Annotated in this window: 50 protein-coding genes and 1 pseudogene (1 of these 51 cut by a window edge); 23 read left to right on the forward strand and 28 right to left on the reverse strand. The window is 69.8% G+C overall.

The window, feature by feature from the left end:
- Positions 1 to 175: 175 nt before the first annotated feature.
- Positions 176 to 3415 carry an efflux RND transporter permease subunit gene (locus LGM42_RS29825; protein ID WP_226234136.1) on the reverse strand — a complete coding sequence of 1080 codons (3240 nt, stop codon included), beginning with the start codon at positions 3413 to 3415 and terminating at the stop codon, positions 176 to 178.
- A 211-nt stretch (positions 3416 to 3626) separates the two neighbouring features.
- Between LGM42_RS29825 and LGM42_RS29830 the strand changes: the two genes are divergently transcribed.
- From LGM42_RS29830 to LGM42_RS29840, 3 genes are all read left to right on the forward strand, one after another.
- The gene (locus LGM42_RS29830) at positions 3627 to 4094 is read left to right on the forward strand and encodes an MEKHLA domain-containing protein (RefSeq protein WP_226234137.1); all 468 of its coding nucleotides are present in this window, start codon (positions 3627 to 3629) and stop codon (positions 4092 to 4094) included.
- Between the two features lie 222 nt (positions 4095 to 4316).
- Entirely contained in the window at positions 4317 to 4622 is a 306-nt protein-coding gene (locus tag LGM42_RS29835; RefSeq protein ID WP_060314497.1) for a DUF4148 domain-containing protein, read from the forward strand.
- Between the two features lie 141 nt (positions 4623 to 4763).
- Positions 4764 to 5021 (forward strand): hypothetical protein, encoded by a 258-nt coding sequence (locus tag LGM42_RS29840; protein ID WP_226234138.1) that lies wholly within the window; start codon positions 4764 to 4766, stop codon positions 5019 to 5021.
- Here the strand turns inward: LGM42_RS29840 and LGM42_RS29845 are convergent.
- The 3 genes from LGM42_RS29845 to LGM42_RS29855 all read right to left on the reverse strand — a co-directional run bounded on the left by LGM42_RS29845 (position 4949) and on the right by LGM42_RS29855 (position 7869).
- Positions 4949 to 6091, reverse strand: a complete 1143-nt coding sequence (locus LGM42_RS29845) for an FAD binding domain-containing protein (protein ID WP_226234139.1) — start codon at positions 6089 to 6091, stop codon at positions 4949 to 4951. The two genes, LGM42_RS29840 and LGM42_RS29845, sit on opposite strands and share 73 nt — an antisense overlap.
- 40 nt (positions 6092 to 6131) lie before the next feature.
- A complete protein-coding gene (locus tag LGM42_RS29850) occupies positions 6132 to 7007 on the reverse strand; it encodes an alpha/beta fold hydrolase (RefSeq protein ID WP_060314473.1) in 876 nt (291 codons plus the stop codon).
- Between the two features lie 142 nt (positions 7008 to 7149).
- On the reverse strand, positions 7150 to 7869 hold the full coding sequence (locus LGM42_RS29855; RefSeq protein WP_059579087.1) for a TetR/AcrR family transcriptional regulator: 720 nt from the start codon (positions 7867 to 7869) through the stop codon (positions 7150 to 7152).
- A 227-nt stretch (positions 7870 to 8096) separates the two neighbouring features.
- Here LGM42_RS29855 and LGM42_RS29860 point away from each other — a divergent pair, with 227 nt between their 5' ends.
- Together LGM42_RS29860 and LGM42_RS29865 are read left to right on the forward strand one after the other, a co-directional pair.
- On the forward strand, positions 8097 to 8333 hold the full coding sequence (locus LGM42_RS29860; RefSeq protein WP_226234140.1) for a DUF1427 family protein: 237 nt from the start codon (positions 8097 to 8099) through the stop codon (positions 8331 to 8333).
- Positions 8315 to 9052 carry a YoaK family protein gene (locus tag LGM42_RS29865; protein ID WP_226234141.1) on the forward strand — a complete coding sequence of 246 codons (738 nt, stop codon included), beginning with the start codon at positions 8315 to 8317 and terminating at the stop codon, positions 9050 to 9052. Before LGM42_RS29860 ends, LGM42_RS29865 begins: the two co-directional genes overlap by 19 nt.
- Positions 9053 to 9186: 134 nt before the next feature.
- On the opposite strand, the gene LGM42_RS33405 is transcribed toward LGM42_RS29865, so the two are convergent.
- Together LGM42_RS33405 and LGM42_RS29875 are read right to left on the reverse strand one after the other, a co-directional pair.
- The gene (locus LGM42_RS33405; RefSeq protein ID WP_373453028.1) at positions 9187 to 9333 is read right to left on the reverse strand and encodes a hypothetical protein; all 147 of its coding nucleotides are present in this window, start codon (positions 9331 to 9333) and stop codon (positions 9187 to 9189) included.
- A 29-nt stretch (positions 9334 to 9362) separates the two neighbouring features.
- Positions 9363 to 9644 (reverse strand): XapX domain-containing protein, encoded by a 282-nt coding sequence (locus LGM42_RS29875; protein ID WP_081066619.1) that lies wholly within the window; start codon positions 9642 to 9644, stop codon positions 9363 to 9365.
- Between the two features lie 306 nt (positions 9645 to 9950).
- Between LGM42_RS29875 and LGM42_RS29880 the strand changes: the two genes are divergently transcribed.
- The 5 genes from LGM42_RS29880 (at position 9951) to LGM42_RS29900 (ending at position 15627) form a co-directional block, all read left to right on the forward strand.
- Positions 9951 to 10637, forward strand: a complete 687-nt coding sequence (locus LGM42_RS29880) for a hydrolase (RefSeq protein WP_059579098.1) — start codon at positions 9951 to 9953, stop codon at positions 10635 to 10637.
- 169 nt (positions 10638 to 10806) lie between these two features.
- Positions 10807 to 10974 (forward strand): DUF1427 family protein, encoded by a 168-nt coding sequence (locus tag LGM42_RS29885; RefSeq protein WP_059579100.1) that lies wholly within the window; start codon positions 10807 to 10809, stop codon positions 10972 to 10974.
- A gap of 19 nt (positions 10975 to 10993) precedes the next feature.
- Entirely contained in the window at positions 10994 to 12883 is a 1890-nt protein-coding gene (locus LGM42_RS29890; protein ID WP_226234142.1) for an amidohydrolase, read from the forward strand.
- Between the two features lie 315 nt (positions 12884 to 13198).
- A complete protein-coding gene (locus LGM42_RS29895) occupies positions 13199 to 14152 on the forward strand; it encodes a VOC family protein (RefSeq protein ID WP_226234143.1) in 954 nt (317 codons plus the stop codon).
- Between the two features lie 14 nt (positions 14153 to 14166).
- Complete coding sequence (locus LGM42_RS29900) at positions 14167 to 15627, forward strand: alginate export family protein (protein ID WP_226234144.1); 1461 nt, start codon at positions 14167 to 14169, stop codon at positions 15625 to 15627.
- 24 nt (positions 15628 to 15651) lie between these two features.
- On the opposite strand, the gene LGM42_RS29905 is transcribed toward LGM42_RS29900, so the two are convergent.
- Positions 15652 to 16557 (reverse strand): LysR family transcriptional regulator, encoded by a 906-nt coding sequence (locus LGM42_RS29905; protein WP_060310519.1) that lies wholly within the window; start codon positions 16555 to 16557, stop codon positions 15652 to 15654.
- A 218-nt stretch (positions 16558 to 16775) separates the two neighbouring features.
- On the opposite strand from LGM42_RS29905, the gene LGM42_RS29910 reads away from it, so the two are divergent.
- Entirely contained in the window at positions 16776 to 17810 is a 1035-nt protein-coding gene (locus LGM42_RS29910; RefSeq protein ID WP_226234145.1) for an MBL fold metallo-hydrolase, read from the forward strand.
- Positions 17811 to 17836: 26 nt separating this feature from the next.
- Here LGM42_RS29910 and LGM42_RS29915 read toward each other — a convergent pair whose 3' ends face one another.
- Positions 17837 to 18757, reverse strand: coding sequence for a helix-turn-helix domain-containing protein (locus tag LGM42_RS29915; protein WP_059574821.1), 921 nt, complete (start codon positions 18755 to 18757; stop codon positions 17837 to 17839).
- 408 nt (positions 18758 to 19165) lie between these two features.
- Between LGM42_RS29915 and LGM42_RS29920 the strand changes: the two genes are divergently transcribed.
- The 3 genes from LGM42_RS29920 (at position 19166) to LGM42_RS29930 (ending at position 24856) form a co-directional block, all read left to right on the forward strand.
- Positions 19166 to 22060, forward strand: coding sequence for an ATP-binding protein (locus LGM42_RS29920; RefSeq protein WP_226234146.1), 2895 nt, complete (start codon positions 19166 to 19168; stop codon positions 22058 to 22060).
- Between the two features lie 132 nt (positions 22061 to 22192).
- Entirely contained in the window at positions 22193 to 24079 is a 1887-nt protein-coding gene (locus tag LGM42_RS29925; RefSeq protein ID WP_226234147.1) for an amidohydrolase, read from the forward strand.
- A gap of 93 nt (positions 24080 to 24172) precedes the next feature.
- A complete protein-coding gene (locus tag LGM42_RS29930) occupies positions 24173 to 24856 on the forward strand; it encodes a hypothetical protein (protein WP_059574825.1) in 684 nt (227 codons plus the stop codon).
- Positions 24857 to 24938: 82 nt separating this feature from the next.
- Here the strand turns inward: LGM42_RS29930 and LGM42_RS29935 are convergent, their stop codons facing one another.
- The 12 genes from LGM42_RS29935 to LGM42_RS29990 form a co-directional block, all read right to left on the reverse strand.
- The gene (locus tag LGM42_RS29935) at positions 24939 to 26051 is read right to left on the reverse strand and encodes an alkene reductase (RefSeq protein WP_226234148.1); all 1113 of its coding nucleotides are present in this window, start codon (positions 26049 to 26051) and stop codon (positions 24939 to 24941) included.
- Positions 26052 to 26129: 78 nt separating this feature from the next.
- Positions 26130 to 27347: an MFS transporter gene (locus tag LGM42_RS29940; RefSeq protein ID WP_060310515.1), complete on the reverse strand. Its 1218-nt coding sequence runs from the start codon at positions 27345 to 27347 to the stop codon at positions 26130 to 26132.
- Positions 27348 to 27528: 181 nt separating this feature from the next.
- Positions 27529 to 28446: a LysR family transcriptional regulator gene (locus tag LGM42_RS29945; RefSeq protein ID WP_059640765.1), complete on the reverse strand. Its 918-nt coding sequence runs from the start codon at positions 28444 to 28446 to the stop codon at positions 27529 to 27531.
- Between the two features lie 97 nt (positions 28447 to 28543).
- Complete coding sequence (locus LGM42_RS29950) at positions 28544 to 30805, reverse strand: xanthine dehydrogenase family protein molybdopterin-binding subunit (protein WP_226234149.1); 2262 nt, start codon at positions 30803 to 30805, stop codon at positions 28544 to 28546.
- The gene (locus tag LGM42_RS29955) at positions 30805 to 31305 is read right to left on the reverse strand and encodes a (2Fe-2S)-binding protein (protein ID WP_060310513.1); all 501 of its coding nucleotides are present in this window, start codon (positions 31303 to 31305) and stop codon (positions 30805 to 30807) included. Before LGM42_RS29955 ends, LGM42_RS29950 begins: the two co-directional genes overlap by 1 nt.
- Entirely contained in the window at positions 31302 to 32588 is a 1287-nt protein-coding gene (locus LGM42_RS29960; protein ID WP_226234150.1) for a cytochrome c, read from the reverse strand. The genes LGM42_RS29955 and LGM42_RS29960 overlap by 4 nt, the downstream gene beginning before the upstream one ends.
- A 277-nt stretch (positions 32589 to 32865) precedes the next feature.
- Positions 32866 to 34014 (reverse strand): amidohydrolase family protein, encoded by a 1149-nt coding sequence (locus LGM42_RS29965; protein ID WP_226234151.1) that lies wholly within the window; start codon positions 34012 to 34014, stop codon positions 32866 to 32868.
- Complete coding sequence (gene actP / locus LGM42_RS29970) at positions 34011 to 35693, reverse strand: cation/acetate symporter ActP (RefSeq protein ID WP_226234152.1); 1683 nt, start codon at positions 35691 to 35693, stop codon at positions 34011 to 34013. Before actP ends, LGM42_RS29965 begins: the two co-directional genes overlap by 4 nt.
- The gene (locus LGM42_RS29975; RefSeq protein ID WP_226234153.1) at positions 35690 to 36049 is read right to left on the reverse strand and encodes a DUF485 domain-containing protein; all 360 of its coding nucleotides are present in this window, start codon (positions 36047 to 36049) and stop codon (positions 35690 to 35692) included. The genes actP and LGM42_RS29975 overlap by 4 nt, the downstream gene beginning before the upstream one ends.
- A 73-nt stretch (positions 36050 to 36122) precedes the next feature.
- Complete coding sequence (locus LGM42_RS29980) at positions 36123 to 37346, reverse strand: FAD binding domain-containing protein (protein ID WP_226234154.1); 1224 nt, start codon at positions 37344 to 37346, stop codon at positions 36123 to 36125.
- A 1-nt stretch (position 37347) separates the two neighbouring features.
- The gene (locus LGM42_RS29985; protein ID WP_226234155.1) at positions 37348 to 37827 is read right to left on the reverse strand and encodes a VOC family protein; all 480 of its coding nucleotides are present in this window, start codon (positions 37825 to 37827) and stop codon (positions 37348 to 37350) included.
- A 156-nt stretch (positions 37828 to 37983) separates the two neighbouring features.
- Positions 37984 to 38256 (reverse strand): UBP-type zinc finger domain-containing protein, encoded by a 273-nt coding sequence (locus LGM42_RS29990; protein WP_060310506.1) that lies wholly within the window; start codon positions 38254 to 38256, stop codon positions 37984 to 37986.
- A gap of 234 nt (positions 38257 to 38490) precedes the next feature.
- Between LGM42_RS29990 and LGM42_RS29995 the strand changes: the two genes are divergently transcribed.
- Entirely contained in the window at positions 38491 to 39762 is a 1272-nt protein-coding gene (locus LGM42_RS29995) for an NAD(P)/FAD-dependent oxidoreductase (protein WP_059574852.1), read from the forward strand.
- A 40-nt stretch (positions 39763 to 39802) separates the two neighbouring features.
- On the opposite strand, the gene LGM42_RS30000 is transcribed toward LGM42_RS29995, so the two are convergent.
- Positions 39803 to 41239: an efflux transporter outer membrane subunit gene (locus LGM42_RS30000; protein WP_226234156.1), complete on the reverse strand. Its 1437-nt coding sequence runs from the start codon at positions 41237 to 41239 to the stop codon at positions 39803 to 39805.
- Positions 41236 to 42288 carry an HlyD family secretion protein gene (locus LGM42_RS30005; RefSeq protein WP_226234157.1) on the reverse strand — a complete coding sequence of 351 codons (1053 nt, stop codon included), beginning with the start codon at positions 42286 to 42288 and terminating at the stop codon, positions 41236 to 41238. The genes LGM42_RS30000 and LGM42_RS30005 overlap by 4 nt, the downstream gene beginning before the upstream one ends.
- Positions 42289 to 42371: 83 nt before the next feature.
- On the opposite strand from LGM42_RS30005, the gene LGM42_RS30010 reads away from it, so the two are divergent.
- Positions 42372 to 43952 (forward strand): MFS transporter, encoded by a 1581-nt coding sequence (locus LGM42_RS30010; protein WP_124659113.1) that lies wholly within the window; start codon positions 42372 to 42374, stop codon positions 43950 to 43952.
- Between the two features lie 98 nt (positions 43953 to 44050).
- Here the strand turns inward: LGM42_RS30010 and LGM42_RS30015 are convergent, their stop codons facing one another.
- Complete coding sequence (locus LGM42_RS30015; protein ID WP_059574858.1) at positions 44051 to 45031, reverse strand: alpha/beta fold hydrolase; 981 nt, start codon at positions 45029 to 45031, stop codon at positions 44051 to 44053.
- Between the two features lie 366 nt (positions 45032 to 45397).
- Here LGM42_RS30015 and LGM42_RS30020 point away from each other — a divergent pair, with 366 nt between their 5' ends.
- The 5 genes from LGM42_RS30020 to LGM42_RS30040 all read left to right on the forward strand — a co-directional run bounded on the left by LGM42_RS30020 (position 45398) and on the right by LGM42_RS30040 (position 51117).
- On the forward strand, positions 45398 to 45823 hold the full coding sequence (locus tag LGM42_RS30020; protein WP_059574860.1) for a DUF3331 domain-containing protein: 426 nt from the start codon (positions 45398 to 45400) through the stop codon (positions 45821 to 45823).
- Positions 45824 to 45893: 70 nt separating this feature from the next.
- Positions 45894 to 46715 (forward strand): alpha/beta fold hydrolase, encoded by an 822-nt coding sequence (locus tag LGM42_RS30025; protein ID WP_226225489.1) that lies wholly within the window; start codon positions 45894 to 45896, stop codon positions 46713 to 46715.
- 424 nt (positions 46716 to 47139) lie between these two features.
- On the forward strand, positions 47140 to 48945 hold the full coding sequence (locus LGM42_RS30030; RefSeq protein ID WP_226234159.1) for a winged helix-turn-helix domain-containing protein: 1806 nt from the start codon (positions 47140 to 47142) through the stop codon (positions 48943 to 48945).
- Between the two features lie 153 nt (positions 48946 to 49098).
- Positions 49099 to 49518 (forward strand): DoxX family protein, encoded by a 420-nt coding sequence (locus tag LGM42_RS30035; protein ID WP_226234160.1) that lies wholly within the window; start codon positions 49099 to 49101, stop codon positions 49516 to 49518.
- Between the two features lie 111 nt (positions 49519 to 49629).
- Entirely contained in the window at positions 49630 to 51117 is a 1488-nt protein-coding gene (locus LGM42_RS30040; RefSeq protein ID WP_226234161.1) for a mechanosensitive ion channel family protein, read from the forward strand.
- Between the two features lie 182 nt (positions 51118 to 51299).
- On the opposite strand, the gene LGM42_RS30045 is transcribed toward LGM42_RS30040, so the two are convergent.
- Positions 51300 to 52208 carry a LysR family transcriptional regulator gene (locus LGM42_RS30045; protein ID WP_059574869.1) on the reverse strand — a complete coding sequence of 303 codons (909 nt, stop codon included), beginning with the start codon at positions 52206 to 52208 and terminating at the stop codon, positions 51300 to 51302.
- 120 nt (positions 52209 to 52328) lie between these two features.
- On the opposite strand from LGM42_RS30045, the gene LGM42_RS30050 reads away from it, so the two are divergent.
- On the forward strand, positions 52329 to 53234 hold the full coding sequence (locus tag LGM42_RS30050) for a helix-turn-helix domain-containing protein (protein ID WP_226234162.1): 906 nt from the start codon (positions 52329 to 52331) through the stop codon (positions 53232 to 53234).
- On the opposite strand, the gene LGM42_RS30055 is transcribed toward LGM42_RS30050, so the two are convergent.
- The gene (locus LGM42_RS30055) at positions 53159 to 53695 is read right to left on the reverse strand and encodes a hypothetical protein (protein WP_226234163.1); all 537 of its coding nucleotides are present in this window, start codon (positions 53693 to 53695) and stop codon (positions 53159 to 53161) included. The two genes, LGM42_RS30050 and LGM42_RS30055, sit on opposite strands and share 76 nt — an antisense overlap.
- Positions 53696 to 53800: 105 nt before the next feature.
- Between LGM42_RS30055 and LGM42_RS30060 the strand changes: the two genes are divergently transcribed.
- Positions 53801 to 54964 carry an aldose epimerase family protein gene (locus tag LGM42_RS30060; RefSeq protein WP_060310496.1) on the forward strand — a complete coding sequence of 388 codons (1164 nt, stop codon included), beginning with the start codon at positions 53801 to 53803 and terminating at the stop codon, positions 54962 to 54964.
- Between the two features lie 33 nt (positions 54965 to 54997).
- Here the strand turns inward: LGM42_RS30060 and LGM42_RS30065 are convergent, their stop codons facing one another.
- The 3 genes and pseudogenes from LGM42_RS30065 to LGM42_RS30075 form a co-directional block, all read right to left on the reverse strand.
- Positions 54998 to 55858: a PhzF family phenazine biosynthesis protein gene (locus LGM42_RS30065; protein ID WP_060310495.1), complete on the reverse strand. Its 861-nt coding sequence runs from the start codon at positions 55856 to 55858 to the stop codon at positions 54998 to 55000.
- A 25-nt stretch (positions 55859 to 55883) separates the two neighbouring features.
- A pseudogene (locus LGM42_RS30070) lies at positions 55884 to 56150 on the reverse strand (TrmB family transcriptional regulator); the annotation flags it as partial.
- 111 nt (positions 56151 to 56261) lie between these two features.
- A protein-coding gene (locus LGM42_RS30075) for an AraC family transcriptional regulator (protein WP_226234164.1) crosses the window boundary here: on the reverse strand, positions 56262 to 56422 show its end. It continues 811 nt past the right edge of the window; the window shows 161 of its 972 coding nt (coding positions 812-972); its start codon lies off the right edge, out of view — the gene reads right to left on this strand; it ends in the stop codon at positions 56262 to 56264.

Below are 56422 nucleotides of genomic sequence, written 5' to 3' on the forward strand. Positions count from 1 at the left end.
GAGACAGGCGGGGTGTCGGAGGCGGCGCCGCGCGCGGCGGGCGGCACGGCTGCGGCGGCGGGGGCCGCGGTGGCCGTTTCGGCGGCCGGCGGCGGGGCGACGGGTTCGATCGAGTCGTTCATGATGGGTCCGGGGTCGGGCGAATCGAAGGATGGGAAGGGGCGGCCGTGCGCGCTCAACGCAGTGCCGGCGTATCGGGCGCGGGCTGCGCGCGCCGGGCGGCCGCGGCGTCGCGGCGCCGCGCGAGCCACGCGTGGACGAAGCCGAACACCACCGGCACGAACAGCAGCGTCGACACCGTGCCGAACGCGAGGCCGCCAATCACCGCGCGGCCGAGCGGCGCATTCTGTTCGCCGCCGTCGCCGAGGCCGAGCGCCATCGGCAGCATGCCGATCAGCATCGCGAGCGCGGTCATCACGACGGGGCGGAAGCGGTTGAAGCCGGCATCGAGCGCCGCTTGCCACGGCGACGCGCCGCCCGCGAGCAGCTCGCGCGCCGCGTTCACGACGAGAATGCTGTTCGCGGTGGCGATGCCGATGCACAGGATCGTGCCGGTCAGCGCGGGCACCGACAGCGTGGTGCGCGTGACGAACAGCATCCATGCGATGCCGGCGAGCGACGCCGGCAGCCCGCCGACGATCACGAGCGGATCGAGCCACGACTGGAAGTTCACGACCATCAGCAGGTAGACGAGCGCGATCGCGAGCGCGAGGCCGCCGAGCAGGCCCGTGAACGATTCGTGCATCGCCTGCACCTGGCCGCGCAGCACGATCGACGAGCCGGGCGGCAGTTGCGCGCGTGCGGCGTCGACGAGCTTCGTCACGTCGGCCGTGACGCCGCCGAGGTCGCGCCCCTGCACCGACGCGAAGATGTCGAGCACCGGCTGCACGTTGTAGTGCGACACCACGGCCTGCTGCGTCGAGCGCGAGAACGTGCCGAGCGAGCCGAGCAGGTTCTGCGCGGGCGCGCCCGCGGCCGGGCCGCCGGCCGGCGTCTGCGGCGCGCGTGCGGTGCCGGCCGGCAGCGGCACGTTCGCGAGCGACTGCAGCGAATTCACCGTGTATTGCGGCGTCTGCACGAGCACCGGGTAGCTGACGCCGTTGCGCGGATCGAGCCAGAAGTTCGGCGTGGTCTGCGAACTGCCGGACAGCGCGATCAGCAGGTTCTGCGCGACGTCGCGCTGTTCGAGGCCGGCCTGGATCGCCTTCGTGCGGTCGACGTTCACGTTGATCGCCGGTTCGTCGCCGGGCTGCTGGATGCGTGCGTCGACGAGCCCGCGCACGCCGCGCAGCTTCGCGAGCAGCGCATTCGCGACCGCGCGGTTCTGGTCGAGCTTGTTGCCGACGATCTGGATGTCGATCGGCGCGGGCAGCCCGAAGTTCAGGATCTGGCTGACGATGTCGGCCGGCAGGAACGCGAACGTCACGCCGGGGAACGACTGCGCGAGCACGTTGCGCAGCTTCGCCACGTATGCGGCCGTCGACGCATGATTCGGTTTCAGCGTGACGAGCACGTCGGCGTCCTCGGAGCCGATCGGGTCGGACGAGTCGTACGTGAGGTTGATCCCGCTCACCGGCACGCCGATGTTGTCGAGCACGCCCGCGAGTTCGTTCGCCGGAATCACGCCGCGGATCTTCGCTTCGACTTCGTCGGTCAGCCGCGCGGTTTCCTCGATCCGCGTGCCGGTCGGCGCGCGCAGGTGCAGGCGGATTTCGCCGGTGTCGACCGACGGAAAGAAGTCCTGCCCGGCGAACGCGTAGAGGCCCGTCGACGCGACGCACGCGAGCAGGAACGCGGCCGCGAAGCGGCGGCGCCGCGCGATCGCCGCCGAGAGCACCGCGCGATAGCGCAGCCGCACGGCCTCGAAGCGATGCTCGAACGCGGCCTGGAAACGGGCGACGCGCGCGAATACGCCGCGCGGCGGCCGGCCTTGCCCCTTCGCGCGCATCAGCGCCATCGCGAGCGTCGGCACCAGCGTGCGCGAGAAGAAGTACGACGCGATCATCGCGAAGATCACGGCCTCGGCCAGCGGCACGAACAGATAGCGCGCGACGCCCGTGAGCAGGAACATCGGCACGAACACGATGCAGATCGACAGCGTCGACACGAAGGTCGGCACCGCGATTTCGCCCGCGCCGGTCAGAATGGCTTCCTCTAGCGGCGCGCCGAGCTCCAGATGATGCGTGATGTTCTCGATCGCGACGGTCGCGTCGTCGACGAGGATCCCGACCGCGAGCGCGAGCCCGCCGAGCGTCATGATGTTGATGGTCTGGCCGAGCACGGACAGCGCGAGCAGCGACGTGAGCACCGCGAGCGGAATCGATACCGCGATGATCAGCGTCGCGCGCCAGCTGCCGAGAAACAGCAGGATCATCAGCGCGGTCAGGCACGCGGCGATCAGCGCCTCGCGCACGACGCCCTGGACCGCCGCCTTCACGAACACGGACTGATCGTCGAGCGGCGAAATGTGCAGCGCCTTCGGCAGGCCGGCCGCGATCTTCGGCAGCATCGCCTTCACCTGGTCGATGATCGTCAGCGTCGACGCGCTGCCGGTCTTCTCGACCGTCAGCAGCGCCGCGCGCTTGCCGTCCACGCGCACGATGTTGGTCTGCGGCGCGTAGCCGTCGCGAACGTGCGCGACGTCGCGCACGTACACGACGTTGCCGCCGATCGTCTTCACCGGCAGGTCGTTCAGCGCGGCGACCGTCTGCGTGCTGCCGTTCATCTGCACGTTGTATTCGTGCGTGCCGATCTTCGCGGTGCCGCCCGGCAGGATCAGGTTCTGCGCGTTGATCGCGTTCACGACGTCGATCGGCGCGAGCCCCTTCGCCTGCAGCGCGCGCGTATCGAGATCGACGACGATCTGGCGGATCTTGCCGCCGAACGGCAGCGGCACGGCCGCGCCCTGGACGGTCGCGAGCTGCGTGCGGATGAAGCTGTTGCCGAGGTCGTACAGCTGCTGCTCGGCGAGCGTGCCGCTCGACAGCCCGAGCTGCAGGATCGGCACCGTCGACGCGTTGTACGTGATGATGTTCGGCGGCAGCGTGCCGGGCGGCAGGATGCGCAGGATCGACGCGGCGTTGCTCGCGGCTTCCGCGATCGCGCGATTGATGTCGGCGCCCGGATGGAAGAAGATCTTCACGACGGACACGCCGTTCAGCGACTGCGACTCGATGTGCTCGATGTCGTCGACGTCGGACGTGAGCGCGCGCTCGTAGTTCGACGTGATCCGCTTGGCCATGTCCTCCGCGGAGAAGCCGTTGTACGACCAGACGATGCTGACGACCGGAATGTCGATGCTCGGAAAAATGTCGGTCGGCGTGCGCAGCAGGGCAAGCGGCCCCGCGATGAAGATCAGCAGCGCGAGTACGACGAACGTGTAGGGCCTGCGTAACGCCAGCCGGACGATCCACATGATGGTGCTCCTCGAAGCAAGGCTCGGATGCGCATTCGATGCGACGAGCATGCAGTCTGCCGGCGCGGCGTTGACCCGACCCTGACCCGAAGATTACGAAGTCGTTATCTGTGCGGACGCGGTGGCGTCGGCCGCGCCGCTTCGTCCCTATAATGTCCGGCCGTGAACCTTCACGCGTTCCCGTATCCCGCCGCTTTCAGGAGCCTGACCGATGTCGTTGCGCACCGATGCAGATTTCTTCCTCCTTCTCGCCGATTCCTACCGCCGGCTGTTGCACCATCCGCTCGTTCCCGACGGCATGAGCGCATCCGACGGCGCCGCGTGGCTGTACGAGATGGCGCCGTTCGGCGTGCTGGCGCACGACACGTCGGCCGATCCGGTGTTCGTGTACGGCAACCGGCGCGCGCAGGCGATTTTCGAATACGACTGGGACGAACTGACGGCGTTGCCGTCGCGCCTGTCGGCGGAGCCGATGGAGCGGCGCGAACGGCAGATATTCCTCGACAAGGTGATGCGGGACGGCTTCGTGTCCGAATACCGCGGCGTGCGGGTCACGAAATCCGGCAAGCGGTTCTGGATCGAGCGCGCGACCGTGTGGCAGCTCACGGACGCAGACGGAATCGTGCGCGGCCAGGCCGCGATGATTCCGGAAGTGCGGCCGCTCGACGCGTCCGCATGAACGCGACGGTCGTCCGACGTGCGCGCCTGCGCCGTGCCGGGCGAGCCGGGCGCCCCTGCACGACGGGCGGCGGCGCCCGGATAACAAAACCGTAATCGAAGCCTCACCTTCAGGAAAGCGCGCGAATCGCAGAATGATCCCAACTCTTCATCACATCGATGGGGAGCGGATGTCCGGCCTGATCTGCGGACGCGAACACGCCATCTTTGAGAGGTGAACATCATGAACAACCTGATTCGTGCAGTCCTGCTTTCCTGTGCGCTGAGCGCACCGATCGTCGCATTTGCGCAAACCGCCGACCATGCGCTCACACGGGCCGACGTGCGCGCCGATCTCGTCCGTGTCGAAAAGGCCGGTTATCGGCCGGTCGGCAGCGATCCTTACTATCCCGAGGACATCCAGGCAGCGGAGGCGAAGGTCGCCGCCCAGCATCCGCAGTCGGTCGCTGCACGGCCGGATGCCGCCGCCGCGACGGGCGTGCCTTCGCTCGCATCGCTCGACACGCAGCAATTGTTCGAGCACCACTGAACGCGGTTTTTTCAGCCGCCGTCCGCCGCCGGCGTCGGGTCTTTCGACGCCGGCAACGTACCCGTCACGCAACGAATCGCTTTCGCTCGCGCGGTCGTGCCGGCGGCGCGTCCCCATCGAATCGTTCTCGGGAGTGTCATCATGAATCGCAAGCTTGTCGCCGCTGCGTTGCTCGCTCTTTGCGTCGGCACGGCCGCCGCCACGCCGGCCTTCGCGCGCGGCCAGCCGCAACTGCCGGATGACGACGGCGGGCGCGCGAGCGTGCTGCACGCGCTCGATCCGGAGTCCGATGCGCCCCGGGCGCATGACACGCGGCCCGCGAACGCTCAGGCCGCGCCCATCAAACGTGCGCCGAGCGCGATTCCGCGCGCGGCGATCGATGCGCTGGCGGCGCGCTGACGGGCGTCCCAGCCGGCCAGCCCGGCGTCGAACCTGCTGCCGGGCGCGACGTCGCGCAACGCCTGCGCGAGACCGACCGCATCGTCGGCCGCTTTCGCGACGCCCGCCGCCGTGTGCGGGCGCACCATGCAGGCGGCGTCGCCGAGCAGCACCGCGCGCCCGAACGCCATCCGCTCGACCGCGAGATCGAGGATCGCCTGCGCGAATGGCGCGGGTGTCGCGTCGACGAGCGCGGCGAGCGTCGGCGCGAGCATCCGGTCGGCGGCGTCGACGAGTTCCGCGCGGTTGTCGTCGCGCATCGCGCCGGGCGGCAGCGACCCGTCGCGCTGCGTGCCGTCGCGTGCAAGGAACAGCGATGCCAGCCGGTCGGACGCGAGACGCCGGTACCACAGCCAGTTCACGCGCCGCCCGCCCGGTTCGAGTGCGCCGTCGGCGCCGGGCACCAGATAGGTGAGGAACAGGTGCCGGTCGCCTTGCTGGAACGTGAAGCGTTCGCGCAGCAGAACCAGCACCTGCTCGGGCAGCGCGCGTTCGTCGACGAGCCCGCGCCACGCGACATAGCCGGCATACGTCGGCCGCACGTCCGGCAGCAACTGCGCGCGCACGGTGGAGCGGCCGCCGTCCGCGCCGATCAGCAGGTCGGCCGTCTCGGCATGGCCGCTCGCGAAGTGCGCGACGATGCGCTCGCCGTCCTGCTCGAACCGCTCGAACGCGTCGCCGGCGTGGAGGATGCCGGCCGGCAGCGCACGCTTGAGCGCCGTGTAGATCACGTTCCACGCGGTCTGCGTCTGCGGCATCGCGAAGCGTTGCACGATCCGGTCCTGCGCGTCGACGTAGATCCGGTCGATCGAATCGACGCCGGCCGCGCGCGGCAGCGGCACGCCGCCGAACGCGAACGCGCGCTCGATCGGCGGCTGCAGCACGATGCCGCCGCCGCGGCTGTCGAGTTCGTGCGGCGATTGCTCGAATACGCGGACGTCCCAGCCGGCCGCGCGCAACGCGGTCGCCGCGAACAGCCCGCCGACCGATCCGCCGGCGATGACGGCCTTGCGACCCGATCCGTGTCCCATCCGATGGTCCTCCGATGATGCCGCGTGCAGCGGCGTTGCGTCAGCCGGCCCAGCCGCGCAGGAAATCGAGCAGCAGCATGTTCACGCGCTCGGGCTGCTCCTCGTGCGGCAGGTGTCCGCACTGCGCGATCGGCTCGGCCCGCAGGTTCGCCGCCATGCCTTCCCATACGGCCTTCATGTCGAACATCTTGCCGACCGCGTAGAAATCCTCGCCCCAGATCGCCATGGTCGGGCACGCGATCCTGACATCCGCATCGACGAGATCCTGCTGCACGTCTTCCGCGTTCGCGCGATAGTCGGCCAACGCGCCGCGCACGGCCCCCGGGCGCCGATACGCGCGCACGTACGTGTCGAACGCATCGCCCGAGATCGCATGCGGGTTGTAGCACCAGTCGGCGAAGAAATAGCTGAGCCATTCGGCTTCCTTGCCCGCGATCAGCGCCTCCGGCAGGTCGGGCACCTGGTGGAACAGGAAGAACCAGTACGCGCGCGCCGTTTGCGCGGTCATGTTCTGCGCGACGATGCGCGTCGGCACGTTGTCCATCACGACGAGCCGCTCGACGCGCGCGGGGAAGTCCTTCGCGAAGCGCGTCGCGACGCGTGCGCCACGATCGTGGCCGACGAGCGCGATGCGGTCGATGCCCAGCGCATCGAGCAGCGCGGCGAGATCGCGCGCCATGTTGCGCTTGTCGTAGCCGGCCGCGGGCTTGTCGGTTTCGCCGTAGCCGCGCAGGTCGGGCGCGATCACGCGATAGTGCCGCGCGAGCACCGGGATCTGGTGGCGCCACGCGAAGCTGGTTTCGGGAAAGCCATGCAGCAGCACGACGACGGGCCCGGCGCCGGCATCGATGACGTGCTGGCGGATGCCGTTCGCGGTAATGGTGTGATGGGTGAGTGCGAGCGTGTCGGTCGTCATGTGGGAGCCCCGGTTCGATGCGGACGGTGCGCGGTACGGCACGCGTCCAATGCTGTCCGAGCATAGGGCAAGCAGCGAACGTCGCGGCTGAATCGTTCTGAATCGGCCCGGGCGCGGTGCAACGCCACGCCGCGCCGCGGCATCACGCGCGGCGGGCGCGCTTCGCCGCTGCGTCGGACGCGACACGCTTCAGCGCGGCCGGCGTGCCGTTCAGGAACGCGTCGATCTGCCGTTCGATTTCCGCGTCGAGATCGTCGGGCACGGGTAGCCCGTATACCCACTTGCGCACGCCGAGATAGAAGATGCTCGCGTGCAGGCTCCACACCAGTTCGATTTCCGCATTGCGCTGCGCTTCCGACGCCGGCGTCGCGATGTCGTACGCGTGCCGCAGCTCGCGCAGCACCGGCAGGAACACGCGTTCGCGCAGCCGCGACAGATAGCGCGTGTTGAAGCCCTCGCGGCTGAGCCCCGCGAAAATGAACGTGCGGATCCATTCGCGCCGCAGGATCGTCTGCGCATACGACCGGTAGAACGCGACGAGCCGCTGCTGCAGCGGAACCGAGCGGTCGGCGATCAGTTTTTCCCACTCGGGATCCCACGTGTAGACCTCGTCGTATACGCGATCGATCAGCGCTTCCTTGCTCGGGAAATACCGGTAGAGCAGCGGCTGGGTCACGCCGATCTGCCGCGCGAGCTCTCGCGTGCTGCCGGAAAAACCGTGGGTCGCGAAGTGTTCGACCGCCTTTTCGACGATCTGCCGCTCGCGCGCTTCCGGCGTGAGGCGGCGGCCCGATGTGGCGGCGGTGTCGTCGGCGGTCGCCCCGCGCGTGCGGGGCGCTGCCTTGCGCTTGGTGTCGGTCATGCGTCGGCTCCTGAATGCGGCCATTCTGCACTTATCGATCGAAAAATAGCAAGGCGCGCCACCGCGAAGCCGGCCACGCGGCGCGGGCGTCGCCGCCCCGCGCGTTCAGAACGATTCAGTTCGCCGCCATGACTTTCAGGCCCGTATTCCGTAGTCTTGCTCCCGAGCCGCCGCACGCGGCCGAATCCCTTCGGCCGGCCCGGCCGGCGGCGCAACCGGAACGGACCATGCCTTACCTGATCTCGCCGGGAGCCGGCATCGCAGTCGGCCTCCCGCACCCCCTCGTGCACGTGCAATCGCCCGCGCCGCCGCCGATCGCCCTGGCGGGCCTGCTCGGCCTCGTCTCGCGCGAGCATGCGGTCGCGCTCGCGCGGGCGCAATGGCGCGCGCGCGCCGCGCAGGTCCGCGATGCGGGCACCGTCGACCCAACCGCGGAAGCCACGACATGCAGCCCGGGCAAGTAACGGCAGCGGGCGCGGCGGCCCCCGATCGCCTGCGCGGCGAGGATGTGTTTCTCGCCTCGATCGCCGGCTACGTCGACACGCTCGGCTTCGTCGCGCTGTTCGGGCTCTTCACCGCGCACGTCACCGGCAACTTCATCCTGATCGGCTCGGGCCTCGCCGGTGTCGGCCAGGGCCTGATGATCAAGTGGCTCGCGTTTCCGGCATTCATCGCGGGCATCGTGGCCGCCCGCCTGCTCGATCACCGGATGCGCGTGCGCGGGCATGGCCCGCGGGCGCGCTCGCTGTACGCGCTGCAGACGATCCTGCTGGCCGGCTTCATGCTCGCGGGCGTCGCGGCGTCGCCGATCGGCAGCGCCGATGCGCCCGCGACGATCGTCTGCGGGCTGCTGGGTGCGGCGGCAATGGGCGTGCAGAACGCGCACGGCCGGCTGACCGCGCGCACCGTCGTCGCGAACACCGTGATGACCGGCAACGTCACGCAGGCGGTCATCGATGCATTCGACTGGCTCGTGCCGATCGCCGCGCCGGCCGAACGGGAAGCCGCACGCGTGCGGCTGCGACGCACGCTGCCGCCGGTTGCCGGGTTCGCGCTCGGTGCGGGCGCAGGGGCGAGCGCCTACCTGTACGCCGCGTTCTGGGCGCTGGCGCTGCCGCTCGCGATGCTCGCTTTCCTCACCTGGCGCGCCGGCCGGACCGGCGACACGTCCGCGACGCGCTGAGCGCCGATACCGCGCGCGGTGTCGGCGGTGCGCGGCATCGGGGGCGGCGAAGCCGCTCCCGTTTCTTCATTCCGTCAACGCTGGCTTCGAGAATGGCTTGATTCAGGTCGGCAAGCGCCAGACGCCTCGACCGTTCACGGCTGATCTCCCGGAAACCGACACTCGGGGTGGCGGATGCGCAAATCACGCACAACGCGCGACTTCGCGCGCTGCGCCTTCCGTTCACGCTGTTCGGCAGCATCAAGAAGATGACGGCCTTCGTCGACGACGACGCGGCCCATGCGCGTGAGCTTCGCTCGACGTGTGCCTGTCACGTCGGTGTCGATTCGCGGTGCTTGACGGAAGCGTCGGAGGTGTGAGCGCCAGGTAACGGGCCGAACATGTGCTGGCTGCACTTCGCGTCGCGCCACGCGGTTCCCGGTCGGATGCCGTCGAGCATCCGTCGCACCACGGGAAGAATCTGTTCGCCGGCCAGAATGCCAAGCAGGCCGGCGAGGGCGACGGCGGGCGGCGCCGGCGATTGCACGCCGATCAGCGCGTAGACGACGCCGGCGAGGATGCCGGCGAAAAGCGAAGCAGTGTACGGTTTCATCGTTCTGGAATGAAATGACAGCCGTTAAAAATACGGATACCTACCGGTCTGGCGTCGATCCGAAAGTCTTGGGCCAGCCTATCAGGTCGGCGCGCTCGTCGTTGGCGCATTCAATGAAATTCAGAACTTTTCAGTCTGAATGTCGAGCGTGGCGAGAATCAGAACAATTAACTGGTGCGGCCGCACATTCGCGTATTGAATGACGCAGGCCGGCTGCCGACGCTTCCGACACCGCGCGTTGGACGCCTCGCGGATTCGTCGGCCAGGCGAGTCTCATTTTTCTCCGCGTCAAAGGACATCATCACCATGAGCAACCCCAAGCTTGAAGTACTTACCCCGCACAACAGCCAGCTGATCTTCATCGACCAGCAGCCGCAGATGGCCTTCGGCGTGCAGTCGATCGATCGCCAGACGCTGAAGAACAACGTCGTCGGGCTCGCGAAGGCCGCGAAGGTCTTCAACATTCCCACCACGATCACGACGGTCGAAAGCGAGAGCTTCTCGGGCCACACCTATCCCGAGCTGCTCGACGTGTTCCCGAACCAGAAGACGCTCGAACGCACGTCGATGAACTCGTGGGACGACCAGAAGGTGCGCGACGCGCTCGCCGCGAACGGTCGCAAGAAGGTGGTCGTGTCGGGGCTGTGGACCGAAGTCTGCAATACGACGTTCGCGCTGTGCGCGATGCTCGAGGGCGACTACGAGATCTACATGGTCGCCGACGCTTCGGGCGGCACGACCCAGGCCGCGCACGATATCGCGATGCAGCGCATGGTGCAGGCCGGCGTGGTGCCCGTCACGTGGCAGCAGGTGCTGCTCGAATGGCAGCGCGACTGGGCGCACCGCGAGACGTACGACGCGGTGATGGCGATCGCGAAGGAGCATTCGGGCGCATACGGGATGGGCGTCGACTACGCGTACACGATGCTCCACAAGGCACCGCAGCGTACCGCGACGCCGCACGAGTCGATTGCGCCCGTTCCGGCGAAGTAAGCGCGGACGGCCTGCAACGGCGGATGCCGGTGCGACGGATTCGATGCGAACGCGCCGCATCGGCTCCATTGCCGCGGGCGGCGGACGTGACCGAAAAAACGAATGCCGCCCGCGGCATGCCGTTCGGCACACCGCGCCTGCATTTGAAATTGTCCGGGAGATTGATCGCATGAAACCTTATCTGGTTTCCCTTGGTGCGGGCCTGCTGATCGGTGTGATTTACAGCGCCATCAAGGTTCGCTCTCCCGCACCGCCGCTGATTGCGCTGGTCGGGTTGCTCGGCATGCTGATCGGCGTGCAAGCGTTACCCACCGTGAAACAGCTGTTTGGCTTCTGATCAACAAGAGGTGATGCACATGACCGCAACCGTGACCCAACCGGATCTGATCCTGCACAACGGGCGCATCACGACGCTCGACCGCGCGAACCCTGTCGCGACGGCCGTCGCGATTGCCGCCGGCCGCTTCGTCGCCGTCGGCAGCGAAGCGGACGTGATGCCGCTCGCGGGCCGCGCGACGAAAGTGGTCGATCTCGGCGGCCGCGGCGTGCTGCCGGGCCTGATCGACAACCACTGCCACGTGATTCGTGGTGGCCTGAACTACAACATGGAGCTGCGCTGGGACGGCGTGCCGTCGCTCGCGGTCGCGATGGAGATGCTCAAGCGTCAGGTCGCCGTGACGCCCGCGCCGCAATGGGTGCGCGTCGTCGGCGGCTTCACCGAACATCAGTTCGTCGAGAAACGGCTGCCGACGATCGATGAGCTCAACGCGGTTGCACCGGACACGCCCGTGTTCATCCTGCACCTGTACGACCGAGCGCTGCTGAATGCGGCCGCGCTGCGTGTCGTCGGCTATACGAAGGACACGCCGGAGCCGCCGGGCGGCACGATCCTGCGCGATGCCGCGGGCAATCCGACCGGCCTGCTGCTCGCGAACCCGAACGCGACGATCCTCTACGCGACGCTCGCGAAGGGGCCGAAGCTGCCGTTCGAGTATCAGTACAACTCGACGCGCCATTTCATGCGCGAGCTGAACCGGCTCGGCGTGACGGGCGTGATCGACGCGGGCGGCGGCTCGCAGAATTATCCCGACGATTACGAAGTGATCCGCAAGCTGCACGACGCGGGCGAGATGACGATCCGGATCGCATACAACCTGTTCACGCAGAAGCCGAACGCGGAGAAGGAAGACTTCGTGAACTGGACGAAGAGCGTCAAGTACCACGATGGCACCGACTATTTCCGCAATAACGGCGCCGGCGAGATGCTGGCGTTTTCCGCGGCCGACTTCGAGGATTTCCGCGTCGCGCGGCCGGATTTGCCCGCGCAGATGGAGGACGATCTCGAAGGCGTCGTGCGCGTGCTCGCGGAAAACCGCTGGCCGTGGCGCATGCACGCGACCTATGACGAAACCATCAGCCGCGCGCTGGACGTGTTCGAGAAGGTCAACGAAGACATCCCGCTCGACGGGCTGAACTGGTTCTTCGATCATGCGGAAACCATCTCCGAGAAATCGATGGACCGGATCGCCGCGCTCGGCGGCGGCATCGCGGTGCAGCACCGGATGGCGTACCAGGGCGAATACTTCGTGGAGCGCTACGGCGCGCAGGCCGCCGAGGCGACGCCGCCTGTCGCGAAGATGCTCGGCAAGGGGCTCAAGGTGTCGGCCGGCACCGACGCGACGCGCGTCGCATCGTACAACCCGTGGGTATCGCTTGCATGGCTCGTGACGGGCAAGACGGTCGGCGGCATGCGCCTGTATCCGCAGCGCAACCTGCTCGATCGCGAAACCGCGCTGCGGATGTGGACCGAGTACGTGACGTGGTTCTCGAACGAGGAAGGCAAGAAAGGGCGCATCGCGGTGGGGCAGCTTGCCGACCTGGTGGTGCCGGATCGCGATTTCTTCGCGTGCGCGGAAGACGATATCGCCGGCACGACCGCGTTGCTGACGGTGGTCGACGGGAAGATCGTGTGGGGCGCGGGGCCGTTCGCGTCGCACGACGCGCCGATCCCGCCGGCGATGCCGGACTGGTCGCCGGTGCGCGAGTTCGGCGGCTATGGCGGCTGGGGCGCGACGCAGCGCGCCGGCGCGCCGTTGCAGCGCGCGGCGGCCGCCGCGATGTGCGGCTGCGCGAACGAATGCAACGTTCACCAGCATGCGCACGCGAGCGCATGGGCGAACGCGTTGCCGACGTCGGACGCGAAGGGTTTCTGGGGCGCGTTCGGCTGTTCGTGCTGGGCGGTCTGACAGGGCGATGCGTGCCACTTGCGACACCGCGGCGCAGGTCCGCGCGCTGCCGTCGCGGCCATGGGAAATCCAGCAGCGCGTCACCGTGCTCGGCGATATACGACGCCAGACCGGCAGCGCTCCCGCCATTCGGTGACGTTGCGGCGACCGCGCTGAAACGACGAGTCTGCGCCGTCTCCCGCCGGGCGGGAAGGCGCGCGCGCCGCTCGTGTTTCTCGCCGGTCGTCCGGCCGCCCGGACGCGTGGCCCGTATCCCGCTGAATCCGAATCCGCGCGCGGCGCTGGCCGCGCGCATCACCATCATGGAGAAAACCGATGAGTTTATTGAACCTGCGCAACATGCTGCGCATGACCGCCGCGTCGTCGGCCGTGCTCGCCGCGCTGCTGGCCGGCGCGCCGGCGCTCGCCGACGAAACCCATCTCGACGACATCGCGTCGCCGGTCGCCGCGGCGCGGTTCCCCGCCGTTGCGGTCGGCCCGCAGTACGACACGACCCACGTGTGCGTCGCGCCTGAGGACTTCGACCGCTTCACCGACAGCTTCGTCGCGACGTTCGGCGGCAAGAAGTCGAAGCAGGGCGTGTTCCAGGTCACGCCGACGCCGAGCCAGACGATGTCGCAGCTCGTGCTGACGCCGGTCGGCACGATCTCGGTGTTCGGTTTCAAGACGCCGATTCCGTATCCGTTCTGCGAGGAGCGCACCGGCTATCTCGTCACCGACATGGACGTCGCGGTGAAGTCGGCGCGCGCGCATGGCGCGGACATCGTCGTGGCGACGTTCCCCGACCCGATCGGCCGCGACGCGATCGTCCGCTGGCCGGGCGGCGTGAACATGCAGCTGTACTGGCATACGCAGGCGCCGAACTACGACCCGCTGCAGACGGTGCCGGAGAATCGCGTGTACGTGTCGCCGGAAAGCGCGGGCAAGCTCGCGCGCGACTTCGCCGCGTTCTCGCACGGCAAGATCGTGTCGGACGTGCGCCATGCGCCGGGCATCGAGATCGGGCGGCCGAACGACACGTATCGCCGCATTCGCATCGAATCGGGCTTCGGCAAGATGACCGTGCTCGCGACCGACGGCCATCTGCCGTACCCGTTCGGGCGTGAAATGACGGGCTACGAAGTGGCCGATCTCGCCGCGACGCTGAAGCAGGCCGAAGCCGCGGGCGTGACGGTGCTCGTGCCGCCGTTCAAGTCGGACGGGCGCGACGCGGCGCTCGTGCAGTTCCCGGGCGGCTACGTCGCCGAGATCCACGCGCGGTCGAAATGACGGTGCGCCGGCCGATGAAGCGATCGTGGCGCGGCGCGCTGTCGTGCGTCGTGCTGGCGGGCGGTGCCGCGTCGCACGCGGGTACCGCCGTCGGCGCCGAAGCCGAGGCGGCGTCGGCCGGCGCGGCCGCGTCGCCGGCTGCCGCCGCCGCGTCGTGCACCGCGAAACGCCCGACGGTGCTGTTCAACCGCTGGCAGGAAGACTGGTCGGCGCTCGCGAATCCGTGCGTGCCGCGCAAGCCGTTCGACGCGCTGAAATACGTGCCGCTCGGCGACGACCCGTCGACCTATCTGTCGCTCGGCGCGAACCTGCGCGAGCGCTTCGAGCTGAACAACGCGCCGCTGTTCGGCCTCGGCGCCGCGCACGACGACAACTACGTGATCCAGCGCGCGAACGTGCATGCGGACCTGCGCTATCGCGGGCACCTGCAGGCGTTCGTGCAGTTCGTCGATGCGCGGCCGTTCGGCAAGGATACGGTCGGCCCGGTCGAAAAGGACCAGCTCGACCTCCAGCAGGCGTTCGTCGCGTACGTCGATCAACTCGGGCCCGGCACGTTCAAGACGCGGATCGGCCGGCAGGAGATGGCGTTCGACTTGCAGCGCTTCGTGTCGGTGCGCGACGGCCCGAACGTGCGCCAGGCATACGACGGACTGTGGACCGATTACGAAATCGGCAAATGGCGCGTGATCGGCTATGTGACGCGTCCGGTGCAGTATCGCAACGCGGCCGCGTTCGACGACGTGTCGAACCGGCACCTGCGATTCGACGGCGTGCGCGTCGAGCGCACGGGCACGGGGCCCGGCGATCTGTCCGCGTACTGGTCGCGCTACACGCGCGACAACGCGCGCTATCCGGATGCATCCGGCACCGAGCGGCGCGACGTGTTCGACATGCGCTACGCGGGCAAGACCGACGGGTTCGACTGGGACGTCGAGGCGATGCTGCAGACGGGCCACGTCGGGCAGGACACGATCGGCGCGTGGGCGTTCGGCGCGCTGGGCGGCTACACGTTCGCGAAGACGGCCGGCACGCCGCGCGTCGGCATCCAGGTCGACGGCGCATCGGGCGACGCGCATCCGGGCGACCGGCGCGTCGGCACGTTCAACCCGATGTTTCCGAACGGCTATTACTTCACGCTCGCCGGGTATACCGGATACAGCAACCTGATCCACGTGAAGCCGTCGCTGACCTTCAAGCCGGCGAGCTCGGTGACGGTGCTCACCGCCGTCGGCTTCCAGTGGCGGCAGACGACGGCCGACGCGATCTACGGGCAGGGGATGTCGGCGGTGCCGGGCACGGCGGGCAAGGGCGGCGCGTGGACGGGGATGTACGCGCAGGCGCGCGTCGACTGGCTCGTGAACGCGAACGTCGCGCTCGCGCTCGAAGCCGTGCACTTCCAGCTCGGCTCGTCGATTCGCGCGCTCGGCGCGCGCAATGCCGACTATGTCGGGATGGAAGCGAAGTTCGGCTGGTGACGCGCCGCGCCGGGCTCTCGCGTATCAGGGCTGCGCGCGGGCGAGCGATTCGACGAAATCGATGAACGCGGTCACGCGCTTCGAGCCGCGCTGGTTCGGCAGGTACAGCGCGGTGATCACCGCGCGCGCCGAGCCCGGCGTCACGTCGTATTGATCGAACAGCCGCTGCAGGCGGCCGGCTTCGATATCCGCCTCGACCAGCCAGTCGGGCAGCAGCGCGATGCCGGCGCCGTCGAGCGCGGCCTCGCGCAGCACCTCGCTGTGATTCGATTTCAGCCGCCCGGTGACGACGACCTGCGTCGTGCGTGGCGCGCCGGCGAACGTCCACGCCTGCTGGTCGACGCCGAAATGAAAGCGCAGGCACGCGTGATCGACGAGTTCGCCGGGCGTCGCCGGCGAGCCGTGCGCATCGAGGTAGCCGCGGCTCGCGACCACGTAGCGCCGGAACGTGCCGAGCGGACGCGCGACGACGTCCGCGGTCGGGGCCGCGTCGCCGAGCCGGATCGCGACGTCGATCCGCGCGGACACGAGATCGACGCGTTCGTCGGTCAGTTGCAGATCGAGGTCGAGCTTCGGATGGCGCGCGACGAACGCGGCGACGTGCGGCGCGATGCGGCGCAGCCCGTAGGCGACCGGGACCGATACGCGCAGCGGGCCGGACGGCGCGTCGCCGCGGTCGGCCACCAGCGCGTCGGCATCGGCGAGCTCGCCGAGCACGCGTTTCGCCCGCGCATAGTAGACGGCGCCCGCGTCGGACAGCGTGACTTGCCGCGTCGTGCGGTTCAGCAGCACGGTGCCGAGCGACGCCTCCAGCGCGTCCACCGCGCGCACGACCGACGAAGCGGCGAGATCGAGCCGGCGCCCCGCGCTCGAGAAGCCGCCGGCTTCCGCGACTTCGACGAACGCGCGCAGCGCGGAGAATTTGTCCATGAGATCGTCCTTGGGCGGGTGGCAACGTCGCGTTGCATGCGGTTCGCATTCTAGCGCCGGGCGGTGCGGCGGCCGGATCGCGTGCGGCGTGTCTTCAGGACAATTCAGGCGTCGCTCAGGATTTTCGCCGCGGCGGCCGATAAGCTGCGCGACATCGCGTGTTGCGCTGGCTGTTCCGTTCGTGACGGGCCACGCGCACGATTCGTCACGGAGATCCGATGAAGAACCTGTTTCGGCACGCGTGCGTCGCGCAGGCGGCCCGGTGGTTGATCGTGGCCGGGTGCGCGGGCCTGTTGGCGCCCGCCGCGCATGCGCAGGCCGGTGTGCGGGCCGATGCGGCGTCCGGCGTGCAGCCCGACGCGCCGGTGACCGCCGCGGGCCGGCAGCCGCCCGGCTTCTATCGGCTGAAGATCGGCGACTTCACGGTGATCGCGCTGTCCGACGGCACGCATCCGTTTCCGGTCGACACGGTGTTTCGCGACATCTCGAAGGACGAGATCCGGCGCGACCTCGACCGCGCATTCCTGGAGCCGCCCGTGCAAGGGTCGATCAACGCGTTCCTCGTCGATACCGGATCGAAGCGGATCCTCGTCGACGCGGGCGCCGGCACGCTGTACGGCGACTGCTGCGGCAAGCTGCTCGACGACCTGCGCGCGGCCGGCTACGCGCCCGCGCAGATCGACGAAGTGCTGCTCACGCACCTGCACAAGGACCATGTCGGCGGCATTGCGTCGAATGGCGCGATGACGTTTCCGAATGCCGTCGTGCGGGTGAACGCCGTCGAGGCCGCATACTGGCTCGATCCGGCGAACAAGGCGCACGCGCCGGCGTTTCTCGCGTCGTTCTTCGATGCGGCCGCCGCGGCGGTCGCGCCGTACGTCGCGGCCGGCCGCTTCAAGACGTTTCGCGGCGACGCGACGCTCGCCCCCGGCATTCGCGCGGTGCCGATGCCCGGCCATACGCCGGGCCATACGGCTTACCTGATCGAGAGCGGCCGCGCGGGCCTGCTCGCGTGGGGCGACATCGTGCACGTGGCGGCGATCCAGTTGCGCGACGTCGACGCGACGGTCCAGTACGACAGCGATGCCGAGGCCGCCCGCCGCACGCGGCGGGATACGCTGAAGCGCGTCGCCGAGCGGCGCTATCTCGTCGGGGCCGCGCATATCGCGTTTCCCGGGCTCGGCCACCTGCGCCGGGACGGTGCGCAATACGACTGGGTGCCGGTCAACTACGACGCGACGCCGGTGCGGTGACGTCCCGGCGTGCGCCATGCCGCCGGTCAGCGCGCCCGTGCGCGCCGCCACGCGCCGGGCGGGTGCCCGACGATCCGCGCGAATACGCGGTTCAGGTGGCTCTGGTCGGCGAAGCCGCACGCGACCGCGATGTCGGCCAGCGTCATGTCGGACGTCTCGATCAGCTCGCGCGCGCGCATCACGCGCTGTTCGAGCAGCCACTGGTGCGGCGTGCGGCCGGTGGTGCGCGAGAACGCGCGGATGAAATAGCCGCGCGACAGGTCGCATTCGTTCGCGACTTCCTCGATCGACACGCCGAGGTCCGCCTTTTCCATCAACAGCTCCTTGGCGAGCGCCACCTTCGCGGGAGACAGCGCGCCCTTGTGCTCGAGTTCGCGCGCGCGCACGTTGCCGTAGCGGCGCACGAGATGCGTGCCCATCGCGAGCCCGACCTGCTCGATGAACAGCGCGTTCAGCGGGCCGGGCGCGTCGAGGCTGTCGGCCACCGCGTGCGCGAGATGCCCGAGCACCGGGTCGCGCGCATCGACGCGGCACGTGAGGCCGTCGACCGGGCTGCCGCCGTGTTCGGGGCCGATGCGCGCCAGATACGGGTGCGGCAGCTCGACCAGCACGAAGTCGAAATTGCCGTACAGGTCCGCGTGGAAATGGCGCGAGAAGTCGCGAATGTAGATCGAGTGATGCTGGAACCGGCGCTCGCTCGCGCCGGCGCGCCCATAGAGCGTGCGGCGGTGGCCGCCGTTCAGCGACACGCCGACCAGGAAGCCGCGGTCGCACGCGGGCATGTCGATTCGCTCGACGTGCGCTTCGCGCATGCATTTGCGGTGGAGCTTCAGGCCGCCGGATGCCGTCTCGACATCCTTCGCCAGCAGGCTCGACACGCACCCGAGCGTGTCTTTCGGCCGTGGCGGAGGCGATGCCGTCGGGGCTGCGATGACGGAGTCTGACATGGAATTCCCCAGCGAGGGACTCGGAGCGTGAAATGACGAGTCCAGTTTAGATGCGCGCGAGAACGTTCAAAATGAATTTGCATAAACGTCCGCTCTTCATCCTGACAAATTGCTTTCAATGCGTGCGCGCGGTGAGTGCGTGCCCCGGCGCGACGCCTGCGCGAGCGGCCCGGCAGAGTATAGCGCCCCACTTTTACACGCAAGCGATCGTGCCGGTCGCGCGTGCGCGGCATGCGCGGCATGCGCGGACAGCGCATTTTCCTTCAAGATTTTCACGGCATGCCCCTCTACACTCGACCCGTATTTCGACATTTATCGTCCGGCGCGGCAGCACGCCGGACTTGGACTCTCCGCCGGGCGAACTGCCGCGTTCACCCGGCGCTCATCCCGAGGTACCCGGAGGCGGCCATGGTCCAGATCGGAACTTTGTCGGTGGATTTCGAGCAGCGGGACATTCGCCGTCACGGCGCGTCGCTGCGCATCGGCGCGCGCGCGCTCGACATTCTCGAGGTCCTGCACCGCGCGAGCGGTTCGGTCGTGTCGAAAGACGACATCATGGATGCGGTCTGGCCGGGCCTGATCGTCGAGGAAAACCGGCTGCAGGTGCATGTGGCGACGCTGCGCAAGGCGCTCGGCGCGAGCCGCGATCTGATCAAGACGGTGCCCGGGCGCGGCTATCTGCTGGTCGCGAGCCCGTCGCCCGGCCCGGACCTCGTGCCCGCGGCCGACGCGCCGGCCGTCGCGGCGCCGCCCGACGCCCCCGCGTCGTCGCTGCTCGCACCGCTCGTCGGGCGCGACGCCGAAATCGCGCAGATCGTCGACATGCTCGAGCGCACGCCGGTCGTCACGCTCGTCGGCGCGGGCGGCATCGGCAAGACGAGTCTTGCCGTACGCGTCGCGCACGGCGTGCGCAGCCGCTCGCGCGAGCGCGTGCTGTTCGTCGAGCTGGCGCGCGCGTCGACGCGCGACGACATGCTGATCGCGCTGGCCGCCGAGCTCGGCCTCGACACGCAGGGCGTGCCGGCCATCGAGCGCATCGGCGACGCGTTCGCGACGTCGCGCTGCCTGCTCGTGCTCGACAACGCGGAGCACATCGTCGATCTGGTGGCGAGCCTCGTCGAAACGCTGACGTCGCGCGCGGGCTCGCCGCGCGTGCTCGTGACGAGCCGCGAGCCGCTGCACATCTCGGCCGAAGCGGTGCTGCGGATGAGCCCGCTCGCGGTGCCGGACGGCGGCGCGTCCGTCCCGGAAATGGCCCGCTGTTCGGCCGTCGAGCTGTTCCTGGAGCGCGTGCGCACGGCCGCGCCGGATTGCCCGGTCGACGAAGCCGGCGTGCGGGTGATCGCGGACATCTGCCGGCGCCTCGACGGGCTGCCGCTCGCGATCGAGCTGGCCGCGGCGCGCGTGGCGACGCTCGGGCTCGCGGTCGTCGCGTCGCGTCTCGACGACCGGCTGAACCTGCTGACGGGCGGGCTGCGCTCGGCGCTGCCGCGTCATCAGACGCTGCGGGCGACGTTCGACTGGAGCTACGTGCTGCTCGATCCGGCCGCGCGCGCGCTGTTTCGCCGGATGGGATGCTTCATCGGGCCGTTTTCGTTCGATGCCGCGCGCGCGGTCGCGACCGAGCCCGGCACGTCGGCCGCGGACATGATCGCGGTGCTCGGCGAGCTGGTGGCGAAATCGCTGGTGACCGTCGAGTTCCATGGCGCGTATGCGCGCTACCGGCTGACCGAATCGACGCGCGCGTACGCGCTCGAAAAACTGCACAACGAAGGCGAATTCGAACGCATCGTCGCGCGCCACGCGGCGTACGAGCGCGAGCATGCGCCCGCGCGTCCCGCGACGCTCGCCGACGCGCTGCCCGCGGATGCACCCGCGCCGGCCGCGGACGAACCGGCGGAGGCCGCCGTGGCCGCAGTCATGCCCGAGCCCGACCGGCTGGCGCGTGCGCTGCTCGAGCCGGCGCGGATGCGCGCGTGCACGGCGCGCGCGCGCCAGGTACTCGACGCACTCGACACGGGCGCCGCGGGCCCGGTCGACGCCGCGCGCGAGATGCGGCTGCGGGCGGCCTGCGCGTCGGCGCTGCTGCATACCGATGGCGATGCGCCGGCCGCCGCCGCGATGTGGAACCGCACGCTCGGTCTCGCCGCGCATATCGGCGACGATGCGTTCGACGCGCGCGCGCTGGTCGGGCTGTGGCATACGATGCTGACGCTGTCGGACATCCACGAATCGCTGCGCTACGCGACGCGCTTCGAGCGCGCGGCCGAGCGGCGCGGGGACCGGTCGCAGCGGTTGCTGGCGAACACGATGGTCGCGACGTCGCTGCATTACTTCGGCGAGCATGCACAGGCGCGCGAGCGGCTGGAAGCGGCGACGGCCGAACTCGCCGACGCGGACGAACCGGCGTGCGCGCAGGCCGCGCTCGGCGTCGACATGGCGACGCTGGGGCGCACGATGCTGATCCGGCTGCTCTGGATGCAAGGCGAGCCCGAGCATGCGATGCGCGTCGCCGCGCAGGCGGTCGACTGCGCGCGCCGCGGCCCGTCGGCGCTCACGCTGTGCATCGTGCTCGGTGCGGCCGCCGCCCCGATCGCACTGCGCTACGGCGATCACGACATCACCTCCGACTATCTCGCGACGCTGCGCGCGACCGCCGACGCGCACGGCTTCGACATCTGGCGCAGTCACGCGGAATGCCTGACCGGGCAGTTCGACATCCAGGCCGGCCATCCCGGCGCCGGCCTCGCCCGCCTCGAACCGGCGCTGCGGCGCGTCGAGGCGAGCGGTTTCCGGCGTCTGCTCGCGCCGTTGACCGTTGCGTACGCGGAGGGCCTCGTACGGACCGGTCGCGCGAACGAAGCGCGCTCCCGGCTCGATGCGACGCTCGCGCGCTGCCGCGCGCACGGCGAGCACCTGTTCGTCCCCGAATTGCTGCGGGTGAACGGCGTCGCGATGCTCGAACAGGCGCGCACCGTCGGCGCGGATCTCGCGGTGGCGTACGAGGCCGACGGCCATCGTCATCTGCAGATGGCGATCCAGACCGCGAACGCGCAGGGCGCCGCGATGTGGGCGCTGCGCAGTTCGCTCGATCTCGCCGATCACCTGATCGAGCGCGGGCACACCGCGCAGGCGTCGACGCTGGTCGCCGCGGGCGCGCGGCACTTCGATCCGGATTCGCGCGCCCACGACGTGCGCCGCCTGCTGCGCGTGCAGAACTTCGTCCGTCAAGAGGCGCCGCTCGCGCCGTGCCGGACGCGCGCGCGACGCGATGCCGCCGACGCGGCGCAGCAGGCGGCATAGCGATGCGCGAATCCGGTGCAGCAGCGCGCCCGCGCGATCGCGGCATGCGTGCCGACGCGCGCGGTGCGGCCGCTTGTCAGGCAGCGGCGCCAAGCAGCATGTCGCACGCAGGCGCGCACGGGAGGCCCGACGGTGCTTAGGGCGACGGAACCCGCGCGCTCGGCGGACCTCGTCGTCTTCAACGGCAAGATCGCGACCCAGGACGAACGACGCTCGTTCGTCCGCGCGCTCGCCGTGAAGGACGGGACCATCGTCGCGACCGGCGACGATCGCGACGTGCTGCGCCATGCGCGCGACGACACGACCCGTATCGATCTGAACGGCCGTACCGTGATTCCGGGCCTGATCGATGCGCACCTGCAGGCGATCCGCGGCGGGATGAACTTCAACCTCGAGGTGCGCTGGGACGGCGTGCCGTCGCTTGCCGACGCGCTCGAACTGCTGGGCCGGCAGGTGCGACGCACGCCCGCGCCGCAATGGGCGCGCGTGGCGGGCGGCTGGACGGCGCTGCAGTTCGCGGAAAAGCGCGGCCCGACGGTGGCCGAGCTCAACGCGATCGCGCCCGACACGCCCGTATTCATTCAGCATCTGGGCGACAGCGCGTGGCTGAATGCGGCCGCGCTGCGCGCGCTCGGCTACGGCCGCGACACGCCCGATCCGCCCGGCGGCGAACTGCGGCGCGACCGCCACGGGCGGCCGACCGGGCTGCTGCTCGCGCGTCGGGATCCGGCCGTGCTGTTCGCGGCGCTCGCCCGCGCGCCCATGCTCGATGCGGCCGACCGGGTCAACTCCACGCGGCAGTTCATGCGCGCGCTGAACCGCGTGGGCGTGACGAGCGCGATCGACGCCGGCGGCGACGGCCTCGCGTATCCGGACGACTATGCGGCGGTCGCGACGCTCGCGCGGCGCGGCGAACTGACGACGCGCATCGCCTATGCGCTGGGCGCGCGGCACGCCGGCCGCGAGCTCGACGATTTCGCGACATGGATCGCGCGGACGGCGCCCGGCGACGGCGACGCGTTCCTGCGCGTGAGCGGCGCGGGCGAGCGGCTGCTGTGCTCGGCGATCGATCTCGGGAATTTTCTCGAACCGCGTGTCGACCTGCCCGCGGCGGTCGACGCGGACCTGGCGGCCGTCGTCCGGCTGCTCGTGCGCCATCGCTGGCCGTTCCGGCTGCATGCGACCTACGACGAATCGATCGGCCGCTTCCTCGACGTGTTCGAAGCGGTGGATCGCGACACGCCGTTCGACGGGCTGCGCTGGTGCTTCGACCGCTGCGAGACGATCTCGGATGCCAATATCGCGCGTGTCGCGGCGCTGGGCGGCGGCATCACCGTGCAGCCGCGCATGGCGTTCCAGGGCGAAGCCTTCATCGCCCGCCACGGCGCGGCGGCGGCCACGCGCGCGCCGCCGATCCGCGCGATGCTCGCGGCCGGGCTGCCGGTCGGCGCGGGCTCCGGGGCGACGGCCGCGGCGAGCTACAACCCGTTCGTCGCGCTGTACTGGATGGTGTCGGGGCGCTCCGTCGGCGGCACCGCGCTGTATCCGGCGCGCAACCGGCTCGGCCGGATGGAGGCGCTGCGCCGCTATACGGTCGGCAGCGCATGGTTCTCCGCCGACGAGCACCGCAAGGGCGCGCTGGTGCCCGGCCGGTACGCCGACTTCGCGGTGCTGAGCGACGACTACTTCACGATCGACGCGCGGCGCATCCCCGCGTTGTCGTCGGTGCTGACGGTCGTCGACGGCAAGGTCGTGCACGCGGAGCAGGAATTCGCGCCGCTGGGGCCGCCGCCGCCGCCCGTCAGTCCCGCATGGTCGCCGGTCGCGGAAGGCGGCGTCGGCGGCGCGGCGCTCGCCCGTCCGCATGCATCGGCGGCGGGCGACGCATGCGCGGCGCCCGGCAGCGATGCGTGCCGGGCGCGCGGTCACGGCCGCCGTTTCGCGCGGCCGCGCTATCCGACGGCAAGTGCGGCCGCCGAGCGCTGCGAAGCCTTCGGCCGCTGCTGCGTCGCGTTTTGAGCGGCGCGTGCCGGTGTGCGACGCGCCGCGCACCGGGCGCCCCCGGGCATTGAACGATTTTCCGCCCCGTGCGCGGGGCATGAAGGAGACAGGATGAATGCTGCGCACCCGCGCGCACCGGCCATCGGCGACGAAGTGGCCGGCGTTCGCATTCCGCGCACGCCCGTTGCGCTCGATGCAGCCGACGCGGCCCGCGCGTCGTTGCCCGCCGTGCTGGTCGATCACGCGGCGCGCGTGTTCGTGTTCGCGTCGCTCGCCGCGCGGCGGGCAGGCGACGCATGCAACGCATGCGACGCCGACGCGCTGTACGTCGCCGCGATGTACGCGAACATGGGGTTGAGCCACGCGTATTGCCGCTCGACCGAGCGCTACGAGCTCGACGGCGCGGATGCCGCATGCGCGCTGCTGTTGCGCCATCGGCGCTCGCGGCGCGTGCGCGACGACGTGTGGCAGGCGATCGCGCTGCATACGACGCCCGGCGTGGCCGCCCGCGCGTCGCCGCTCGCGCGCGCGCTGGCGGCCGCCGTGTCGACCGACCTGATGGCGACCGACTTCGACGCATACACGCTCGACGAGCGTGACGCGTTGCTCGCCGCGTATCCGCGCGGCAGCGGTTTTCGCGAAACGTTCCTCGCGACGGTCGCGCGCGGCGTCGAACATCGGCCGCAATCGACGTTCGGCACGTGGAGCGCCGACGTGCTCGAACGCGCGGATCCGGATTTTCATCGGCCGAATTTCTGCGGGCGCGTGCTGGGCGCGCGGTGGAACGATACGTGACGGCGCCGCTCCGGCACGCGGCGGCCGGACGCGTTGCGGCACCGCGCCCGGCATGCCGGGCCCTGCGCGCCGCATGCGCGCATCATGCGTGCGACTGCGCGGTGTCGTGCCGCGCATAGTCGACGTAGCCGGCGCGGTCGCCGCCGTACCAGCCGATGGTCTTCGGCTCCGCGAGCGGTGCGCGGGCCGCGATGCGCTCCACGAGATCCGGGTTCGCGATGTACGCACGCGCAAACGCGACGAGATCGGCGTCGCCCGCGTCGATCAGCGCGTTCGCCGCGTCCGGTGAAATGCCGCCGTTGACGATCAGCGTGCCGCGGAACGACCGGCGCGCGTGCTCGACGATGCGCGGCAGATCGGGCTCGCCGCTCCAGCCGTTGGTATCGGCCGCGTGCAGATAGGCGACGCCCGCCGCGTCGAGCATCCGGCCGACGTAGGCGAGCGTCGCGTCCGGATCGGCGTCGCGCACGTTGTTGTATTTCGCGTACGGCGAAATGCGCACGCCGACGCGGTTCAACGGCATCACGCCGCCGACCGCGTCGACGATTTCCTCGAGAAAGCGCGCGCGGTTCGCGACCGAGCCGCCGTAGCGATCGTCGCGGCGGTTCAGCGTCGACGACAGGAACTGGTGCGGCAGGTAGCCGTTGGCCGCATGGATCTCGACACCGTCGAAGCCCGCGGCCATCGCGCGCGCGGCCGCCTGCCGGAATTCGTCGACGGTCGCGACGACTTCGTCGGTCGTCATCGCGCGCGACGGCGTCGCATGAATCTTCGTGTAGTAGCCGTTCTGCAACTGCGCCCACACTTGCAACTGTTCGAGGTCGTCGTTCACGCCGGACGGCGACAGCGGCGCGGCGCCGCCGAGCAGCGTCAGCGAGCTGACGCGGCCGCCGTGCCACAGCTGCGCGAAGATGCGCCCGCCGTTCGCGTGGACGGCGTCGGTGACGATTTTCCAGCCGGCGGCCTGTGCATCGTCGACGAGGCCGGGCGTCAGCTCGAACGCCGCGGAAGCCACGCTGACGTTGGTGGCCTCGGTCACGATCAGGCCGGCCGACGCGCGCTGCGCGTAGTACTCGGCCATCAGTTCGGTGGGCAGGCCGCGCGACGGCGCGCGCGAGCGCGTCATCGGCCCCATCACGACGCGGTTCGGCAGCGCGAGGCCGCGCAGATCGTAGGCACTGAGCAGGGAAGACATGATGGACTCCTGTGGTTCGACGTGGAGCGGGGCGGCGGCGCGCCCCGCGAACGGATCGATTCGATGGGTGAGGGCGGCTCAACCCGCGGCGTGACGTTGCGCGTGCGGCCGCCCGACGAGCAGGTAGTGGGCGAGCGCGACGATCGGGAACGCGCCGGCCGCCGCGGCGACGAGCGGCCAGCCGCCACGCTCGTACAGCGGGCTCGCGAGCGCGGAGCCGACGGCGCCGCCGACGAAGATGCTCGTCATGTACAGCGCGTTCAGCCGGTTGCGGCTCGCCGCGTGCAGTGCGTAGATCTCGCGCTGGCCGAGCACCATGTTCATCTGCACCGCGAAGTCGAGCACGATGCCGGTGACGACGAGCCCGTACAGGCCGGTGCCGTGCACGAACCCGACCGCATACGACAGCGCGCCGGCCACGAGCGCGATCAGCGTCGCGCGCACCGTATGGCCGGCATCCGCCAGACGCCCGGCTACCGGCGCCGACGTCGCGCCGATCGCACCGACCAGCGCGAACAGGCCGATCGCCGATTGCGACAGCCCGTAGTGACGCGTCAGTTCGACCGGCACGGCCGTCCAGAACAGGCTGAACGACGCGAACATCAGGCCCTGGTAGAACGCGCGGTGGCGCAGCACCGGCATCGTACGAACGAGGTGCAGCAGCGAGCCGATCAGCTCGAAATAGGTCGCGCGGTGATCGGGCTGGCGCGACGGAATCGTCAGCGCGAGCACGGCCGTGACGAGCGTCATCAGCACGGCCGCGGCCGCGAACACGAAGCGCCAGCCGAATGCGTCGGCCACCACGCTCGACAGCGGGCGGGCCAGCAGGATGCCGAGTAGCAGCCCGCTCATGATCGTGCCGACGATGCGGCCGCGCGAATGATCCGGCGCGAGGTGCGCGGCGAGCGGCACGAGAATCTGCACGGCCACCGAGCTGAACCCGATCAGCAGCGAAACCGCGAGAAAGAGCCCGGGCGTGCGCACGAGCGCCGCCGCCGCGAGGCTCGCGATCGACACGACGGCCGTCACGATCATCAGCTTGCGGTTTTCGAGCAGATCGCCGAGCGGCACGATGAAGAACAGGCCGAACGCATAGCCGATCTGCGTCAGCGACACGATCAGGCTCGCCGTGTCGCCGGACATGTGCAGGCTCGGCGCGATGAGCTCGGTGATCGGTTGCGCGTAGTACAGGTTCGCGACGATCGCGCCGCAACTGAAGGCGAACAGCAGGATCAGCCCCTGCGTGAGCTTGGCGCCGTGCGCGGGCGGCGCGAGCGGTGTTGAATCCGTTGACATGGTCGACTCCTGGAAAAGGGAAAGGCCGGCTACCGGAGCGTCGCGCCGGCATGGAGACCGGCCGGCCGCGATACGGTGCACCGCATTGCCGTCAATACTATTGATCAATCGATAAAGCCGGAAGCGGAACGCCGCGCAATCGAGCGTTGCGCGGCACGCAAAGGTACCGCGCCGGGCGGGTTCAGCCGCGTTTGCCCTGCAGCGTCGGAATCTGCTCGAACAGCCCCGCGAGCCAGTCGACGAACACCTTCAGCTTGACCGGAATGTGGCGATTGGGCGGATACAGCACCGAGATCGGCCGGGCCGGCGCGTTGAAATCGGTCAGCACCTCGCGCAGCCGGCCCGATTTCAGGTACGGCTCGACGAGGTACAGCGACGTCTTGATCAGCCCGATGCCGGCGACGCCGCACTCGATGTAGTTGTCCGCGTCGTTGACGGCCACCGTGCCGCACATCTGCACGATGCGCGGCTCGCCGTCGACCACGTAGTCCCACGCGCGCGGCCGCCCGGTATCGGCGGAGATGTGACTGACCGCGACGTGCCGCGCGAGATCGTCGACGGTCTCCGGCTCGCCGAACCGCGCGAAATACGCGGGCGAGCCGCACGTGCAGGTGGTCAGGCTGCCGATCCGCCGCGCGATCATCCCCGAATCGTCGAGCGCGCCGATGCGCACCACGCAGTCGACCCCTTCGCCGACGAGGTCGATCTGCCGGTCGGTCACGCCGAGTTCGAGCATGATGTCCGGATGGGCGTCGAGAAACGCCGGCAGCGCGGGCACCACGACCTGCTTCGCCATCGCCGGCGGCAGGTTCACCTTCAGCCGGCCGCGCGGCACGTTGCGCGCCTGCGAGACCGACGCCTCCATGTCGTCGATCTCGCGCAGCACCGCGACGGACCGTTCGTAGTAGGCCTGGCCGTCCTCGGTCAGCGAGATGCGGCGCGTGGTGCGGTTCAGCAGCCGGCAGCCGAGGTGCTGCTCGAGACCGCTCAGCAGCGCCGACACGCGCGGCGTGGTGAGGCCGGTCGTGTCGGACGCGCGCGTGAAGCTGCCGGTTTCGACGATGCGCGTGAATACGCGCATCGAAAGCAAGGTATCCATCGTCGGAAGTTCTCCAGCCTGTCGGCATGCGGCGCCGGTGCGTGCCGGCGCCGTCTGGTCGGATATCGGGTATCGCGTAGCGGGGGCGACCGGGCCGCTATGCGTCGATGCGCTTTCTCAGCGCGTCGCCGGCAAACGGCATTTCGCGCATGCGCTGGCCGGTCGCGTCGAAGATCGCGTTGGCCAGCGCGCCGGCGGTCGGCCCCATCGACGCCTCGGCCGCGCCGAGAAACGGCGCGCCGGGACGATTGATCAGATGAACCTTCACGCTTTGCGGCGCCGCCGAGAAACGCAGGATCGGATAGCTGCTCCAGTCGAAGCTGCGAATCCGTTCGGTGTCGTACTTCAGCGCCTCGTACAGCGTCCAGCTCGCGGCCTGCACGATGCCGCCCTCGATCTGGTTGCGGATCCCGTCCGGCGACACGACCTGGCCCGCGTCGACCGCCGCTTCCGCGCGCTCGAGCGTCACCTGGCCGGTTTCCGGCACGACCGACACCTCGACCGCGATCGCGACGTAGGCCATCAGGTTCTTGTACTTGCCGAACGCGAAGCCGACGCCGCGGTTGCGCGCACGCGGCGGCCGCGGCCAGCCGAAGTGCGTCGCGGCGAGCTTGATCACCTGCCGCGCGCGATGGTCGTCCATGTGGCGCAGCCGGAATTCGACCGGATCGACGCCGGCCGCATGCGCGAGCTCGTCCATGAAGCTTTCGATCGCCCAGACGTTGGTGTGCGCGCCGAGCGAGCGCATCGCGGAGGTCTGCAGCGGCATCGTCGGCGAGAAGTTGTTGACGATGTGCTGGTTCGGCAGCGCATACAGCGGAATCGCGTTGCGGTCGCCGCCGCCTTCCGGTTGCAGCATCGGCGTCGACGGCGCGGGCACGAACGGCGGCTCCAGCATGCGCGCCGGCAGCAGCCGGCCGGCGTTGACGATCCGCTCGTTGTGCGAGCTGCTCCACAACGCATAGTTCCAGTCGACGATGCGCCCGCTCGCGTCCAGCGATGCGCTGACCTCCGTCACCATCGCGGGCGTGAAGTGGTCCCACGTGTGTTCCTGTTCGCGCATCCATTGCACGCGAATCGGCTTGCCCGGCATCGCGGCGGCGATCAGCGCGGCGTGCGCGGCCGCGTCGTCCGCCGCATTGTGCCCGTAGCAGCCCGACCCCTCGGTGTGAATGCAGCGGATGCTCGTCTTCGGCATCGACAGCATCTCGGCGAGCGCGTCGCGCAGCGGGTAGACGCCCTGCGAGTGCGTCCACACCGTCATCATCCCGTTCTCGAGATGCGCGACCGAACACGACGGCCCGATCGACCCGTGCAGCAGGTAGTTCTTCAGGAACGTCGCATTGAGCGTCTTCACGGCCGGCGCGGTGGCCGCGTGCGTGTTCGCGATCTCGATGCGCTGTGTCGCGATCCGCTTCAGGTCCGCGTGCACGGTGCCGCGCTCGGGCAGCGTGCGGCCCGGCGACCAGCGGCAGCCGGCGGCGAGCGCGCGCTGCGCGACCACCGCCTGCCATTCGCCCTGCGCGACGACCGCGAGCATGCTGCCGTTGCGCACGATCCGCACGACGCCCGGCAGCTTCAGGATCGCGGCTTCGTCGAACGACAGCAGCTTCGCTTCATATACCGGCGGCATCACGACGCGCGCGTGCAGCATGCCGGGCAACTGCATGTCCTGCACGTAGCTGACGCCGCCCGTGACCTTGTTCGGGATGTCGACGCGCGGCAGCGACGTGCCGATCACGGCGAACGTCGCCGGGTTCTTCAGCGGCGACGTGGGCGTCGCATTGCGATGCAGGTCGACCGTGCGGATCGCGTCGCCGTAGGTCATCGTGCGTCCGTCGGGCGCCGTGATCACCGCGTCGGCGGTCGTCAGCACGCGCGGCTCGACGCCGAAGCGCTTCGCCGCGCCTTCCACCAGCAGCGCACGCACCTGCGCGGCCGCGTTCAGCAGCGCGGAGCCGCTGTCGGCCATCGTGTGGCTGCCGGCCGTCAGGCCCTCGTCGGGCGACGCGCCGGTGTCGGCTGTCAGGAACGTGATCAGCGACGGCTTCATGTCCAGTTCCTCGGCGGCCACCTGCAGCAGCGCCGTGCGCACGCCGGTGCCGAGCTCGACCTTGCCGGTAAACACGGTGACCTTGCCGTCGGGCGCGATCTTGATCCACGCGTCGAGCAGCGGATTGGTCTTCAGGCTGCCGGCGAGCGCCTGCGTGGCTTTCGCCACGTGCACGGCCGCGCCTTCGTCGGCGATCACCAGCTGCGCGGCCGCGCGCGACGCGGGCGCGAGACTGAACGCGACGAACAGCGCGCCGGAGACGATGAAGTGCCGGCGGCCTTCGTCGATGTCGTCGTGGGAATTCATTACAGCCCCTTGCTGATCGTGACGGGAGCGGAAGCGGGTTCGGGGGCCGGCAGCCCCGCGACCGAGCGCACCGCCGCGAGAATCCGCATGTGCGTGCCGCAGCGGCACAGGTTCGGTTCCATGTGCGTGCGCAGTTCCTGTTCGGTCGGTTTCGGGTTGCGTTCGAGCAGCGCCTGCGCGCGCATGATCATCCCGGCGATGCAGTAGCCGCACTGCGCGGCCTGGTGCTCGATGAACGCGCGTTGCAGCGGGCCCGGACGCTCGGCGGTGCCGAGGCTCTCGATGGTACGCACGCTGCGCGAACCGACCGCGGCCACCGGCATCAGGCACGAGAACGTCGGCTTGCCGTCGACGATCACGGTGCACGCGCCGCACTGCCCGAGGCCGCAGCCGAACTTCGCGCCGTGCAGGTGCAGGTCGTTGCGCAGCGCGTACAGCAGCGGCGTGGACGGGTCGATGTCCAGCGTGTGGCGCACGCCGTTGACGGTGAGGGTGATCATCGTGCGGTGTCCTCTTTTCTGAGCTTCGCGGCCATCGCGTCGACGCCCGACCACGCGGGGCGGTCGGTATAGGTTTCTCGCACGTACGCGGCGAGATCGGCGATCTGCGCGTCGTCGTACTGGTCGATGAACGACGGCATGTAGTTGAGCGTATCCTCGCCGTGCCAGCCGATGCCGTTGAACATCATCTGGATCGCGTTGCGCGGCGTGTCTGCGTTGACCGCCGTGCTGAACGCGAGCGTTGGCCGTTCGCCGATCGACTGCATCGGCGCCGCCGGCCCGTGGCACTGCGCGCACGATGCCTGGAACAGCACCGCGCCGCGCTGCGCGGCCGGCGTCGTCGCGACGCGTTCGACCGGATGCGCGGCCGCGGCCGCACGTGCGTTCGCCGGTTTCTGGATCGACAGGATGTACGCGGCGATCGCCTCGACGTCCTCCACCGGCACCGTCGCGAGGTCGCGCGTGACAGGCAGCATCGGCCCGGCCGCCGCGCCGTGCTCGCTCGCGCGGCCGGTGCGCAGGTAGGTGACGAGCTGCGCCTGCGTCCACGGCCGCGCGGCATCGCCGAGCGCATTGAGCGGCGGCGCTTCCCAGCCGTCGACGATGCCGCCGTCGAACGCGCGGCCGCGCTGCTCGCCGCCGATCGCGTTCAGCGGCGAATGGCACGATGCGCAGTGGCCGAGCCCGTCGACGAGCATCCTGCCGCGGTTCCATTGCGCGGACTGCGCAGGGTCGGGTTGATATGCGCCTTCGTGCAGGAACAGCACGTTCCAGAACGCCACCAGCGGCCGGAAGTTCAGCGGGAATATCAGGTCGTTGGCGGGCGCCGTCGCGCGCACCGGCTCGCGGGTCATCAGGTACGCATACGCGGCGGCGATGTCGTCGTCGGACATCCGCGTGAAATGGATGTACGGAAACGCCGGATAGAGCGGCTGGCCGTTGCGTCCGATGCCGGTGCGCAGCGCGCGGGCGAACGCGTCGCGCGACCAGCGGCCGATCCCCGTTTCGGCATCCGGCGTGATGTTGGTCGCGTAGATCGTGCCGAACGGCGTCGCGAGCGGCAGCCCGCCCGCGAACGGCTTGCCGTCCTTCGCGGTGTGGCACACGACGCAGTCGCCGAGCGCGACGACGCGCGCGCCGGCGCGCACGAGTTGCGGATCGAACGAAGCGGGGGCGGGCGGATCGATCGGCGCGATCGACGGCCGCACCATGATGCCGATCGCGATCGCCAGGCCGGCGACCGCGATGCCGGCCGCGCCGAACCAGAGTCGTTTGTGCTTCATGCGCGCTCCGCGCGAAGCGGTACGCCGCACGTCGCGCGCGGCGTGCCCGGGCCGTCGTGCGGCGGCCGGCCGGGCCGCGAACGCGTTGCGGCGAGGCGGTAATTGGCAACTGGATTCACGTCGTCACTCCATCAGTCGAAAAGGCGCGCGGGCTGGCCAGCGCGGTCGCTCTTGCAGCCAGTCTACGCAGACGCCCGCATCATTTCCTGAAGTCCGGCTGAAACGTTCTGAACGGCGGGCTGGGCCGGTTCGGCGACATCCGGCACGCGCGCGCCAGCTAGATCCGCAGCAGCCGGCCCGCATTGCCGCCGAGCACCATCGCGCGCTGGTCGTCGGGCAGGTCCAGCCGATCGAGAAAACGCACCGGTTGCGCGTAGCCCATGTCGAAGCAATAGTCGCTGCCGAGCACCAGCCGGTCGATGCCGACGTTCTCGATCAGGAAGCTCAGCACCGGCCCCGAGTGGGACACCGTGTCGTAGCTGAAGCGCCGCAGATAGCTGCTCGGCTTGTGCGCGAGCCGGCGCGTTTCCGGCCGGACGGTCCAGCCGGCGTCCAGCCGGCCGACGAGGATCGGCAGCGCGCCGCCCGCATGCGGCAGCGTGACATGCAGCGCCGGATGGCGGTCGAGCACGCCGCCGAGGATCAGGTGCGAGGCCGCGATGGCCGTATCGAACGGATTGCCGAGCAGGTTGCTCAGGTAGAAATCGCCGAGGCGCGCGCCGCCGACGGTTTGCTGTGGATGCAGGAACACCGGCAGCCCGAGCTGTTCGATGCGCGCGAACACCGGCGCGAACCGCGGATCGTCGAGGTCGCGGTTGTCGATGTTCGTGCCCATGTACACGCCGCGCACGCCCGGCAGCGTCGACGCGCGCTCGAGCTCGTCGATCGCGTCGGTCGCGTCGAGCATCGGCAGCGTCGCGAGTACGACGAAGCGCGCCGGATGCTGCTGGTGCACGCGCGACGCGGCCGTATTCCATGCGCGCGCCAGTTTCGCGTTGAACGGCCGGTCGCCCCAGTACGCCATCGGCACGCTCAGCGACAGCGCCTGCACGTCGACGCCCGACGCGTCCATGTCCGCGAGCCGCGCATCGACGTCGATGAATTTCATCGGCAGCGGCCCGAGGCCGCCGGCCGGCGTGCGGAACGTGAACGTCGTGCCGTCGCACGCGAATGCGCCGCCGAAGCGCTGGCCTTCGCCGCCGACGAGGTCGCAGAAGCTTTCCGGGTAGTAATGCGCGTGGATGTCGATCGCGCGCGGACGCCGGCCAGCCAGCGTGGCCGAAGCGGCCGACGCGGGCGACACGGGCGACGCGGGCGCCGGTTGCGCCGCCGCGGCGGGGCGTCCGGCAACGGCCGCGCCGGCAAGCGCGGCGAACGCGCCGAGCATGCGGCGGCGCCCGGCGGACAGACAGCAGGGGCAGGTCATCGAATCGTCTCCAGGTCGGGATTGTCGTGTTGCCGCGCGCCGTGGCGCGGCAGGGTGCCGAGTTCGCATGCGACGAGCTGCGCGTCGAACCGCGCGCGTTCGCGTCGCGCGCGGGCCGACCCGTCGGTGGCCGATACCGCGACGATCGCGATGAACGCGGCGGCCATCGAGAACAGCGCCGGATATTCGTACGGGTAGGGCGCGTGCGCATGGCCGAGCACCTGGACCCAGACGGTCGGGCTCAGCACGGTAAGCGTGACCGCCGTGACGAGGCCGATCGTGCCGCCGGCCACCGCGCCGCGCGTCGTCAGGCCGCGCCAGTAGATCGAGAGCAGCAGCACCGGAAAATTCGAGCTGGCGGCGATCGAGAACGTGAGGCTGACGATGAACGCGATGTTCTGCTTCTCGAATGCGATGCCCAGCACGATCGCGAGCACGCCGAGCACCAGCGTCGTCGCGCGTGCGACGCGCATTTCGTCGCGGTCGGTCGCCCGGCCGCGGCGCAGCACGTTCGCATAGAGGTCGTGCGAGATCGCGGACGAGCCGGCGAGCGTCAGCCCGGCGACCACGGCGAGAATCGTCGAAAACGCGACCGCGCAGATGAAGCCGAGGAAAAAGTTGCCGCCGACCGCATGCGCGAGATGGATCGCCACCATGTTCGCGCCGCCCGCGACCGCACCGGACGCATCGTGATACCGCGGGTCCGCCGCGACGAGCGCGATCGTGCCGAAGCCGATCACGATGATCAGCGCATAGCCGGCCCCGACGATGCCCGTCGCATGGAGGATGCTCTTGCGCGCCGCGCCGACGTCGCCGACCGTGAAGAAGCGCATCAGGATGTGCGGCAGGCCGGCCGTGCCGAAGATCAGCGCGAGGCCGAGCGATACCGCGGACACCGGATCGGACACGAGGCCGCCCGGCCGCATGATGGCCGCGTGCTTCGGATGGACGCGCAACGCCTGCGCGAACAGCGCGTCGAGGCTGAAGCCGAAGCGGCTCAGCACCATGAACGCCATGAAGGCCGCGCCGGCGAGCAACAGCACGGCCTTGACGATCTGGATCCACGTGGTGGCGAGCATGCCGCCGAAGAATACGTAGACGACCATCAGCACGCCGACGATCACCACCGCGACCGTGTAGTCGAGCCCGAACAGCAGCTCGACGAGCTTGCCGGCGCCGACCATCTGCGACACGAGATACAGCAGGACGATCACGATCGAGCTCGACGCGGCGAACGCACGGATCGGCCGTTGCTGCAGCCGATACGACACGACGTCGGCGAGCGTGTACTTGCCGAGATTGCGCAACGGCTCCGCGATCAGGAACAGGATGATCGGCCAGCTCGCGAGAAAGCCGACCGAATAGATCAGCCCGTCGTAACCGCTCGTGAACACGAGCGCCGAGATGCCGAGCAGCGACGCGGCCGACATGTAGTCGCCGGCGATCGCCCAGCCGTTCTGCAGCGCGGTGATGCGCCCGCCGGCCGCGTAATGATCGGCGACGCTGCGGTTCTGCCGGGCGGCCCAGCGCGTGATGACGAGCGTCGACGCGACGAACAGCACGAACATGCCGATGGCGACCGGATTGTGCGGATGCGCGAGCGCGGCGGGGCCGGCCGCGAACGCCGGCGCCGCGGCGACCGCGGCCGCGGTGACGAGGATGGCGACGGTGCGTTTCATTGGCCGCCTCCGTCGCGGATCGACGCGACGAGCGCGTCGTGCACCGCATTCGCACGCCACACGTACAGCGCGACGAGTGCGAACGTCGCGACGAACATGCCGAAACCGACCGGGATACCCCACGTGGTCGGGCGGCCCGCCACGATCGGCCGGCCGAGCCATGCCGGCGAGAACGCCAGCGACAGGATGAATGCGAAGTAAAGCGCGAGCATGACCGCGGTCAGCGACCACGCGAATCGCCTCCTTCGCGTGATGAGATGGCGGAAGCGGGCATCGCGCGGCAGCGGATGCGTGGCCGCGGCGGGCAGGTCCGGATCGGGTGCGGGGCCGGCGGCAGCCGGAATCGAGCGGTTCACGGTGTCTCCTTGTCGGTATCGGATAGGGCGCGATGCGGCGGGCGCGACACGTCGTGCATGCGCCCGTCGATGGTCAGAGCGACGGCGGCACGGCCGTTTCGCGCATCACGACTTCCGCGGTGCGGTAACGCTCGGCCATCTCGCGTTCGGTGTCGTTCTTCAGTTGCGCCTGCATGTATGCGCCGAGATGGCGCGCGTGTTCGACGATCGCGGCGCCGAACGCGGTGCGCGTGTCGCTGTACGCGTGCAGTGCGTCGAGCGGATCGGCATGCGCGGCCAGCGCGCCGACGAGCGCCAGCGCGTCGCCCGCGGCCTTCGTGACGCCCATTCCGCAATGCGGCCGCGCGACGAATGCGGCATCGCCGAGCAGCGCGATGCGGCCGAACGCCATGCGCGGCACCTCGAGATCGTAGATCGGCTGGAACAGCGGCTGCGCGGCGCGCGACACGACTTCCGCGAACTGCGGCGCGAGCAATGCATGCGCGGCGTCTTCCATGTCGGCGAGCACGTCGCGGCGGATCAGCGTCGGCGGAATGCCGGCCGCCCACAGCTTGCCCGTCGCGTCGGTGAGCAGGTTCGGCAGGTCGGTGTCCTCGCGGGTCGCGCGATACCACACGAAGTTGTAGCGGCGCTCGCCGGGCTGCGTGCTGTTGTGCTGACCGGCGACCGGGTAGCCGAGGATCTGCTCGTGCGGCGGCAGGCCGAACGCGAACTTGTCGAACAGCGCCGCATGCGTGCGCCCGGACAGTTCGCGTTCGTCGACGAGGCCGCGCCACGCGACATAGCCCGCGTACTGCAGGCGCGCGTCCGGCAGCAACCGTTCGCGGATCGCCGAACGGAAGCCGTCGGCCGCGACGACGAGGTCGGCATGCACGACCGACCCGTCGGCCAGCGTGAGCGTCGCGCGCTCGGGCCCGTCCGCGACGTCGGCGACGACGGCCCCCGCGTGATGGTGCTGGTCGGGCAGCGCGGCGCGCAACACGTGGTACATCTTGCTCCATGCGGTCAGCGTCTGCGGCTGTGGCCGCTCGGCGGCGAGCGTACCGTCCTGCGCCAGCGTGATGCGCGATTCGACGTTCACGCCGATCGATGCGTCGATGCGCACGCCGGCCGCGCGCAGCACGTCGAACAGCTCCGGATGCGTGACGATGCCGGCGCCGCGGCCGGACAGCGCGTCGGGCACGCGCTCGAACACGTCCACGTCCCAGCCGTGGCGCAGCAGCAGGTTCGCGGCGAACAGCCCGCCCAGCGAGCCGCCGACGATGGCGGCCTTGCGATGCGTCGAAGTGGTGCGCATGTCAGTCTCCACGGGTGGCGGCGGCCGCTGCGGCGCCGCGCATGTCGAGGCCGGCGACTTCGGCGGCCGGGTAGTTCAGTTCGATCGTCACGCCCGACGGATCCTCGATGAACACCTGATGCAGACCGAGGCTCGGCACGGTGCGGTCGCGCCACGCGATGCGCTCGTCACGCAGCGTGCGCCACATCGCCTCGACGCCGGTCGCGACGAACGCGATGTGGTCGACGGTGCCGGTGCCCGCGGCCGGCACGGGCTTGTCGCCGAGATACGCGGCCAGCCCGTGGGGGTTGGCCGGATCGATGCCGATCAGGTGGACCGTGCCGTAATCGGCTTCGTCGTCGCCGAGATAGAGCCACGCGCCCGGAAAGTCGAACGGCGGGCGGTAGCCGCGTCTGAAGCCGAGCACGCGTTCGTAGAAGCGGCACGAGACTTCGAGATCGGGCGTGCGGATCGAGTAATGCGCGAGTCGCGAGACAGGCATGGCGAACCTCTTGTTTATCGAAGGATAAGTTATCGTTCGATAAATTCTAGGCCGAAAACGGCGCGGCGCAAAGCCGTGATCCAGCCGTGTTAACCCTTGGCCCGGAACCGGGGGCGAATCGGCGACGAACGGGCGCCGATTGCGCCGCGCGTCACGTTACGACGGCACCTCGCCGGCGACGACTTCGTCCTCGTAGCACCAGATCCAGCGCTCGCCGGGCTCGATCGAGCGGACGAGCCGGTGCCCGGTGTCGCGGAAATGCCGGCTCGCGTGGCGATTCGGCGACGAGTCGCAGCAGCCGACGTGTCCGCAGATCAGGCACATCCGCAAATGCACCCAGCCGCTGCCCGATTTGATGCATTCCTCGCAGTAGTCCTTGTCGGTGTCGAGCACGCGTGCTTCGTCGAGATGCGTACAGGCGTTGGCCATCTTGCGCTCCGGTGCCGGCGCGGGGAACGACGCTTGCGACGCGGCCGGCGCGATGCCGCAAGCGGGGACGGGGATGCCGCATTGTGCGGCGCCGCGCGGCGGCCGCGCCTTAATTGTTATGAAATCGCGCGTGCGGCGCGTCGGCGCGGCGTACAGTCGCGGTGCGTCCGGCTCACCCTTTTATCCTGGCGACGGCCGGACCGTATCCAGCATCGATTTCTTCGGGAGCCGCGCATGATTCAGTCGCAACTGGTCCGGATCGTCGGCCTGCCGCACAGCAAGGACGCGTACGCGATCCGCGATTTCCTGCAGCGGCGCATGGTCGCGTACGACTGGTGCGAGCTGACGTCCGACGCGGACTGCGCGCGCGAGCTCGGTATCGCGCCGCTGCGCGACATCCGGCTGCCGGTCGTGATCTTTCCGGACGGTTCGCGCCTGTACCAGCCGACGCTGGCCGACATCGCCGCGCGGCTCGGCTGGGTCGCGCGGCCGCGCTTCGTCGAATACGACGTGTCGATCTACGGCGCCGGGCCGGCCGGGTTGTCGGCGGCGGTCTACGCGGCGTCCGAAGGGCTGCGCGCGGTCGTGATCGAGCGCGGCGCGGTGGGCGGGCAGGCCGGCACGAGTTCGCTGATCGAGAACTACATGGGCTTCCCCGACGGCATTCCGGGCGCGGAACTCGCGGAGCGCGCGCGCGAGCAGGCGGTCAAGTTCGGCGTCGAGCTGCTGACGATGCGCGAGGGCGTGCATGCGACCTTCGTCGACGGCAAGATCCGCGTCGAGCTCGCCGACGGGTCGACCCTGGTCGCGCGCGCGAACATCTGCGCGACCGGCATCGAATATCGCAGCCTCGGCCTGCCGGAAGAGCCGGCGTTCCTGAATGCGGGGCTGTTCTACGGCGCCGGTTCGAGCGAAGCGCCGATGTGCGCGGGCGAGCAGGTGTTCATCGTCGGCGGCGGCAACTCGGCCGGCCAGGCCGCGATGAATTTCTCGCGGCACGCGCGTCAGGTGACGATGCTCGTGCGCGGTGCGTCGCTCGCCGACACGCTGTCGCGCTACCTGATCGACCGGATCGAGCGGACGCCGAACATCGAGGTCCGCTACCAGTCGAGCGTCGTTGCCCTGCACGGCGACGGCTGGCTCGACGCGATCGAGCTTCGCTCGGCGGACGGCACGCGCGAACGGCTGCCGGCCACGCGCCTGTTCGTGTGCATCGGCGGCGCGCCGAATACCGACTGGGCGAAGGACACCGACATCATCCGCAATCCGGACGGTTATCTCGTGACCGGCGGCGACCTGTACGACTGTCCGGCGTTCGAGCGCGTGTGGCCGCTCGAGCGCCGGCCGTACCATCTGGAAACCAGCGTGCCGGGATCGTTCGCGGCCGGCGACGTGCGATCGGGGTCGGTCAAGCGCGTCGCGTCGGCGGTCGGCGAAGGCGCGATGGCCGTGACCTTCGTGCACCGGTTTCTCGGCGAGGACGCACATCGCCTCGCGAGGGCCTGACGCGTGTGCGAAGGCGTCGCGACCGCCCCGGATCGCGGTTTCATCCGGCGTCGGCCTGCGTCGAATCGCGCGACCCGTCACGGCCCGTCCGCGCCGGCGGCGTCCACCCGCCGCCCAACGCACGCACGAGGCTCACCGTCGCGATCGCGAGCGCCTGCCGGCTGTGAATCAGCTGGCGCCGCGCGTTCAGTGCGTCGCGATCGGCATCGATGACTTCGAGGTAGCTGACGTAACCGTGCGCGTAACGGCTCAGCGACAGGCGCGCCGCCGCGTCGGTCGCGTGCGCGGCGCTGGCGTAGCGTGCGATCCGTTCCTTTTGCGCGGCGATGTCGTTGAGCGCGTCCTGCACGTCGCGCAGCGCGCCGAGCGCCGTCGCGCGATAGTTCGCGTCGGCGATGTCCGTGCCGGCCCGCGCGGCGGCAACCGCCGCGTCGCGCTTGCCGCCGTCGAACAGCGTCAGTGCGACGTTCGCGCCGAGGCTCCACAGCGAGCTGTTGCGGTCGAGAAACGAGCGCAGGTCGCGAGTGGCGAAACCGCCGTCGGCGGTCAGCGTCAGCGTGGGCAACCACGCGGTGCGCGCGATGCCCAGTTCGAGCGACGCCGCATCGGCGCGCCGCGCGGCCGCGAACACGTCGGGGCGTCGCGCCAGCAGCGCGGACGGCAGCCCGGCCGGCACGTCCGGCACGCGCACGGGCACGGCGCGCGTGTCGACGTCGAACGCGGTCGGCGACACGCCGGTCAGCACCGCGATGGCGTCGACGAGGTTGTCGCGCAGCCGGCGGCTTTCCGCGAGATCGGCATGCGCGGTATCGAGGTCGGCCGACGCGCGCAGCCCGTCGAGGTCGCTCGCCGCGCCGGCCCGCACGCGTGCGGCGATCACGTCCAGCGCGGTGCGGCGCAGCCCGATCGCTCTGTCGAGCGTCGCGAGATCGTCGTCGACGTAGCGTAGCGTCAGGTAGTCGACGGCGACTTCGGTCGCGATCCTCAAGCGGATCGCATCGCGATCGGCCGCGGCCTGCAGCACGTTCTGTTCGCCGACGTCGGCGTCGCCGCGCAAGCGCCCCCATAGATCGACTTCGTAGCTCGCGGCGACGGGAACCGACCAGTTGTGCATCGTCCGCTTCGGCAGCGCGTTGTCGACCGTGCCCGATACGCGCGTGCGGCTGAACGACGGATCGACGCGCACGGTCGGCGCGAGCGCGGCATCGCGGATGCCGAGCAGCGCCCGCGTCTGGTCGACGCGCGCGGCCGCCGCGCGGATATCGAGGTTGTGCGCGAGCGCGGCGTCGACGAGGCGGCCGAGCTGCGGATCGCCGAACCACGCGGGCCATGCCGCGAGCGACGGCGCACCCGCATCGGTCGACGGATCGGCATGGCGGAACCCGTCGTGTCCGACCGGGACGGGCGCGAGCGGCTGCGGCGAGATCGAGCACGCGGCCAGCACGCTCGCGGCGACGAGGATGCATGCGCGCTTCATCGCGATTCACCGCCGGGTTGCAGCGTGACGACGACCGATAGCCCGGGCCGGATGCGCGGTTCCGTCGCCGCCGGGCCGTCGAGCAGGATCTTCACGGGCACCCGTTGCGTGACCTTCGTGAAATTGCCGGTCGCGTTGTCGGGCGGCAGCAGCGCGAACTGCGCGCCCGTCGCGGGCGACAGGCTGTCGATGCGGCCGGTGAACACGCGCTGCGGCAGCGCATCGAAGCGCAGTTGCACGGCGTCGCCGGCGCGCACGTGCCGCAGTTGCGTCTCGCGGAAATTGGCGACGATCCACGGATGCGGCTCGACCAGCGTGAGCAGCGCCTGACCGGGCGCGACATGCTCGCCGGTCTCGACGGTCTTCTTGCCGACGTAGCCGTCCGACGGCGCGACGACCGTCGTGTACCCGAGCTGCAACTGCGCGTCGCGCAGCTCGGCATCGTTCTGGCTCGACGCGGCATCGGCGGCCTGAGCGGCGGCGGCGGCGCTGCGCCGTTGCGCGTCGGCCGCCGCGACGCGCGCGCGGGCCGACTTGCGTGCGGCATCGGCCGCATCGAACTCCTGCTTCGACAAGCCGCGCGGCGTCTCGCGGGTCAGCTCGCGGGCACGTGCGTAATCGAGTTCGGCTTTTTCGGCATCGGCGTGCGCCGACACGAGCGCCGCGTCCGCCTGTTCGATCAGCGCGCGTGCGCGGCTCGCATCGGCATGTGCCTGTGCGACGCGTGCGCGCTGCGCCGCGACGCGCACGTCGAAATCGCGGCGGTCGATCTGCACGAGCGCGTCGCCGGCATGCACGAACTGGTTGTCGTCGACGAGCACGCGCTCGACCGTGCCGGCCACGCGCGGCGAGATCACGTGCAGGTGGCCGGTCACGTACGCGTCGTCGGTGCCGCGATCGCGTGCGTCGAACTCGTACACGAGCAACGCGACGAGCAGCAGCGCGAGCACGGCGATCGCGACGACGGCCGGCCGGCGCGAGCGCGCGGGCGCGGGCGTGGAAGGTGCGGAGGCCGCGGAAGATCGGGTATCGGGCGAGGGCGGGGTCATGATCGGCACACTCCATCGTACGGACGGGATTCGGCGCATCGCGTTATGCTTGCGCCAGCTTGACAAACGGGAGCCGCTCGACGATGAACACGACGTTCGCCACCGGCAGCGCCGCGCCAGGGCCGGCCGCGGGCGCGGCCTCCGACGTTCCGACGTTCCGGTCGATCGCCGCGATCGCGGCCGTGCTGCTCGGTGCGGTCATCGCGACGCTGACGTCGCGCATCACGTCGCTCGGCTTGGCCGACGTGCGCGGCGCGCTCGGCATCGGCGTCGACGAAGGCGCGTGGATCAACACCGCATTTACCGCGTCGCAGATGTTCGTCGGGCCGCTGGCGATCGCCGCGGCCTACCTGTTCGGCACACGCCGCGTGCTGCTCGCGGGCGCCGTGGTGTTTCTCTGCGCCGAAAGCGTGCTGCCGCTCTGCACGCGATTCGGCGCGTTCATCGTGTTTCAGGCGCTCGCCGGATGCGCATCGGGCGTGTTCGTGCCGCTGACGATCGGCTTCGTCGTGCGCACGCTGCCGCCGCGGCTCATTCCGTTCGGCATCGCCGCGTATGCGATGAATCTCGAGATGTCGCTGAACCTGTCGGCCACGCTCGAAGGCTGGTACAGCGAGCACTTGAGCTGGCGCTGGCTGTTCTGGCAGAACGCGGTGCTGACCCTGCCGTTCATCGCCTGCCTGATGCTGTCGCTCGCCGACGAGCCGGTCAAGCGCTTCGCGTCCGGCATCGACGCGCGCGGCATGCTGCTCGGCGCGGGCGGGTTCGCCTGCCTGTGCATCGCGCTCGACCAGGGCGAGCGGCTGTTCTGGCTGCAGTCGCCGCTGATCGTCGCGCTGCTGGCCGTCGGCATCCTGATGGTCGCCGCGTTCCTGATCCACGAGCTCGCGTCGCCGCGCGCCGGCATCGATCTCGGCTACCTCGCGCGGCCGAACGTCGCGCTGCTGATCGTGCTCGTCGGCCTCGTGCGCTTCACCGTGCTCAACACGAGCTTCATCCCGTCGCTGTTCCTCGCGAGTACGTACGGGCTGCGCCCGCTGCAGATCGGCGATACGCTGCGCTGGATCGCGATTCCGCAGTTGCTGTTCGCGCCGTGCGTCGCGCTGTTGCTGCAGCGTGTCGACCCGCGCCGGCTGATCGTCGCCGGCTTCGCGGTGGTGGCGATCGCGTTCGCGCTCGGCTCGCGGCTCACGCCGGTGTGGGCCGAACCCGACTTCATTCCGTCGCAATTGCTGCAGGCGCTCGGCCAGACGATGGCGCTCACGTCGGTCATCGTCTTCTTCGGCAGGCACGTGACGGCCGAGCATGCGCTGACGTTCGGCGCGGTCGTGCAGACGACGCGCCTGCTGAGCGGGCAGCTCGGCACGACGTCGATCGCGGTGATTCAGCGGATCAGGGAGGCTACCCATTCGAATCTCGTCGGTCTGCATGTGTCGCTGTCGGATCCGGAAACGCTCGAACGGCTGCGGGCCGGCGCGGCGTCGCTGGTGGCGCACGGCGCCACGTTCGCGACGGGCAACGAGGCGGCCTATGCGCTCGTCGATCGTGCGGTGCGCGTGCAGGCCACGACGCTCGCGCTGGCCGACAACTTTCGCGTGGCGATGGCGTTCGCGCTCGCCGGCGCACTGCTCGGCATCCTGTTGCGCCCGGTGCGGGCGCCGTGAGTGCGGCGCCGCGCGGGCTGAAATGTCCTGAAAAGTCCTGAACGGCACCTGCGGCGTCCGTCGCGGCGGCATGCGCGCCGCCGCGACGGACGGCAGGCTTACGCCTGCAGGAACGCGAGCAACTCGGCGTTGATGCGGTCGGCGCTCACCACGCACATGCCGTGCGAGCCGCCTTCGATCACCTTCAGCACCGCGTGCTTCACGATCTTCGACGACAGCCGGGCCGAATCGTCGATCGGCACGATCTGGTCGTCGTCGCCGTGCAGCACGAGCGTCGGCACGTCGATCTTCTTCAGGTCGTCCGTGTAGTCGACTTCGGAAAACTCCTTCACGCACAGGTACTGGCCATGGATGCCGCCCATCATCCCCTGCGACCAGAATGCGTCGATCGTGCCCTGCGACACCTTCGCGTTCGGGCGATTGAAACCGAAGAACGGCACGGCCAGATCCTTGTAGAACTGCGAACGGTTTTCCGCGACGTTCTTGCGGATGCCGTCGAATACTTCCATCGGCAGGCCGCCGGGATTGGTCGCCGATTTCACCATCTGCGGCGGCACCGCGCCGATCAGCACCGCCTTCGACACGCGTTTCGTGCCATGCCGGCCGATGTAGCGCGCGACTTCGCCGCCGCCGGTGGAGTGGCCGACGAGCGTCGCTTCGCGCACGTCGAGCGCGTCGAGCAGCGCGGCGAGATCGTCGGCGTACGTGTTCATGTCGTTGCCGTTCGACGGCTGGCTCGAACGGCCGTGGCCGCGGCGATCGTGCGCGATCACGCGATAGCCGTGCTGCACGAGAAACAGCATCTGCGCGTCCCACGCGTCCGCGCACAGCGGCCAGCCGTGCGAGAACACGACCGGGCGGCCGCTGCCCCAGTCCTTGAAGTAGATCTGCGTGCCGTCCTTCGTGGTGATCGTGTTCATCGTGTGCGCTCCTGAATGCGCGGAAGAGGGGTGGCGGGAGGGCGTGCCGGCCGCGGCCGCCATCGCGGGCAGCGCGGCGGCCGCGACGGCGGTCGCGCCGGCGAGCAGCATGTCGCGGCGGCGAGCCGACGAAACGGCGTCGGTCTGTTCGGGATGCATCTGGACTCCTGAGGTGTGCGGCGGCGAGGCCGCGCGGGATGGTGGATCGGTGGCGGCCGGCCGCGGCCATCCCGCCCGGCGGCCGTCCGGCGTGCGCCGTCGCGTCGGCTGGTGCGCGCGGACGAACGAATGCCGTCAGGAGCGTATCCCGGCGCGGTGCGCGCCGTACTGAAATCCGGCTGAATTTTCTTGAACGCCGCGGCGCCGCGAGCGGCATTGCCGCACTGCAGAAAAATTAAGCGCGCGACCGGGACTCTTCAGCGCACGGCGACTATCGTCAGCATCGGGTCACCCGTCGTGCGTTTGCCGCGACGCGAGCGGGCCCGCCACGCCCGCACCGCCCGTCACTTGCCTGGATAAGCCGCCATGGACGCCTTCAATCGTTGGGAGCACATGATTACGTCGCTCAGGCCGTCGCCCGCCGCGAGCCTCCGGATGATGCCGCGCGAGCGGACCGCGGACGGCTCGTGTCGCCCGCATCGGGACGACGCGCCGACGCCATCGAGCGGCGACGTGCGCCGCCGCAGCGCGATCGTCGCCGTCGAGCGGCAGACCGATTCGTCGATGCTGGTGTCGTGGAGCGATCCGACGCGCTGCCGCTACGACGAGCAACGCTGGATCTGCGCGAAGGCGCGCAGGCTGGCGCGCTGCGCGCTCACCGGGCAACCGATCCGGGTGGGCGACGTGATCTACAAACCCCAATGGCGCGGCGAGAGACGCCCCGCGAACTGCCGCGAGATGATTCTCGCGGCGGCGCTCGAGCAGTTCGCCGCCCGGCAGTCCCGGGCATGACGCGCCGCGCCGCACGCTTCGGCCGCGCCCACATCCGCGGGCGCGGCTTCCCTATTCGGAAGGAACCCTCATGAGCACGTTCACCACCCGCGACGGCGTGTCGATTCACTACAAGGACTGGGGCAGCGGCCGCCCGGTCGTGTTCATTCACGGCTGGCCGCTGAATGCCGACATGTGGGACGTGCAGATGCACCATCTCGCGTCGCACGGCCTGCGCTGCATCGCGTACGACCGGCGCGGCTTCGGCCGCTCCGGCCAGCCGTGGGGCGGTTACGACTACGACACGCTGGCCGACGATCTCGCGACGCTGCTCGACACGCTCGACCTGCATGACGTGACGCTCGTCGGCTTTTCGATGGGCGGCGGCGAGGTGGCCCGCTACATCGGCCGGCATGGCACGAAGCGCGTGTCGAAGGCGGTGCTGATCGGTTCGGTGACGCCGCTCATCGCGCGCCGCGACGATCATCCGGAAGGCGTGGACGTCGCGCTCTTCGACGGCATTCGCGCGGGCATCGCTGCCGATCGCGCCGCCTTTCTCGACGGCTTCTGGCCCCTCTTTACCGGGTCGAACCGCGACGGTTCGACGGTTTCGCGCGCCGCGCTCGACTGGACGTCGTTCATGGCGTGGCAGGCCGGGCTGAAGGGCACGCTCGATTGCGTTCGCGCGTTTTCCGAGACCGATTTTCGGGCCGACCTGCAACGATTCGACGTGCCGACGCGGGTGATTCACGGCGACGACGACCAGACGGTTCCGCTCGCGCTGACCGGCGCCGCGACGGCGAAGCTGGTCCCGCATGCGACGCTGAGCGTCTACGAAGGCGGTCCGCATGCGCTTTACCTGACGCACGCGACGCGGCTGAACGACGAGCTGCTGGCGTTCGCGCGGTCCTGAGCGCGCGCCGCGGCGCCGCGCGGCGAATCGAATCGAGGCGATGCCGATAATCCCGCGGATATTCGGCCGGTGCAACGGATCGAGCGGAAAATGAATCGGGAATCGGCCGGGCGAATCGAAAAGGAAAATGCGCGGCATTTCCGCGCTCGGCATTTCCGCTCGGCAATTTCGTCTGATATATCGAAATCGCGTTCATGGGCGCATCCATGATTTGCACATGAAACGGGCATCGTCGTGCCGCATGCCGGTGCATGCGGACGCGTTGGGCGCCGCGCCCGCCGCGGCATTTTCGTCATTTCAAAAAATTCGAGCCGTCCATTCTGATAATTTGAATCATTCGATCATGCAAATACCGTAGCATTGATGGCGAACCGGCACCCGATTTCAGCCGGGCGCCGTTGAATGTCACCCTCAAGAAATTCCCATGATCCGGATTGGAACACTTCACGTTTTTCTCGACAGACGTGAAATTCGTTCGAACGGCAAGCTGCTGCGCATCGGCAGCCGCGCATTCGAAATTCTCGAACTGTTGATTCGGGCGAACGGTGCGCTGGTATCGAAAGATGAAATCATGCAGCGCGTGTGGCCGCACACCGTGGTGGAAGAAAACAACCTGCAGGTGCACATCGCATCGCTGCGCAAGGCGCTGGCCGGCGACCGGAACCTGATCGTGACGGTACCCGGTCGCGGCTATCGGCTGGTTTCCGGGCAGGACGCGGGCGCCGCGCCCGTGCGCCCGGCCACGTGGCGGCCGTCCGCCGCGCCGGGCGCGTTGTTCGGCCGCGAACAGACGGTCGCCGACGTGCTGGACGCGCTGCGCACGGCGCGCATCGTGACGCTCGTCGGCGCGGGCGGCATCGGCAAGACGCGCGTCGCGATCGAAGCGGCGGCGCGCGCCGACGCGCGATTTGCGGAAGGCACCGTATTCGTTTCGCTCGCCACCGTCGCGTGTCCGCGCTTCGTGCCGGACGCGCTCGCCGGCGCGTTCGGCATCACGCAGCCGACCGGCTCGCTGACGCTCGAAGCGGTGCTCGCCAGCGTCGCGCGGCGCCGAATGCTGCTCGTGCTCGACAACTGCGAGCACCTGCTCGATGCCGCCGCGCGGATCGCGAGCGCGCTCACCGATGCGGACGACGGGCTGTGCGTCCTCGCGACGAGCCGGGAATCGCTGCGCATCCACGGCGAGCGCGTGTGCCCGGTGCCGCCGCTCGACATACCGGGCGAAGACGCCGGCGATCACGAGGCGATGAGCGCGAGCGCGGTGCAGTTGTTCGCGGCGCGCGCCCGCGCGGCCGATCCGCGCTTTCCGCTCGATGCGCGCAGCCTGTCGTTGATGGCGTCGGTCTGCCGCCGCCTCGACGGCCTGCCGCTCGCGATCGAGCTGGCCGCGGCACGCGCCGCCGTGCTCGGCATCGACGTGCTGGCCGCCCATCTCGACGATCACTTCCGGCTGCTGACCGGCGGATTTCGCACCGCGTTGCCGCGCCATCAGACGCTGCAGGCGATGTACGACTGGAGCTACCGGTTGCTCGGGGAGTCCGAGCGCCTGCTGCTGCGATGGCTCGGCGTGTTCCGCGACAGCTTCGCGATCGAGGCCGTGCGCGAGGTCGTCGGCGCCAACGGGCTGGCCGGCGCCGACCTGCTCGATACGATCGCCGGCCTCGTGTCGAAGTCGCTGCTGATCCTCGAGACCGCGCACGGCGCGCCGCGCTACCGGCTGCTGACGACCACGCGGGCCTACGCGCAACAGCAGCTCGACAGTCACGGCGAGGGCGAGGCTGCCGCCCGCGCGCATGCGGCCTACTTCCTCGCGCTGTTCCGGAGCGCGACCCACGGCGGCGAGCAGCCTGGCGTCGAGCCGGGCGGCACGACCCGGCTCGACGCGGTCCGGTGCGAACTCGGCAATCTGCGTGCCGCGCTCGACTGGGCATTTTCGGCGCGCGGCGACGCGGCGCTCGGCATCGCGCTCGCGGCCGTCGCGGTGCCTTGCCTGTTCGATCTGTCGCTCGTCGACGAATGTCGGGAGCGCGCGCGCGTCGCGCTCGATGCGACGCGCGACGCGGATGCCGCCCTGGTGTCCGACGATGCGCGCGTGCGCTTGCTGGCCGCGTATGCGGCTGCGCTCGCGCATACGGCGGAGTCGACGCAGGCTGCGCATGATGCGTGGTCGGAAGTGCACGCGCTCGGATTCGATGCGGCCGAGGCCGAGTTGCCGTCGCGCGAGTCGTGACGCCGGGTTCGCGCGCCGCTCGCCTGTTTCAGAACGATTCAGCCCGGATACAGGACAGCGGCAGGCGGCACGCGTAGATTGCCTGGACGGCGGGCGCCGGCATGCCACCCGGCGCACGCCGCCGTGCATCCCGCTCAATCGACGAAACGCCGTATGAATCCTGCCCACTCCGACCTTTCCAGCCACGCGACCGATCTCGGCCTGCTGTTCCTGCGTGTATCGGCCAGCGTGCTGCTGCTCGTGGTTCACGGCCTGCCGAAGATCCTGCATTACACGGCCGAAGCCGCCGCCATCGAGGATCCGTTCCATCTCGGCCGCACGCTGTCGATCGTGTTCGCGATCTTCGCGGAGGTCGTGTGCCCGATCTTCATGATCGTCGGCCTGTACCCGAGGCTCGCGGCGCTGCCGGTGATGATCGTCACGCTCGTCGCGCTGGTGTGCGTGCACCCGGACTGGCCGCTGCGCGATGCGCAGTTCGCATGGATGCTGCTGATCCTGTTCGGCACGATCGCGATCGCCGGCGCCGGCCGCTACGTGTTGCCGTTGCCGGGCGTCGCGCGCCGGCGGGACTAGCCGCGACCGGCGCGACGGCGGTCGGCACGCGATGCGTCCGATGATTCCGTTCCCGCGGCGACGTTCGTCTTGCCGCCTTGACCCTTTCGCGCGCCGCGCTGGCGATCCGACATGTTGAATTTCTCCGATACGGCGATCTACGGCGCGCCGATCGTGCTGGCCGATCTCGCCGCGTGGCGGCTGTTCGGGCACGCGCGCCCCGTGACGCGCGCGATCCGGCGCTGTGCGGCGTTCGCCGCGCTGAGCGCCGTGCTGTTCGCGACCGGCGTGAGCCCGCTCGCGGTGCCCGCATCGATCGGCGGGCTCGACCGGATCGCGGTCCAGGCGATCTGCATCGCATGGTGGCTCCAGTGCGCGATCGTGTTCAGCCTGCTGCTCAATCATCTGCTGCTGCCGCGTGCGTGGCACAGCCAGCGGCTCTTTCACGACATCGCCGCGGGCATCGTGTTCGGCGCGGCCGCGGTGGCCGCGCTGGGCTACGTGCTCGGCCTGCCGTTGAGCGGCCTCGTCGCGACCTCCGGCGCCGTCGCGGTGATACTCGGTCTCGCGCTCCAGAACACGCTGAACGACGTGTTCTCCGGGCTCGTGCTGAATACCACGCAACCGTTCCGGCTCGACGATACGGTGTCGATCGGCGAGCTCGAAGGGCGGATCGTCGAGAGCAACTGGCGCGCGACGAAGCTGATCGACAGCCTCGGCAACCTGGTCGTCGTGCCGAACAGCGCGGCGGCGCGCGCCACGATCGTGAACCTCAGCGAGCCGGCCGGCCTGCACGGCGTCACGCTCGCGCTCGACCTCGATCCCGCGGTGCGGCCGGCCGTCGCCGTCGGCGCACTGGAGCGGGCCGCGGCGAGTTCGCTCGACGTGCTCGCGCGCCCGGCGCCGATCGCCGTCGTGAAGGCGTTCCGCGCGAACGCGATCCAGTACGAACTCGTCTGTTACGTCGACGCACTGCAGAAGAAAACCACCGTGCGCAACGCGCTCTACGATCTCGCGCATCGGCACCTGGCCGCGGCGGGCGTCGCGTGGCGGCCGCTCGCGGGAGCCGCGCCGGCGTGTGCGTCGCCATCGACATCGCAAGCGCATCCGGTATCGCGCCGGCTGCCGCTGTTGCGGGCGGTCGAATTGTTCGCATGCGTCGACGACGACGATCTGGCCGTGCTGGCCGATGCGCTGGTATCGCGTTCGTTCGGCAAGGGCGACGTGATCTATGCGTCGAATGCCGAGTCGCGCGTGCTGACGATCGTCGAATCGGGCGTCGCGGCGGTGTTCGTGCCGGGTGCGGCGGGCGACGTCGAAGTCCGTCGGATGGCGCCCGGCGATGCGATCGGGCAGTCGGTCGTGCTCGCCGGCACGCGGCTTCATGCGACCGTCCACGCGGTGACCGCGATGACCGTGCATCAGCTTCGCAGCGAGGATCTGGCGGCGCTGATCGGCAGGAAGCCGGCGCTCGGCAGGCTGATGTGCGAGTCGCTCACCGAACATGTCGCGACCGAGGAAAGGATGATGATTCCGCCGGTCGAGCAGGCGCACGCGGGGTTCAGCCTGATCGGATGGCTCGAGAAGGAAATGAAGCGGCTGCACGATTCGCTCGGCTGACGCGCGGCGCGGATCGCGAGGGTCGCCGGCGGGACGGGATGGACGTGCGCTTGCCGTCGCGGCGCGTGGCGCCGTGCCGGGGCGCTGCGTGACGCGTGCGATGCCGGGCCGTCAGTCATCGGCGGGCGGCCGGGGGGCAGCGCGTGCGGCCCCGGCGTGCCGACGGGCGGTGAACGGGCGCGTCAGTCGGGTGTCGTGAAACGCTCGACGAGATCCGGCTGGTCGAGTTGCTCGACCCACCAGTGCAGCGCGCGGCCCGCCTCGTCGCCGCGCCACGCGAGATAGCAGTGCGTGGTGTCGCGCATGCCCGTCACCTGGCGCGCGACGAGCTTGCCGTCGGCGATCGCGCGCGCCGCGATGCATTCCGGCAGCGTGCCGACCGCGAGCCCTTCGCATTGCGCTTCCAGTTTCGCGGCCAGCGTCGGTACCGCGAGGTAAGGCTGGCCCGCATCGATCGCGACCGACTGCGGCTGCAATTCGCGCGACGTATCGCTGATCACCGCGCCGCGATACTGGACGACCGATGCCATCGCGAGCGGTTCGGGCAACGCCGCGAGCGGATGGGACGGCGCGACCGCGAACACGTGCCTGAGCGAGCCGATCGGCCGCGCGACGATGCCCGGCAATTCCGGCGGTTCGCCCGCCGCGCCGACGACGAGATCGGCCCGCCGCGAAATCAGCGCATCCCACGCGCCGCCGAGCACTTCGGTCGACAGCCGCAGCCGCGTGTCCATTCCGAGCGCGTAGAAGCGGTGGACGTACGGCCACAGCGCGCCGAACGGCAGAATTTCGTCGATACAGACGCGCACTTCCGTTTCCCAGCCCTGTTGCGCACGCAGCGCCTTCAGCTCGAGTTGCTCGGCCGCGCGCAGCAGGCGGCGGCCTTCCTCGACGACGATGCGTCCCGCATGCGTGAGCTTCGCGCGCCGGCCGCTGCGGTCGAACAGCGCCACGCCGAGATCGCTTTCAAGTTTCTGCACGAGGTAGGTCAGCGCGGACGGCACGCGATGCAGCAGTTCCGCCGCTTCGGCAAAGGTTCCGGTGCGGTCGATCGCGTCCAGGGCTTCGAGCGCTTCGAATGACAGCTTCATCGCAAATTCCGGTAGGGGGTGGCTGGCGCATCATACCAGTGCCGCCGCGGCGCGAGCGGCGCGCGTCACCGTGATTTGCTAGAGTGGCCACTCCTGTCATTCGTCTCTTCGCATCGTCCCATGACCACCGCTCAGCCGGACACCGCATCCTCCGATTTCATCCCGGCCGACGTCAGGCAGACCATCGTCACGCAGGCGTTGCCGAAGGGGCAAATCGGTATCGTCCGACTCAAGACCTTGCGCCGGAACATGGGGCTGACCGCGCCCTATGAACTGGAGAATACGGATCTGATCGTCTTGCAGTTGCATGCGTTCGGCGAACAGGATCTGTGGCTCGATGGCCGCCCCGCGCCGTTCGTCCCGTACGACGCGGGAACCGTGTCAATCTACGATCTCGACCGTCGCTGGGTGGCCGACCTGAAGGGCGCGTTCGATTGCCTGCATTTCCACCTGCCGCGCCACACGCTCGAGGAAACGGTCGACGACCTCGGCGGCCGGCGGCGGCCGCAGCTTTATCTGCCGCCGCATCTGAGCACCCACGATTCGGTCATCCATGCGCTCGGACGCGCGCTGCTGCCCGCGCTGGCCCGGCCTGGCGAGGCATCGCAGATCTTTATCGATCACGTGGGGCTGGCGTTCCAGGCGCACGTCGCGTGCCGATACGGCGGCATCGGCGAACGGCGGGAAAAGTCGGACGGCAAGCTCACGCCGTCGCAGGCGCGCCGCGCGAAAGAGCTGCTGCTCGCGCATCTCGACGGCAACATCGCGCTGGCCGACGTGGCGAGCGCGTGCGGGCTGTCTCGCAGTCATTTCGTCAAGGCGTTTCATCGGACGACCGGGCTGCCGCCGCATCGCTGGCTCATCGTGCAGCGCGTCGAACGGGCGAAGGAATGGATGCGCAACCCGGACGTGCCGTTGAGCCTGATCGCCGCCGCGTGCGGCTTCGCCGATCAAAGCCATTTCTCGCGAACCTTCACGCGGTTGACCGGTGTCACGCCACGCCGGTGGCGCGCGGACCATACGTGATCGCGATCGTCGCGATGCGAAGGCGGGGTGCGCCGGTCCGCGCCGCGCGCTGCCATGGCGGATCGGCGGCGTATGTTTCGGGCAGCCGGTGCGACGGCGTGGCCAGCACGAGATCGCGGGCCATGGACGGATGCGATGCGTGCGCGTGCAACCATGACGCGGTACAGTGCGTGTTCGCGACCCGCACGAGCGCTGCGCGCTTCGTTGTCCGCGTCGTCCTGCAGCGTCGTCGCGTAGACGACGTCATGGGCCCATGCCGCGAGCTCGATGGCCGGCCACGGCGATTCCGTACGATACGGCGCGAGGTGCGCGAACAATTCCGCCAGATGCGCGAGCGTGTGATCGAAGCGCCGCGGCTCGCCGTATTCGCGCTCGACGAGCGGCCACACGGCCGCCGTGCCGAAGCAGGCATCGCGGGCGGCGCGCAGCATGCGCGCGATATCGGGGGATACGGCGTTCATGGCGGCGCTCGCTCGGGCGGACGATGCGCGCAGCATGGCAAACGTGGCGCCGTGCGGGCATGCAACTTGCGCGCCTGCACGGGCCGCATCACTTTGGAGATTTTCATGAAACGACGCTGGCCGCGACAACCGATGCTCGCGATAGGTGTGTTCGCAACGTTCGCGCTGCACGCAGCCGTCGCATCGGCGGCGCCCGACGTGTCGATCAGCCGCGCCGATTACGGGACGACCGCGAGTGGGCAGGCGGTGAGCCAGTACACGCTCGCGAACCGGCACGGCGTGACGCTGAAAGTCATCACGTACGGCGGCATCGTGACCGCGCTCGACGTGCCCGACCGCACCGGCCACGTTGCCGACATCGTGCTCGGCTTCGATTCGCTGCGCGACTACGAAGCGCACAACGGCAACATCCATTTCGGCGCGCTGATCGGCCGGTATGCGAACCGCATCGCGGGCGGGCGTTTCACGCTCGGCGGCAAGACGTGGACGCTGCCGGTCAACGACGGGCCGAACACGCTGCACGGCGGCCCGGACAGTTTCGACGCGAAGGTGTGGAAGGTCACCGGTACGCGCAGCGACGCGGCGGGTTCGAGCGTCACGCTGCGCTACGTGAGCCCCGACGGCGAGAACGGCTTCCCCGGCACGCTGACGACGGACGTCACCTACACGCTGACCCGCGACGACGAGATCCGCATCGACTACCGCGCGACGACCGACCGGGACACGGTCGTCAACCTGACCAACCACAGCTACTTCAATCTGGCGGGGCAGGCGGCCGGCAGCGTCGAGCGGCAACTGATCGAGATCGCCGCATCGCGTTTCACGCCGACCGACGGCACGTCGATTCCGGCCGGGCAACTGGCGAGCGTCGCGGGCACGCCGATGGATCTGCGCCAGTTGACGCCGATCGGCGCGCATTTGCGCGATGCGTATCCGCAGCTCGCGATCGCGCATGGCTACGACCAGAACTGGGTGCTCGACCAGGGCGGCCAGACGGCGCCGGCGTTTGCCGCGCGCGCTTACGACCCGGCGTCCGGGCGGTTCCTCGAGCTGTACACGACGCAGCCGGGGCTGCAGTTCTATACGGCCAACGGGTTGAACGGCAGTGTCGCGGGCAAGGGCGGGACGGCCTACCGGCAAACCGATGCGTTCGCGCTGGAGGCCGAGCACTTTCCCGATTCGCCGAATCATCCGGCCTTCCCGTCGACGGCGCTCAAGCCGGGCGAGACGCTGCACGAAGTGACGGTGTGGCGGGTAGGCGCGCGATGAGCGTCGGCGTCGGCATCGGCGGGCGTGCGCCGGTCACACGTTGATCACGCCGCGCCCGATTTCGATCACGCGCCCGCCGACGCCGATTTCGCCCGCGGCATCGACCGACAAGCGCAGCAGGCAGGGCCGGCCGACGGCTTCGCCTTGCTCGACCCGAAACGCGGCCGGTAGATCGTGTCCGGCGGCGAGCAGCCAGCCGCCCAGATTCGCGCAGGCCGATCCGGTGCCGGGGTCTTCCGACACGCCGCCGCCTTGCTTCACGAAGAAGTAGCGGGACACGACCGTCCCCGGGCGCGCGGCGTCGAACGCGAACACATAGGCGGTCTTGCGGCCGAGGCTGCTTCGCGGCCAGACGTCGAGGTGCGCGCTATCGGGCTGCGCGCGCCGCACGGCGGCCGGGTCCTTGAGCGCGACCAGCAACTGGTCGGCACCGGTGTCGACCCACAGCGGCGGCGCGAGCAGGTCGCTTTCCGCGATCCCGAGCAGCGCCGCGACCTCCGCATTCGGCAACGCGCACGGCGCCGTGTTCGGCATGCCGGCGTGCGGCGCGATGAAGGTCCACACGTCGCCGCGCGCGGCGACGTCGACGACGCCGGCCTTGAATTCGAGCGATAGCGCATCGCCCGCCTTGAGCAGGTCGCGCACGACGTGCGCGGTGCCGAGCGTCGGATGGCCCGCGAAAGCCATCTCGTAGCCGGGCGTGAAGATGCGCACGCGTGCATGCGCGCGCTCGGACGGCAGCACGAAGGTCGTCTCCGACAGATTGAACTGCACGGCCAGCGCCTGCATGGTCCCGTCGTCCATGCCGCGCGCATCGTCGAACACGCACAGCGGGTTGCCGCCGAACGTCGATTCGGCGAAGACGTTCAGCAGGCGGAAGGTGTACTGGGTCATCGGTATCTCGTGTGGGTCAGCCCTGTTAGTCGAGCGGTGCGAGCATCGCCTGCATGTCGGGATGCGTCAGCACTTTCCGGTATTCTGCCGGACTCATCGCGTCGATCAAGACGCGGCCGCTTACGTCGGCCTTGATGGACTCGACCGCGAGCAGCGCGATGACCGGATGGGTCGTCAGCGTCGCGTGGTCGGGCGACTGGTCGCCGAATTCCGCGACCACTGCCTCGGCGTTGTCCGCGACCGCGACGGCCGGCCGCCGGCCCGAGAGCCGAAGTCTCGCGCTGGCGCCGCAGGGCATCCGGGGCGTGACCGCGTTCATCCTGAAGTCGCCGCCCGGCCGCGCGCTCGATGCGGCGCGATGAACGCGTGCGTCGCGGCCGGGGTTCGGCGCACGTCAACGACGTCAATGCGACGACACGAACACCGCATCGTCGAACGCCTCCGGAATCGCGAAGCTCGCGCGCATGCGCCGCGCTTCCTTCGCCGGCGTCAAGCCGAACAGGCGCTTGAATTCCCGGCTGAACTGCGACGGGCTCGTATAGCCGACCGCATAGCCGGCCGCCT

This window comes from Burkholderia sp. AU39826 (assembly GCF_020419965.1).
Taxonomy (GTDB): Bacteria; Pseudomonadota; Gammaproteobacteria; order Burkholderiales; family Burkholderiaceae; genus Burkholderia; species Burkholderia semiarida.

Bases quoted from the DNA above. Each gene is read 5' to 3' on its own strand.
- LGM42_RS29825 (WP_226234136.1), bottom strand. From the start codon at position 3,415: ATGTGGATCGTCCGGCTGGCGTTACGCAGGCCCTACACGTTCGTCGTA.
- LGM42_RS29830 (WP_226234137.1), top strand. From the start codon at position 3,627: ATGTCGTTGCGCACCGATGCAGATTTCTTCCTCCTTCTCGCCGATTCC.
- LGM42_RS29835 (WP_060314497.1), top strand. From the start codon at position 4,317: ATGAACAACCTGATTCGTGCAGTCCTGCTTTCCTGTGCGCTGAGCGCA.
- LGM42_RS29840 (WP_226234138.1), top strand. From the start codon at position 4,764: ATGAATCGCAAGCTTGTCGCCGCTGCGTTGCTCGCTCTTTGCGTCGGC.
- LGM42_RS29845 (WP_226234139.1), bottom strand. From the start codon at position 6,091: ATGGGACACGGATCGGGTCGCAAGGCCGTCATCGCCGGCGGATCGGTC.
- LGM42_RS29850 (WP_060314473.1), bottom strand. From the start codon at position 7,007: ATGACGACCGACACGCTCGCACTCACCCATCACACCATTACCGCGAAC.
- LGM42_RS29855 (WP_059579087.1), bottom strand. From the start codon at position 7,869: ATGACCGACACCAAGCGCAAGGCAGCGCCCCGCACGCGCGGGGCGACC.
- LGM42_RS29860 (WP_226234140.1), top strand. From the start codon at position 8,097: ATGCCTTACCTGATCTCGCCGGGAGCCGGCATCGCAGTCGGCCTCCCG.
- LGM42_RS29865 (WP_226234141.1), top strand. From the start codon at position 8,315: ATGCAGCCCGGGCAAGTAACGGCAGCGGGCGCGGCGGCCCCCGATCGC.
- LGM42_RS33405 (WP_373453028.1), bottom strand. From the start codon at position 9,333: ATGGGCCGCGTCGTCGTCGACGAAGGCCGTCATCTTCTTGATGCTGCC.
- LGM42_RS29875 (WP_081066619.1), bottom strand. From the start codon at position 9,644: ATGAAACCGTACACTGCTTCGCTTTTCGCCGGCATCCTCGCCGGCGTC.
- LGM42_RS29880 (WP_059579098.1), top strand. From the start codon at position 9,951: ATGAGCAACCCCAAGCTTGAAGTACTTACCCCGCACAACAGCCAGCTG.
- LGM42_RS29885 (WP_059579100.1), top strand. From the start codon at position 10,807: ATGAAACCTTATCTGGTTTCCCTTGGTGCGGGCCTGCTGATCGGTGTG.
- LGM42_RS29890 (WP_226234142.1), top strand. From the start codon at position 10,994: ATGACCGCAACCGTGACCCAACCGGATCTGATCCTGCACAACGGGCGC.
- LGM42_RS29895 (WP_226234143.1), top strand. From the start codon at position 13,199: ATGAGTTTATTGAACCTGCGCAACATGCTGCGCATGACCGCCGCGTCG.
- LGM42_RS29900 (WP_226234144.1), top strand. From the start codon at position 14,167: ATGAAGCGATCGTGGCGCGGCGCGCTGTCGTGCGTCGTGCTGGCGGGC.
- LGM42_RS29905 (WP_060310519.1), bottom strand. From the start codon at position 16,557: ATGGACAAATTCTCCGCGCTGCGCGCGTTCGTCGAAGTCGCGGAAGCC.
- LGM42_RS29910 (WP_226234145.1), top strand. From the start codon at position 16,776: ATGAAGAACCTGTTTCGGCACGCGTGCGTCGCGCAGGCGGCCCGGTGG.
- LGM42_RS29915 (WP_059574821.1), bottom strand. From the start codon at position 18,757: ATGTCAGACTCCGTCATCGCAGCCCCGACGGCATCGCCTCCGCCACGG.
- LGM42_RS29920 (WP_226234146.1), top strand. From the start codon at position 19,166: ATGGTCCAGATCGGAACTTTGTCGGTGGATTTCGAGCAGCGGGACATT.
- LGM42_RS29930 (WP_059574825.1), top strand. From the start codon at position 24,173: ATGAATGCTGCGCACCCGCGCGCACCGGCCATCGGCGACGAAGTGGCC.
- LGM42_RS29935 (WP_226234148.1), bottom strand. From the start codon at position 26,051: ATGTCTTCCCTGCTCAGTGCCTACGATCTGCGCGGCCTCGCGCTGCCG.
- LGM42_RS29940 (WP_060310515.1), bottom strand. From the start codon at position 27,347: ATGTCAACGGATTCAACACCGCTCGCGCCGCCCGCGCACGGCGCCAAG.
- LGM42_RS29945 (WP_059640765.1), bottom strand. From the start codon at position 28,446: ATGGATACCTTGCTTTCGATGCGCGTATTCACGCGCATCGTCGAAACC.
- LGM42_RS29950 (WP_226234149.1), bottom strand. From the start codon at position 30,805: ATGAATTCCCACGACGACATCGACGAAGGCCGCCGGCACTTCATCGTC.
- LGM42_RS29955 (WP_060310513.1), bottom strand. From the start codon at position 31,305: ATGATCACCCTCACCGTCAACGGCGTGCGCCACACGCTGGACATCGAC.
- LGM42_RS29960 (WP_226234150.1), bottom strand. From the start codon at position 32,588: ATGAAGCACAAACGACTCTGGTTCGGCGCGGCCGGCATCGCGGTCGCC.
- LGM42_RS29965 (WP_226234151.1), bottom strand. From the start codon at position 34,014: ATGACCTGCCCCTGCTGTCTGTCCGCCGGGCGCCGCCGCATGCTCGGC.
- actP (WP_226234152.1), bottom strand. From the start codon at position 35,693: ATGAAACGCACCGTCGCCATCCTCGTCACCGCGGCCGCGGTCGCCGCG.
- LGM42_RS29980 (WP_226234154.1), bottom strand. From the start codon at position 37,346: ATGCGCACCACTTCGACGCATCGCAAGGCCGCCATCGTCGGCGGCTCG.
- LGM42_RS29985 (WP_226234155.1), bottom strand. From the start codon at position 37,827: ATGCCTGTCTCGCGACTCGCGCATTACTCGATCCGCACGCCCGATCTC.
- LGM42_RS29990 (WP_060310506.1), bottom strand. From the start codon at position 38,256: ATGGCCAACGCCTGTACGCATCTCGACGAAGCACGCGTGCTCGACACC.
- LGM42_RS29995 (WP_059574852.1), top strand. From the start codon at position 38,491: ATGATTCAGTCGCAACTGGTCCGGATCGTCGGCCTGCCGCACAGCAAG.
- LGM42_RS30000 (WP_226234156.1), bottom strand. From the start codon at position 41,239: ATGAAGCGCGCATGCATCCTCGTCGCCGCGAGCGTGCTGGCCGCGTGC.
- LGM42_RS30005 (WP_226234157.1), bottom strand. From the start codon at position 42,288: ATGACCCCGCCCTCGCCCGATACCCGATCTTCCGCGGCCTCCGCACCT.
- LGM42_RS30010 (WP_124659113.1), top strand. From the start codon at position 42,372: ATGAACACGACGTTCGCCACCGGCAGCGCCGCGCCAGGGCCGGCCGCG.
- LGM42_RS30015 (WP_059574858.1), bottom strand. From the start codon at position 45,031: ATGCATCCCGAACAGACCGACGCCGTTTCGTCGGCTCGCCGCCGCGAC.
- LGM42_RS30020 (WP_059574860.1), top strand. From the start codon at position 45,398: ATGGACGCCTTCAATCGTTGGGAGCACATGATTACGTCGCTCAGGCCG.
- LGM42_RS30025 (WP_226225489.1), top strand. From the start codon at position 45,894: ATGAGCACGTTCACCACCCGCGACGGCGTGTCGATTCACTACAAGGAC.
- LGM42_RS30030 (WP_226234159.1), top strand. From the start codon at position 47,140: ATGATCCGGATTGGAACACTTCACGTTTTTCTCGACAGACGTGAAATT.
- LGM42_RS30035 (WP_226234160.1), top strand. From the start codon at position 49,099: ATGAATCCTGCCCACTCCGACCTTTCCAGCCACGCGACCGATCTCGGC.
- LGM42_RS30040 (WP_226234161.1), top strand. From the start codon at position 49,630: ATGTTGAATTTCTCCGATACGGCGATCTACGGCGCGCCGATCGTGCTG.
- LGM42_RS30045 (WP_059574869.1), bottom strand. From the start codon at position 52,208: ATGAAGCTGTCATTCGAAGCGCTCGAAGCCCTGGACGCGATCGACCGC.
- LGM42_RS30050 (WP_226234162.1), top strand. From the start codon at position 52,329: ATGACCACCGCTCAGCCGGACACCGCATCCTCCGATTTCATCCCGGCC.
- LGM42_RS30055 (WP_226234163.1), bottom strand. From the start codon at position 53,695: ATGAACGCCGTATCCCCCGATATCGCGCGCATGCTGCGCGCCGCCCGC.
- LGM42_RS30060 (WP_060310496.1), top strand. From the start codon at position 53,801: ATGAAACGACGCTGGCCGCGACAACCGATGCTCGCGATAGGTGTGTTC.
- LGM42_RS30065 (WP_060310495.1), bottom strand. From the start codon at position 55,858: ATGACCCAGTACACCTTCCGCCTGCTGAACGTCTTCGCCGAATCGACG.